Origin of the sequence: Actinomadura sp. 21ATH, assembly GCF_041951345.1 — a bacterium.
GTDB lineage: Bacteria > Actinomycetota > Actinomycetes > Streptosporangiales > Streptosporangiaceae > Spirillospora.
The window spans coordinates 1-56,868 of record NZ_JBGNUR010000001.1; the positions used below are offsets into that span (position 1 = coordinate 1).

A 56,868-nucleotide genomic window follows, 5' to 3' on the forward strand; every position below is an offset into this window, starting at 1 on the left:
ATCGCCCAGCGCATCCTCGCGCTCAACGCCGCCATCTGGCACAACTGGCTCATCGACGCACCCGTCAAACGCTCCCTCACCGCCTACGACCACTGACCAGCACACAATTTCCCATCAACGATCTAGGCCATGTCCTTGGGAAGGCGTTCGAGGAGGCCGCGGAGGTCGTCGGCGTGCTCCTCCTCCTGTTCGAGGATGCGCTCGAAGACGCGCTTGGTGGTGGGGTCGCCGTCGCCGAGCCACTGGACGATCTCGGTGTACGAGAGGATCGCGACCCGCTCCGCGACCAGGTCCTCCTTGATCATGGAGACGAGGTCGAGGCTGGCGCCGTACTCGGCGTGGGCGCGGGTGGTGAGGGTGTCCGGCGAGAAGTCGGGGTCGCCGCCGAGCTGGACGATCCGGGTCGCCAGCATGTCGGCGTGCTCCTGCTCCTCCTGGGCGTGCTCCAGGAACTCCGACGCCACCGACTCGGCGTGGATGCCGGTCGCGGTGAAGTAGTGCCGCTTGTAGCGCAGGGTGCACACGATCTCGGTCGCCAGCGCCTCGTTGCACACCTGGATGACGCGTTCGCGGTCGGCGCCGTACGCCTCGGTGATGGGTCCCTTGTCGATTTCCTGCCGGGCCCGCTCGCGCAGGGTCTTGATGTCGGTCAGGAACTCCGCCATTCGTCTGCCTCCTTCGTGACGCAGGAGGCACCTACCCGGACCACGCGATTCACACCTGCCGGCCCCTTCTCCATACGGCGGCGACCTGCGGGACGCCCGGCCGGTAGGCGAGGTGGATGTGGGACGGGGCGTCCAGGATCAGGACGTCCGCGCGGGCGCCCACGCCGAGGTGCCCCACGTCCGTACGGCGCAGGGCCCGCGCTCCGCCCGCCGTGGCGGCCCACACCGCCTCGGCGGGGGTCATGCGCATGTCCCGTACGGCCACGGCGACGCAGAACGCCATGCTGGAGCTGTAGCAGGAGCCGGGGTTGCAGTCCGTGGCCAGCGCGACCGTGGCGCCGGCGTCCAGGAGGCGGCGCGCGTCCGGATAGGGCTGGCGGGTGGAGAACTCGACGCCCGGCAGGAGGGTCGCGACCGTCTCGGAGTTCGCGAGCGCGTCGACGTCCTCGTCCGTGAGGAACGTGCAGTGGTCGGCGGAGGCGGCGCCGAGTTCGACCGCGAGGCGCACGCCCGGGCCGGGGCGGAGCTGGTTGGCGTGCAGGCGCGGTCGCAGGCCCGCCCGGACGCCCGCCTCCAGTACGGTCCGCGCCTGGTCCTCGTCGAAGGCGCCCTTCTCGCAGAAGACGTCCACCCAGCGCGCGTGGGGGGCGCAGGCGTCCATCATGGCGGTCGAGACGAGCCGCACGTAGCCGGCGGCGTCGTCCGCGTATTCGGACGGGACGACGTGCGCCCCCAGGAACGTCACCTCGTCCGCGACCTCCGCCGCGATCCGTACGGCGCGCTCCTCCTGCTCGACGGACAGGCCGTAGCCGGACTTGCACTCCACGGTCGTCGTGCCCTGCCGCGCCATCTCGGCGACGAGCCGCCGCAGGTTGGCGCGCAGCTCCTCGTCGGTGGCGGCGCGGGTGCGGGCCACGGTCGTCCTGATGCCGCCCGCCGCGTACGGGCGGCCGCTCATCCGCGCCGCGAACTCCTCGGCGCGCTCGCCCGCGAAGACGAGGTGCGCGTGCGAGTCGACGTAGCCGGGCAGGACCGCGCGCCCGGCCGCGTCGTACGCCTCGTCCGCCGCGGGGGCGCGGGAGGCCGGGCCGGTCCAGGCGATCCGGTCGCCGTCCAGGACGAGGGCGGCGTCCCGGATCACCCCGAGCGGCCCGTCCCCGCGCCCGGGCTCGTTGGTGACCAGCTCCCCGACGTTCGTGATGACCACGCTCATCGGGTCAGCATCGCACCCGGGCGCCGCGCGGTCGCGGCGCCCGGCCGCGGTCCCGTCTGAAATGCGAGACGTCCGGGCGGGACGTCACCAGCCCTGGGGCGGCGGGCCGCCGTGGCCGGGCGGCTGCGGCGGGTAGCCGGGGCCGGGCGGCGCGGGCGGCGGCTGGTACCCGCCCGGGCCGCCGGGCGCCGGCGGGTAGCCCGGGCCCGGGGGCTGGGCGGGCGGCTGGGGCGGCGGCCAGCCCTGCCCGCCCGGCTGCGGCTGCGGCGGGTACGGGGCGCCCGGCTGGGGCGCCGGCGGGTAGGGCGCGCCGGGCTGCGGGGCGCCGGGCTGCGGGGCGCCGGGCTGCGGCGGGTAGGGCGCGCCGGGCATCGGCGGCTGCGGGCCGCCCATCGGCGGCATCCCGGGCCCGGACGGCGGCTTGCCACTGCCCTTGGCGAGCTTGACCACGCCGCCGACCGCGAGGACGATCAGCGCGATCACGCCGAAGATGAGGATCTTGCCGATGCCGCCGCCGCGCCGCCGCCCGCCGGCGCTGACGTCGACGTCCACGTCGGTGTCCGGCGCGGTGTACGTGGTCGTCGGCGTGGGCGCCGCGGTGGTCGGCGAGGACGTCGGGCCCGCGGCGCCGCGCAGCGAGATCAGCAGCGCGTTCATGGCGCGCGTCAGGTCGTTCGTGCTGCGGCCCGTGGAGGTGAACCGGCTGGTCGCCGTCGACATGTCCAGCCGGGTGAGGCCGGACGCCGGGCCGGCGGTGTAGTAGAGGTAGTCGAGCGTCGGGTTGAACCCGATCACGAGCATGTCCGAGGACGTGCGCCGGCCGCTCACCCAGGTTCCGAACTCGGTACGGGTGGCCGGCTGCCGCGCCGTGTAGATCCGGACCGGCATGGGCAGCGCCTCGGCGTTGGCGCGGACCTCGGCGGTCCGCAGCACCCCGGCCGTGTCGATGACCAGGGCCGGACCGGCGGCCATGGCCGGCACCGGCCCGCTCAGGGCGAGGACCGCCCCGAGAACCCCCACAAACAGCAACAAACGCCGCAACATGTTCACATCCCCGCACAACCCGAAATTCCCAACGATGCAAGCAATCACATCCGGGGGTCCCCGCGCGGGAAAACGGAGATATCACTTGCCGGATTTTTCCCGGTAAGGTGCACGGCGTCCGGGGACGGAACGGCGCGTACAGGGCGATCTCCCCCATCCAGGCGGGGTTGACCCCGCCCGCGGGGAGGCGGTCAGGACTCCTCTCGCCCGCCCTCCTGCTCCTCTTCTTCGGCGGTCACCGCCGCGATGGCCTCGGCCAGGGCGGCCGGGACGTCCGGCACGAGCAGATGCCGGCCGTCCCGGACGATCTCGCGGCCGGAGACCACCACCGTGCGGACGTCCGCGGCCGTCGCGGCGAAGACGGCGGTCTCGGCGGCCAGATCCGGCCCCGCGCCCGCCGTGCGCACCGAGTCGAGCGCCACCGTCACCAGATCGGCGTACGCGCCGGGCTCCAGCCGCCCCGCCTCCGGCCAGCCGAGGCCGTAGTGGCCGTTGGACGTGGCGGCGGCCAGCAGCTCGCCGGCCGTCCAGTGGCCGCGCTCGCGGGTGCGCAGCCGCTCGTTCAGCTCGACCGCGCGGGCCTCCTCGAACAGGTCGATCACCGCGTGCTGGTCCGACCCCAGGCAGATCGGCGCGCCGGCGCGGGACAGGTCGCGGGCCGGCCCGATGCCGTCGGCCAGGTCGCGCTCGGTGGTCGGGCACATGCACACGCCGGTCATGGTGGTGCCGAGCAGGCCGATGTCCTCCTCGGACAGGTGGGTGGCGTGGACGGCGACCGTCCGCGCGCCCAGCGCGCCGCACTCGGCCAGCAGGCGGGTCGGGCTCATCCCGTACGCCTCCTGGCACGCCGCGTTCTCGGCGGGCTGCTCGGAGAGGTGGACGTGCAGGGGCGCGCCGCGGTCCCTGGCCCAGCCCGCCACGGCGCTGATCTGCTCGCGCGGCACGGCGCGCACCGAGTGGATCGCGGCGCCGACCCGGGCGTGCAGGCGGCCCGCCTTGTCGGTCTGCTCGTACAGGCTGTCGACGCGGCGCGCCCAGTTGCCCGCGCTGCCGTCGTTGAAGCGGAGCTGGGGGCCTTCCAGCGGCCGCTCGATCCCGCCGGCGAGGTAGCAGGTGTCGAGGAGGGTGATCCTGATGCCCGCGTCGGCGGCCGCGGCGATCAGGGCCTCGCCCATCGCGTTGGGGTCACCGTACGGGACGCCGCCCGGCCGGTGGTGCAGGTAGTGGAACTCGCCCACGCAGCTGATGCCGGCCAGGGCCATCTCGGCGTAGACGGCCCGTGCCAGGGCGCGGTAGGTGTCGGGGTCGAGGCGGCCGGCGATCTCGTACATCCGGTCGCGCCACGTCCAGAAGGTTCCGGAGCCCGCCTGGGCGCGGGCGCGGAGGGCGCGGTGGAAGGCGTGGGAATGGGCGTCGGCGAGACCGGGAAGGGTGAGTCCGGTCAGGGGGAGCGCGCCCGGCGGGGCCGGGACGCCGCGGGTGACGGACGTGAAGCGCTCACCGTCGGCCTCGATCAGCACGTCGGCGGCCACTCCGTCACCGAGCCAGGCAAACTCGGCATGCCATTGCATATCGGACTCTTTACCCGCCTGCCAGCGCTTTGAGCACGGTGGTGAGGGCCTCCACGCCCGCCAGACAGTCCTCAAGGTCGGCGTGCTCTTCCGGGGCGTGCGAGATCCCGGTCGGGTTGCGGACGAAGAGCATGGCCGTGGGCAGCCGCGACGCCAGGATCCCCGCGTCGTGCCCCGCGCCCGTGGGCAGCACCGGCACGCCGCCGAGCACCGCCGCCAGCCGGTCGCGCAGCGGCACGTCGAAGTCCACGACCTCGGTGTACGACTCCTCCGCCACCTCGACCGCCACGCCGTGCGCGCGCGCCGCCCGCCGCGCCGCCTCGCGGACCTCCGCCACCGTGCGGCGCACGGCCTCGTCGGCGGGGCCGCGGCCGTCCAGCCAGGCCGTCACCGCCGACGGGACCGCGTTCACGCCGTTCGGCGCCACCTCCACTCTGCCGACCGTGGCGAGCGTCCCGTTGCGCTCGGCGGCCTCGCGCGCCGCCAGGACCAGCTCCGCGAACGGCAGCATGGGGTCGCGGCGGTCCTTCAGGTGCGTGGTGCCCGCGTGGTTGCCCTCCCCCGCCAGGTCGAACCGCCAGCGGCCGTGCGGGACGATCGCGCTCGCCACCCCCACCGGGACGTCCAGCGCCCGCCCCTGCTCCACGTGCAGCTCGACGTAGCAGCCGATCCGGGACAGCAGGTCCTCGTCCGGACCGATCCGCTCCGGGTCCAGGCCGTGCCCGGTGAGCACGTCGGCGAGCGTGCGGCCGTCGCGGTCCCGCAGGGCGCGGGCGCGGTACGGGGCGATCGCGCCGGTGAGGAGGCGCGACCCCAGGCAGGCCACCCCGAAGCGCGCGCCCTCCTCCTCCGCGAACGCCGCGACGCCGATGGGGCGGGACGGCCGGACACCGCGCTCGCGAAGCAGGTCGATCGCGGCGAACGCGGACACGATCCCCAGCGGCCCGTCGAACGCGCCGCCGCCCGGCACCGAGTCGAGATGGCTGCCCGTCACGACCGCGTCGCCGCGCCCGTTCCCCGGCGGGAACCACCAGGCGAACAGGTTGCCGTTCCGGTCCGTCTCGATCTCCAGGTCGCGGCGGCGCGCCTCGTCGGCGAACCACGACCGGCACTCCACCTCCGCCGGCGTCCACGCGAAGCGGTGGTAGCCGCCCGTCTCCGCGTCGCGCCCCACCGGGCGGAGCGCCGCCCACATCTCCTCGAAGCCCATGCCCCTACTCCGCCGTCTCCGCGGACTCCGCCATGGGGATCCGCACGCCCCGTTCCGCCGCGACCTCCGCGGCGCGCTCGTACCCCGCGTCCGCGTGCCGCATCACGCCGGTCCCCGGGTCGTTGGTCAGGACGCGCTCCAGCTTGCGCCCGGCCAGCTCCGTCCCGTCGGCGACGCAGACCTGCCCCGCGTGGATGGACCGGCCGATGCCGACCCCGCCGCCGTGGTGGATCGACACCCACGACGCGCCCGAGGCGGTGTTGAGCATCGCGTTCAGCAGCGGCCAGTCCGCGATCGCGTCCGAGCCGTCCGCCATGCCCTCGGTCTCGCGGTACGGGGAGGCGACCGAGCCGGTGTCGAGGTGGTCGCGGCCCAGCGCCAGCGGCGCGCTGATCTCGCCGCGCGCCACCAGGTCGTTGAACACCGCCCCGGCCTTGTCGCGCTCGCCGTACCCGAGCCAGCAGATCCGGGACGGCAGCCCCTGGAAGTGGACCCGCTCCCCCGCCATCCGGATCCAGCGGGCCAGCGGCTCGTTGTCCGGGAACAGCTCCAGGATCGCCCGGTCCGTCCGCGCGATGTCCTTCGGGTCGCCCGACAGCGCCGCCCACCGGAACGGGCCCTTGCCCTCGCAGAACAGCGGCCGGATGTACGCCGGCACGAACCCCGGGAACGCGAACGCCCGGTCGTACCCCGCGAGCCGCGCCTCCCCCCGGATCGAGTTGCCGTAGTCGAACACCTCCGCGCCCGCGTCCTGGAAGCCCACCATCGCCTCCACGTGCGCGGCCATCGACTCCCGCGCCTTCGCGATGAAGCCGTCGCGGTCCTTGTCCCGCTCGGCGGCCCAGTCCTCGAACGCGACGCCGCGCGGCAGGTACATCAGCGGGTCGTGCGCGCTGGTCTGGTCGGTGACGACGTCGATCGGCGCGCCCCGCCGCAGCAGCTCCGGGACGATCTCCGCCGCGTTCCCCCGGACGGCGATGGACAGCGGCTCCCGGCGGTCCCTGGCCTCCTCCGCCAGCCGCAGCGCCTCGTCCAGCGAGTCCGCCTTCCGGTCGCAGTAGCGGTGCTCGACCCGGCGCTCGATCCGGGACGGGTCCACCTCGACGCAGATCGCGACGCCGCCGTTCATCGTCACGGCCAGCGGCTGCGCGCCGCCCATCCCGCCGAGCCCGGCCGTCAGCGTGATCGTCCCGGCCAGCGAGCCGCCGAACCGCTTCGCGGCGACCGCGGCGAACGTCTCGTACGTCCCCTGGAGGATGCCCTGCGTGCCGATGTAGATCCACGAGCCGGCCGTCATCTGCCCGAACATCGTCAGGCCCAGCGACTCCAGCCGCCGGAACTCCTCCCACGTCGCCCACTGCGGGACGACGTTGGAGTTGGCGATGAGCACGCGCGGCGCCCACTCGTGCGTGCGGAAGATCCCGACGGGCTTGCCGGACTGGACGAGCAGCGTCTCGTCCCCCTCCAGGCCGTTCAGGGAGCGGACGATGCCGTCGAAGGCGTCCCAGCTGCGCGCGGCGCGGCCGGAACCGCCGTACACGACCAGCTCGTCGGGGTGCTCGGCGACCTCCGGGTCGAGGTTGTTCATCAGCATCCGCAGCGCGGCCTCCTGCGGCCACCCCTTGGCCGAGGTCAGGGACGTGCCGCGCGGCGCGCGTACGGGACGGGGTCCGGACATGAGAGCTCCTCGAAGACTGGGAGAGAAGGCTGGGACGTTGGCTAGGAGAGGGGACCGGTGACGGACTCGGCGGCCGCGACGAGCGTCCCGTCGCGGACGAGGCCGGTGGCCAGCGCGATCTCGGGCGACAGGTGGCGGTCGGGGCCCGGCCCGGGGACGTGCTCGCGCAGCGCCGCGACGACGGCCGCGGTGGCCGGGCCGGGACGCAGCGGGCGGCGCAGGTCGAGGGCGCGGGCGGCGGTGAGGATCTCGATCGCGATCACCTGCGCCAGCCCGTCCACCGAGCGGCGCAGCTGGCGGGCGGCGTTCCAGCCCATCGAGACGTGGTCCTCCTGCATCGCCGACGACGGGATCGAGTCGGCGCTGGCCGGCGCGGCCAGCCGCTTCAGCTCCGACACGATCGACGCCTGGGTGTACTGGGCGATCATGTGGCCGGAGTCGACGCCGGGGTCGTCGGCCAGGAACGCGGGCAGTCCCGCCGAGCGGCCGCGGTCCAGCATCCGGTCGGTGCGGCGCTCGGACATCGACGCCAGGTCGGCGGCCGGGATCGCGAGGAAGTCCAGCACGTACGCGACGGGCGCTCCGTGGAAGTTGCCGTTGGACTCCACCCGGCCGTCCGGCAGCACCACCGGGTTGTCGACGGCCGAGGCCAGCTCCCGGGACGCGACCAGCTCGGCGTGCGCGAGCGTGTCGCGGGCGGCGCCGTTCACCTGCGGGGAGCAGCGCAGCGAGTAGGCGTCCTGGACGCGGGTGCAGTCGGGCCCCCGGTGCGACTCCATGATCTCCGAGGCGGCCAGCAGCTTGCGCAGGTTGGCCGCCGACGCGGCCTGGCCGGGATGCGGCCGCAGATCCTGCAGGTCGGCGGCGAACACGCGGTCGGTGCCCAGCAGCGCCTCGACGGTCATCGCCGCGGCGACGTCGGCGGCGGTGAGCAGCCGGCGCAGGTCGCCGATGGCCAGGACGAGCATGCCGAGCATCCCGTCCGTGCCGTTCAGCAGCGCGAGCCCCTCCTTGGCGCCGAGCGTCACCGGCTCGATCCCGGCGGCCGCGAGGGCCTGCGCGGCGGGCATCAGCGTGCCGGACGCGTCCCGGACGGGCCCTTCCCCGATCAGCGCCATCGCCACGTGGGCCAGCGGCGCGAGGTCGCCGGAGCAGCCGAGGCTGCCGTACTCGTGCACCACCGGCGTGATCCCCGCGTTCAGCAGCGCGGCGAGGGTCCGTGCCGTCACCGGCTGGACGCCGGTGCGCCCGGTGGCGAGGGTGCGCAGCCGCAGCAGCATCAGCGCGCGGACGACCTCCCGCTCCACCTCGGGCCCCGACCCGGCCGCGTGCGACCGGACGATGTTCAGCTGCAGCTGGGCGCGCAGGTCCGGCGCGATGTGCCGCGTCGCGAGCGCCCCGAACCCGGTCGACACCCCGTACACCGGCGTCGGCCGCGACGACAGCTCCTCGATGTGCGCCCGAGCCGCCGCCATCACCTTGACCGCCTCGCCGGACAGCGAGATCGGCGCACCGTCCCGGGCCACCGCCGTGACCTGGCCGAACGTCAGCGGCTCCGGCCCGACCTCGACCCCGTTCTCCCCCATGCGCGATTTCATACCCCTCATTGGAGCCGTAAGCGCCGGGCATGAGGAGGGCCGCCGCGGGCGTTCTGTCTCAGATACGAGACACTGGGCGGATGGCGACCAATGGGCAGGTACCGGCGGCGAAGCGGGCCCTGGCGGTGCTGCGGCTGCTCGCGGGCTCGGCGGGGCCGCTGCCCGCCTCCGCCATCGCGCGGGAGCTGGAGCTGCCGCGGTCGAGCACGTACCACCTGCTGACCGCGATGGCCGAGGACGGGTTCGTGGCGTACGTGCCGGAGGAGCGGCGCTGGGGGCTGGGCGTGGCGGCGTTCGAGATCGGCTCGGCGTACCTGCGGCACGGGCCGCTGGAACGGCTGGCGCGGCCGCTGCTGCGGCGGCTCGTCGACCGGGCCGGCGAGATCGCGCAGCTCGGCGTCCTGCACGGCGCCGAGACGCTCTACCTGCTGAAGGAGCAGCCGCCGCGGCACGCGACGCTGGTGACCGACGTCGGGGTGCGGATGCCCGCGCAGCTCACGGCGAGCGGGCGGTCGATGCTGGCGCACCTGCCGGCGGCGCAGGTGCGGGCGCTGTTCCCGGGGCCCGCCGCGTTCGTGGACCGGACCGGGCGCGGCCCGGCGTCGCCGCGCGAGCTGCGGCGGGTGCTGGCGGAGGACGCCCGGCGCGGCTGGTCCGCCGAGGACGGCCAGGTCACCGAGGGTTTCGCGAGCATCGCGGCGTGCTCGTTCGACCACACCGGCCACCCGGCGGCGGCGATCACGGTGACGTTCCACCGCGACCGCCGCCCCGAGGACACCTGGCCGGAGCTCGCCGCCGCCGTGCGGGCGGCCGCCGCCGGCCTCACCGCCCGCCTGGGCGGCCGGCCGCCGGCAGAGCGTTGAGCCGCGAGTCGACCGTCAGGACAGGCCGTTCTGGCCGAGCCAGTTCTTCGCGATGGTCTCCGGGTCGGTCTTCTTCTCGGAGATCTCGGTGTTCATGTCCTGGAGGTGCGCGGTGGTGAGCTTGGCCGAGACCGCGTTCAGGGTGTTGCGGACGGTGTCGTTCACCTTGGCCTTGAAGACCAGCGGGACGACGTTCTGCGCGCCGAAGACGTTCTTCGGGTCGGCGAGCGCCACGAAGTCGTTCTTCTTGATCGCGGCGTCGGTGGTGAACAGGTCCGCGGCCTGGATCTGGCCCTTCTGCAGGTTGGACACGGTGATCGGGCCGGCGGTGTCCAGGGACTTGAACTCCTTGAACTTCAGCCCGTACACCTTCTCCAGGCCGACCAGGCCCTGCTGCCGGGTCTTGAACTCCGGCGGCCCGCCGACGACCATCTTGCCCGCCACCGGCTTGACGTCCTCGATCGACTTCAGGTTGTTCTGCTGCGCGAAGTCGGCCGTGACGACCAGGGAGTCCTTGTTCTCGGCCTGCGAGGGGGTCAGGATCTCCAGCTCCGGCGGCAGCTTCTGCTTCAGCGCCGCGTCCACCTCCTGGGTGGTGCTGGCCTTGTTCTCCTTGTCGACGTGCGCCAGCAGCGCCCCGTTGTACTCGGGGAACACCTGGATCGCGCCGCTCTTGACCTGCTCGTAGTAGACCTCGCGGGAGCCGATGCTGAACTTCCGCTCGACCTTGACGCCCTTGGCCTCGAGCGCCTGCGCGTAGATCTCGCCGATCAGGCCGCTCTCGGGGAAGTCGGCGCCGCCGATCGTGATGCTGCCGCCCTTGCCGCCCCCGCCGCTCAGGGGGTCACCGTCGCCTCCGCCGCCGCAGGCGGTCAGCGCCAGCACGGCCGTGACCAGCGCGGCGGCGCCGCGAATCATCCGGGACATGTGTGGTGTTCCTTCCTCCGGGACCGGACGCGCCTGCGCGCCCGGGTCGTGCTGTGCCGGGCCGGGGTCCGGCTCAGGACGCCGCCGCCCGCTGCCGTACCCCGGCGGACACGGCGTACCGGTAGAGGCCGGCGAAGGCGACCTGGGTCAGGACGGCCAGCAGGATCACCAGGATCGCGCCGCCCGCCATGCTGTCGTAGTCCTGCCGGGAGTAGCCGTCGACGATGTAGCGGCCGAGGCCGCCGAGCCCCACGTACGCCGCGATCGTGGCGGTGGAGATGATCTGGATCAGCGCGGTGCGCAGGCCGAGCAGGATCAGCGGCAGCGCCACCGGCAGCTCGACCCGCAGCAGCACCTGCCGGCCGGTCATGCCCATCCCCTCGGCCGCGTCCCGCAGCCCCGCCTCGACCTGCTGGACCCCGGCGTAGGTGTTGACCAGCACCGGCGGGATCGCCAGCGCGACCAGCGGGATCAGGATCGGGACCAGGTCGCCGGCGGTCGTCAGGATCACCGCCAGGATGAGCAGGCCCAGCGTGGGCAGCGCGCGCGCCGCGTTCGCCGAGGACAGCACCAGGAACCCCGCGGCGGCGGCGGGCCGGCCGCGCCGCAGGTGGCCCAGGACGAGCCCGAGCGGCAGCGCGATCAGCACCGTGAGCGCGAACGCGAGCAGCGAGTACCACAGGTGCTCGACCAGCCGGTTGGGGATGCCGTCGGCGCCCGTCCACTGCGCCGACCGGCCGAACCAGCCGAACGCCTCCCAGATCGCGTTCACCGTGCCTCCTCGGGCTCGGCCGGTACGGGACCGCTTCCCTCGCCGCCATCGGCGGTGCCCTTGCGGACCGGTCCCGCCCCGGACCCGGACGCGGCCTTGGCGCGGCGGCCGCGGCCGGCGCGCTCCCAGGGCGTGAGCAGCCGCTGCACGACCAGCAGGACCAGGTCGGCGACCAGCGCCAGCAGGATGATCAGCACGATCGCGACGATGATCGGGGTGGTGAACCCGCCGCCGGGCCACTTCATGCCCTTGACCATCAGCTGCCCGAGCCCGCCGATGCCGATGAGCGCGCCCACGCTGACCAGGCTGATGTTGGCGACCGTGGCCACCCGCAGCCCGGCCATGACCACCGGCACCGCGATCGGCAGCTCGACCCGGACCAGCCGGCGCAGCGGGCCGAAGCCCATCGCGACCGCCGACTGCCGCACATGGTCGGGCACGGACCGCAGCCCGTCCACCACGCTGGGCACCAGCACCGACAGCGTGTAGAGCGCCAGCGGGACGATCACCGTGGTGTACGTCAGCCCGCTGAACGCGACGAAGATCACGAAAAGCCCGATCGCCGGGACCGCGTACAGGACGCTGGTGGCCGCCAGCACCGGCGGGTAGAGCCGGGTCCAGCGCGCGCAGGCCAGCCCGACCGGCAGCGCGATCAGCAGCCCGAGCAGCACGGGCGTGAACGACAGCACCAGGTGCTCGGTCAGCGACTCGGCGATGTCGCCGCTGAGGTTGCGGCCGATCCAGTCCCACCGGATCAGCGGCTCGCCCTCGGGCGCCGCCAGTACCGGGGTCACCGGTCCGCCACCGCCGCGGACGCGCCCGACTCCGGCTCGCCAGGGGGCTTCGCCACGGACGCGGCATCCTCGGCCGCCTCCTCGGCGTCGAGTTCCTGGAAGAAGCGGAGCCGGCGGATGCCGCGGTCGCCGCCCAGGAAGTCGCGGACGAAGTCGTTCGCGGGCTCGGCCAGCAGCTCCTCGGGCGTGGAGTACTGCGCGAGCGTGCCGCCGACCTGGAACACCGCGATGCGGTGGCCCAGCTTCACGGCCTCGTCGATGTCGTGGGTGACGAACACGATGGTCTTCTCGACCTCGTCCTGGAGCCGCAGGAACTCCTCCTGGAGGTCGCCGCGCACGATCGGGTCGACGGCGCTGAACGGCTCGTCCATCAGCATGATCGGCGGGTCGGCGGCCAGCGCGCGGGCGACGCCGACGCGCTGCTGCTGCCCGCCCGACAGCTGCGCCGGGTACCGCTTGGCGAGCTTGGGGTCGAGGCCGACGCGCTCCATCAGCTCGTGCGAGCGGGCGCGGGCCTTCTTCTTGTCCCAGCCGAGCAGGTACGGCACCGTGGCGATGTTGTCGACGATCGTGCGGTGCGGGAACAGCCCGGCCTGCTGGATCACGTACCCGATGCCGCGGCGCAGCGCGGGCGGGTCGATGTCGCGCACGTTCTTCCCGTCGACGGTCACGGTGCCCTCGGTGGCCTCGACCATCCGGTTGATCATGCGCAGGGTGGTGGTCTTGCCGCAGCCGGACGGGCCCACCAGCACGGTGATCCGGCCGGCCGGGATCTCCAGGTCGAGATCGTCGACGGCCACGGTGCCGTCCGGGTAGCGCTTGGTCACGCCCGCAAAGGTGATCAAACGATTCACGTCCTCGGTGGGCGTCGGTGCAACGCCTTCTTCCGCTCGCTGACAGGGTGATGATCGGATTCGGCTCGGATCCAGGTTAGTCCGTGGTCACCTCCGGCCCAACGCACCGGTGGGCCGGCGCGGCCACGGGGCGCTTCCGTAGTTTAACGATCGGAATAGACTAGAAAGTAGCGTGAGCCCGTGGAGAACAGTCGAATCGTTATCGACGGGACGAACCTCACCTGTTCCGCGGTGGCGCGCGCCGCCCGCGCGGACGTGACGATCGTCATGGCCGCCGAGGGCGCCGAGCGGGCCCGCGCGGCCTGGAAGACGGCCCGCGCCCTGGCCGCCGAGCAGCCGGTGTACGGGCGCACCACCGGCGTCGGCGCCAACCGCGAGGTGGGCGTGGAATGGGAGGACGCCGACGCGCACGGCCTGCGGCTGCTCCGCAGCCACGCCGCCGGCGCCGGCCCGCTGGTGGCGCCCGAGATCGTCCGCGCGATGCTGACGGTACGGCTGAACCAGCTCGCCGCCGGCGGCTCCGGCGTCGACCCCGGCGCGCTCGACGCGCTGGCCGACGTGCTCAACCTGGGGCTGCTGCCGCCGGTGCCGATATACGGCGCGATCGGCACCGGCGACCTGACCGCGCTCGCCTCGACCGCGCTGTGCCTGCTCGGCGAGCGCGCCTGGCTGCCCGCCGCGGACGGCACCCGGCCCCGCGGCCCCGGCTTCACCCTCCGCTCGGCCGACGCGCTGGCCTTCATCAGCTCGAACGCCGCCACCCTCGGCGAGTCCGCGCTCGCGGTGTCGGACCTGCGCACGCTGCTGGCCGCGTCGACCGTCGTCGCGGCCCTCTCCCACTTCGCCGTACGGGGGTCGGACGAGCCGTACGCGGAGGCCGTCCACGAGGCGTGCCCGCACCCGGGCCAGCAGGAGGCGGCCGCCGCGATGCGGACGCTGCTGGCCTACGAGCGGCCCGCGCCGGCGCGGATCCAGGACCCGTACGGCTACCGGGCGTTCCCGCAGGTCCACGGCCCGGCGCTGGAGGCGGCCGGGTACGCGGAGGCGGTCGTCACCCGGGAGATCAACGCGGCCGCCGAGAACCCGCTGATCGACGTGCCGGGCCGCGCGGCCTGGCACAACGGCAACTTCCACACCGCGTACGCGGGCCTGGCGCTGGACGCGGCGCGGGCCGCGCTCTTCCAGACGATGGCGCTGTCGGCCGCGCGGCTCGGGACGCTGTCGGAGCCGTCGTTCACCGGGCTCTACCCGTTCCAGGGCGCCACCGAGGCCAGCTCCGGGATCATGATCCTGGAGTACGTGGCGCACTCGGCGCTCGCGGACGTCCGCCGGCTGGCGACCCCGGCGGCCCTCGGGAGCGCGGTGCTGTCGCGCGGCGTCGAGGAGCACGCGGGCTTCTCCACCCAGTCGGCCCGCGCCACCACCGAGACGCTCGGCGCGTACCGCATCGCGCTGGGCTGCGAGCTGGTCGCGGCGGTCCGCGCGCTGCGCATGCAGGGGCGCGCGCCGTCGGCCGGGCCGCTGCGCGCGGCGTACGACATCGCGGCCGGGTCGCTCGACCCGCGCGTCGACGACCGGCCGCTGGACACCGACATCGCGATCGCGGCGGACCACCTGCCCGCCCTGGCCGGACTGCTGTAGTAGGGCCATCGGTCGGCGCTCAGCGGCGGGCCGTGGACTCGCGGACGCGCAGGGACGGCTCGCGGACGACCCGGCGCTTGCGGGGCTTGCCGTCGATGACGTCCACCACCAGGCGGACGGCGGAGTGGACGATGCCGTCGATGTCCCAGTCGACGGTGGTCAGGGGCGGGGTGAGCAGGGCCGACATCGGGTGGGCGTCGTAGCCGCACACGGCGACGTCGCCGGGGACGTCCAGGCCGAGGACGCGGGTGGCGGCGTAGACGCCGTACGCGATGGAGTCGGAGAAGCAGAAGACGGCGGTGGGGCGGCCGGGGCCGCGCAGCAGCCCGGTGGCGACCTCGGTGGTCTCGGCCAGCGACTGCGGGGCGACGACGACCTCGGCCTCCAGCCGCAGCCGCTCGGCCTCGGCGTTGACGTGCACGTCGGCGGGGCGGTCGGGGGTGCTGGCCAGCGTCGGGGTGAGCACGGCGATCCGCCGGTGGCCGAGGTCGCGCAGGTGCTCCAGGGCGAGGGTGACGCCGCGGCGGTTGTCGAAGACGACCTCGCCCTGCGACCGGCCGCCGCGCAGGGCGTCGCCGATCGAGACGACCGGGACGGTCTCCGGCAGCTCGGCCCACAGCGGCGCGGACGGGTCGAGCGGCTGGACGATCAGGCCGTCGACGCGCTGGTCGCGCAGCTGGCGGGCCAGGGCCAGCTCGCGGGCCGGGTCGTTGAACGCGTCGACGATCAGCGCGTAGCGGTCGCGGGCCAGCAGGGAGCGGCTGATGCCGACGGCGAGGGACTGCTGCCAGTAGTCCTCCAGCGAGCCGCACAGCAGCCCGACCATGCCGGTGCGGCCGCTGGCCAGCGCGCGGGCGATCGGGTGGGCCTCGTAGCCGAGCTCCTGGGCGGCGGCGCGGACGCGCTCCTGCGTCTCCTCGGACGTCTGGATGCCGCGCAGCGCGTACGACACGGCCGCAGGCGACAGCCCCGTCGCCTGCGCCACCTCCCGGATGGTCGCGCGCTTGCGCCTTTCTGGCACTCTGCAAACCCTAGACGGTCCGGCCGACAGAACTCGCGCACCTCTTGACGGCGGCGCCACTGAACCGCTTCACTGAAGCGGTTCAGTAGGAGGGGGGGCGATGGCCGGGATCGACGTTCACCAGCATGTTTGGAGCGTGCCGTTCATCGAGGCGCTCCGTGCCCGGCGCACGCCCCCGCTCCTGGACGGCTGGACGCTCCGCCTGGACGGCGAGCCGCCGTTCGAGGTCGACCCGGCGGACCACGACGTGGAGCGCAGGGCGGAGACGGCCCGGCGGGACGGGCTCGACCGCGCGCTCGTCTCGCTGTCCGCGCCGCTCGGCATCGAATCGCTTCCGGCGGGCGAGGCGCGGCCGCTTCTGGACGCCTACCACGCGGGCGCGGCGGAACTCCCGGAACCGTTCGGCGCGTGGGCGTCCGCCTCCGTGCGGGACGTGGACGCCGCGGCGACCGCGCGCGTCCTCGACGCGGGCTTCGCGGGCCTCCAGCTCCCGGCGACGGCGCTGGCCGGCCCCGGCGGGTACGAGCGGTGCGCCCCGCTCCTCGACCTGCTGGAGGAGCGCGGCCTCCCCCTGTTCGTCCACCCGGGCCCGGCGGCCGGGGCCGGGCCGGGCTGGTGGGCGGCGCTCGTGCCGTACGTGCAGCAGATGCACGCCGCGTGGTTCGCGTTCCGCGCGTTCGGCCGGCCGCGCCATCCCCGGCTGCGGGTCTGCTTCGCGATGCTCGCCGGGCTGGCCCCGCTGCACGGGGAGCGGCTCGCCGCGCGCGGCGGCGGCCGCGGCGAGGTCGACCCGGACGTGTTCGTCGAGACCTCGTCCTACGGGCCGCGCGCCGCCGACGCCGCCGTCCGGGCCCTCGGGGTCGACGCGGTCGTGCACGGCACGGACCGCCCCTACGCCGCCCCCCGCGACCTCGCCCTGGGCGAGGCCGCCGGGCACGCGTTCCGCGTGTCCAATCCGAACCGGCTGTTGCTAGGAAAGGAGCGCATGGATGTCGGCTGAAGCGATGCCGGCCGAAATCGTCCCGGTGACGGACGTCCCGCCGGACCGCCCGGAGGGCCTGCTCGCGGACCTGCCCGCACGCGCGCTCGGCAAGCACGAGCTGCGCGCGCTGGCCGACGCGCTGGCGGAACGGCCCGAGCTGTGGCGGCGGCACGTGCGCTTCTCCGGCGAGCGGCGCCACTACGCGTCCCTCTACCGCGACGAGTACGTGGACGTGTGGCTGCTGTGCTGGACGCCCGAGAACGACACCGGCTGGCACGACCACGACGTCTCCTCCGGCGCGGTACGGGTCGTCGGCGGCGCCCTGGAGGAGTGCAACCCGCGCATCGGCGGCGCCCACGTACGGACGGTGGTCCCGGCGGGCACGTCCTTCTGCTTCGGGCCCGACCACATCCACCGGCTGGTGGGGGCCGCGCCCGCGAGCGTGTCCATCCACGCCTACTCGCCGCCGCTGTGGCGGCTGGGCCAGTACTCGATCGCCGAGGACGGCCTGATGCGCCGCACGTCGGTCAGCTACGCCGACGAGCTGCGCCCCCTGGACTGATCCGGCCGGCGGGCCTGGGGAGAGCGGGTCGCCCGGTCCCCGCTCTGACCGGACGCCCGCCCTCTACTGATGTCAGCGCCGGGGCGCCCGGAAACGTCACACCCCCGGGCGCGCGAACCGGTCGCGCAGCTCCGTGAAGGCCGCGGCGGGGTCGGGGCCGTAGAGGTCCCACGGCGACGCGGTCGCGCGGTCGCCGATGAGCTCGAACTCCTCCCGGGCCGCCGGCGCGTCCCCCGCGAGCGCGAAGGCGAACGCGAACGCGTTGTGCACCTCCGGCCAGCCCACCCGGGGGCGGTACGCGGGGTGGCGGATCGAGTGGTCGGCCGCCGCGCGCAGGTCGTCGCGCACCTCGTCCCGCGCGATGTAGTCCTCCGCCCGCCCCTTGGGGAGGGAGCGCCACATCTCGATGTGCGCGTCGGCGACGAGCCGCCCCAGGGGGCTTCCCGCCGGGGAGTTCGCCACGGCGCCCCGCGCGAACGCGAACATCTCGTCGTGGCCGCCGTACCAGCGCTCGCAACGGTAGGTGAACATCTCCATGTGCGCGCGCAGGTGCCCCGGATGCAGTTCCAGGACGCGCTCGAACCGCCGCCGCGCCTCCTCCGGCCGCACCCGGCCGCCCAGCGCGCACGCCAGCAGGTACGTCCAGGCGCCCGTCTCGCCCGGGTCGCGGGCGGCCACCTCGCCCAGGCACGCCTCGGCGAGTTCGAGGCGCTCGCTGAAGCCGGGGAAGCGCCCGTCCCCGGCGTCCTGCCCGGCGTACGGGGCGTTCCGCGCCTCCCAGGCCCAGGCGGCGGCGTGCGCGCCGCGGACCAGCAGCGGCAGCGTCGAGCGGGGCTCGCCCCTGATCCAGGCGCCGATCCAGTCCTGGAGGCCGGGGACGCCCGCGCAGACGGAGAGGTAGAACGCCCGGTCGTCCGGGTCGGTCACGGTGGCCAGGAACTCGCTCGCCCACGGCCAGTCCTCGTGCAGCAGCGCCGCGCGCAGGTCGGCCGCGGCCGGGTCGTACCCGCAGGGGTCGATCACCGGCGGCGCGCCGTCCCGCGGCCGCCGCTCCGCCCGGCGCCTGCCGAAGAGCCCCATGCCGCGCCCCCTCCTCCCGCGCGGCGTCCACCACCACGGGTATGGGCCGACAAAATAGGCCATCACGGGATGTAGAGCACACCACCACCCCGTGTCGCCCGTTCACCCGCAGCGCGCGGGCAGGAGTCACATCCGGATCAGGGCCGGGGTCAGCGCCGGATCGACACGGGATCAGTTCCGGACGAGTTCGCGCGGCGGCGTCTCGGGCCGCGGCTCGGGAACGGGCGGCGGCGCGTCCTGCGCCCGGACCGGCAGCAGCGACGCCTTCAGGCGCGCGCGCATCCACGCCTGGCCCGGCCGCTCGACCAGGCGGTACACCGCGTACGCCAGCAGCAGCGACGCCGCGGTGGCCAGGGCGAGGGCGGTCCACTTGTCGAGGGCGGGATAGGCGTGCTCCAGCAGCGGCAGCGCGATCTGCGAGTGCGTGAGGTAGAGCGGGTACGTCAGCGCGCCGAGCACGGTCAGGCCGCGCCAGTTCAGCCGCCGCAGCCGGCCGGTGGCGACCAGCGCCATCACGGCGAAGATCCCGGTGACGGCGGCCGCCACGACCGTCTCGTCCGAGCCCTCGAACACGTGGCCCGTCCGCCAGACGCTCCAGTGGACCGCCAGCAGCCACGACACCGCCACGTACCCCCACAGCAGCAGCGTCGGGCCGAAGCGGTAGATCATGAACAGCGCCATGCCCCCGATGAAGTACGGGCTCCACGTCGGCATCAGCATGACCTGCAGCAGCTTGTGGTCGGCCTCGTCGGCGAAGATCCCGGCGAGCGTCCAGCCGGCCATGAAGACCAGGCAGCTCCGGTAGCCGATGCCGCGGGCGGCCAGCACGGCGATCAGCACGTAGAAGTGCATCTCGACCCAGAGCGTCCAGAAGACCGCGTCGATGCTCTTCAGGCCGAGCCCGGCCTGCAGCATGGTGAGGTTGGGGACGACCAGCCCCGGCACGCCGTTGCCCAGCCGGAAGCCGGCCCAGATGGCCAGGCCGAGCAGGACCGCCGCCCAGTACGCCGGCAGCAGCCGGGTCAGCCGCGAGACGCCGAACTCGCCCGGCGACCGGCCCCAGGCGCTCATCAGGATGACGAAGCCGCTGATGAGGAAGAACAGGTCGACGCCCAGGTAGCCGTACCTGGTGACCTCGCCGAGCGCCCCGAACAGCTCCCGGGACGGCTCGGGCCAGGGCCCCTCGCCGTCGAAGCCGGTGAAGTGGAACAGCACCACCGCCAGGGCCGCGACGAAGCGCAGCAGGTCGAGTTCGCGGAGGCGGCGGTCGTGTGGGGTCACCCGCGAGACCATGGCGGCGGCGGATGGCCCGTTCGGGTCGGCGGTGTGAGCCCGCGGTGAACGCCGGATGTAGGAGTCGGGACATGCGCCTGCACATGCGGATGTAACAGGACGGCACAGGAGTTCGCGGACGGTACGCGGACGCCCACGAGTTCTCCTAAGATCGGCGGGACACTCCTCACGAAACCGGGTGGACCCCCCATGACTTCTCGCCGCGCGCGCCGCGGCGCGGCGATCCTCGCGCTGTGCCTGGCCTCCGTAACGGCGACCGGCTGCGGCGCGCTCTCCGGCGACGCCCCGGGACCGCGGTCGAGCCCCGCCGCGGCCGCGACGAAGCCGGTGACGGCCGCGGCCCCCGTGGTGATGTTCCTGGGCGACAGCTACACGGTCGGCGAGGCGGGCACGCTGGAGGAGCACACCTACGCGTCGGCGGCGGCGCGGCTGCTCGGCTGGCAGGTGATCGTGGCGGGCCGCAGCGGCACCGGGTTCGCGACCGGGGGCCGCGCGGGCCAGGCGTTCGGGCTGCTGTTCGAGAGCCAGCTCGGCTGGCGCCCGGCCCCCGACCTGCTGATCGTGTCGGGCGGCCACAACGACTGGGACAAGCCGCCGCAGCAGGTGGCGGCCGCCGCGCGGGACGTGCTCGACCGCGCCCGCAAGCGGTGGCCGGGGACCCGGATGGCGTTCGTCGGCCCGATCTGGGGCAACGAGTCGCCGCCGCCGGAGGCGCTCGCCGTGCGCGACGCCCTCCAGGGGGTGGCCAAGGGGATGAGCGTCCCGTTCATCGACCCGATCGCCGAACGCTGGATCACCGGCCACCGCCTCCAGGGCACGGGCAACGCGCCGCGCTTCATCAAGCGGGACGGCGTCCACCCGACCCTGGAGGGGCACCGCTTCATCGCGACCCGGCTCGTAAAGGACCTGAAGCGGCACGGCCTGGATCACCCCACGGCCGGCTAGGCCGCTCCCGGGCGCGCGAGGCTCAGCGAGAAGTCCCCGGCGGCGTCCGTCCAGAACTCCGCCAGGGCGAGCCCGGCGGCCTCCAGCTCGGACGCCAGGCGCTCGCGGCGGAACTTGGCGGAGATCTCGGTGCGCATCTCCTCCCCGGCGGCGAACGCCACCTCCAGGTCGAGGCCGCCGACGCGGACGGTCTGGGACCGCGTGGAGCGCAGCCGCATCTCGATCCACTCCTCCGAGGCGTTCCAGACGGCCGTGTGCTCGTACGCCCCGGGCGCGAAGTCGGCGTCCAGCTCGCGGTTGATGACGCGCAGGACGTTGCGGTTGAACTCGGCGGTGACGCCGGCCGCGTCGTCGTAGGCGGCGACCAGCCGCCGCTCGTCCTTCACCAGGTCGGCGCCCAGCAGCAGCGCGTCGTCCGGGCCCATCGCGGCGCGCAGGCCGGACAGGAAGCCGATCCGCCCGGCGGGCGCCATGTTGCCGATCGTCCCGCCGAGGAACGCGACCAGCCGCCGCTCGCCGCCGGGCAGCAGGTGCAGGTGCTGCTCGTAGTCGGCGACGACGGGATGGACGTCCAGCGCGGGATGCTCGGCGGCGATCCGCGCGGCGGCCCCTTCCAGGAAGTCGCCGCTGACGTCCACCGGGACGTACGCGCGGAGCGTGCCGCGCAGCGCGTCCAGGAGCAGCCGGGTCTTCTCGCCCGACCCGGCGCCCAGTTCCAGCAGCGTGCGGGCGCCGGTCGCGGCGGCGATCTCGGGCGCGCGGGCGGCCAGGATCTCCCGCTCGCGGCGGGTCGGGTAGTACTCCTCCAGCCTGGTGATCTCCTCGAACAGCTCGCTGCCGCGCTCGTCGTAGAACCATTTCGGCGGCAGCGTCTTCGGATCGTTCTCCAGGCCCTCCCGGACGTCCCGGCGCAGCGTCTTGGCCAGGTCGTCGGCGGTGAGGAAGCGGTCCATGCGGTCTTCCCTTCAGAGCGGGCGGGGTCTTCAGAGCGGGGTGACGCGGACGCCGGACGCCAGGTCGGCGGTCACCAGGGAGCGGTCGGGAACGGGCGTCCAGGCGGGGTCGTCGTCGAGCGGCTCGGACGAGATCCACAGCTCCCCCGGCCGCGGGCTGTCCTTGATCGGGGCGCCGGTGGCGTGGTCGACCCGCCACGACCGCTGCCGCTTTTCCCGGACGAACAGCGAGTCGCCCCAGGTGGTGGCGGCGAGGGCGGTGCCGTCCGCGGCGAGCAGGTTGTAGCGGCCGGGCGCCAGCGCCGTCACCTCGCGGACGGTCTCGGCCAGCCCCTCGCCGAGCGTGCGGCCGTCGTTCCACAGCCGCGCGGCCAGCGCGAACAGCAGCGCCGAGTCGACGGGCGCCCGCGCGTCGGCGAGCCCGGCGGCGTCGCCGGCCAGCTCGCGCAGCTTGCCCTCGATCCCGGCGAATCCCTCGATCTTCCCGTTGTGGCTGAAGAACCGGCCGGGCCGCGGATCGGTGGCGGCGCCCTCGCCGGCGCGGAACGGCTGCGCGCACGACTCGTCCACCGGGAAGCCGACCGTCGCGGACCGGATCGCCGCGACCGCGCAGGTCGTCTCCACCACCCCGGCGATCTCCCGGAACGACGGGTCCGCCCAGATCGGCCCGGCCCGCCGGAACCGGACGGGCCGGCCCTCCCCGTGGTACCAGCCCGCGCCGAACCCGTCGGCGTTCAGCAGGTTGCCCTGGGTCATGCGCGGCGCGTACGACTGGTGCTCCAGCGAGTACTCGCCCTCGTACATGAGGGAGCGCAGCGTCCGCGCCGGGCCCAGGTAGCCCAGGTGGCGGCACATCAGGCGGCCCCTTCCGCGGAGCGGGCGCAGCGGAAGCCGGTGAAGATCTGCCGCCTGATCGGGTAGTCCCAGTTGCGGAACGTCCCCCTGACCGCGAGCGGATGCGTCGCCCAGGAGCCGCCCCGCAGGACCTTGTGGTCGGGGCCGAAGAAGACCTCCGAGTACTCCTTGTAGGGGAACGAGCGGAAGCCCGGATAGCCGTGGAAGTCCGACGACGTCCACTCCCACACGTCGCCGAGCATGCGGCACACCCCGTAGGCGGAGGCGCCCGCCGCGAACGATCCGGCCGCGGCGGGCCGGTGCAGGACCTGCCCCAGGTTGGCGCGGCCGGGCTCGTAGGCGTCGCCCCAGGGGAAGCGGCGCGAGCGGCCCGCCACCGGGTCCCAGCGCGCGGCCTTCTCCCATTCCGCCTCGGTGGGCAGGCGCTTGCCGGCCCAGCGCGCGTAGGCGTCCGCCTCGTACCAGCAGACGTGCTGGACCGGCTCCGCCGCCGGAACGGGCTCGACGCGGCCGAACCGGCGCCGCAGCCACGCCCCGCCCCCGTCGCGGGACCAGAACGCGGGAGCGCGCTTGCCGCTCGCGTTCCGCCACTCCCAGCCCTTCGGGTGCCAGCAGGAGGGGTCGTCGTAGCCGCCGGCCTCCATGAACGCGATGTACGCGGCGTTCGTGACCGGTTCGGCGTCGATGTAGTAGGCGGGCAGGTCCACGAGGTGATGGGGGCGCTCGTTGTCGTACGCCCACGGGTCGTCCGAGGTGCCCATCTCGAACGGCCCCGCCGGGATCGGCACCTCGCCCGCCGCCGCGGCCGCCACCGGTCCGTCCGGCGGTGCGGCGGGCGGGTCGAGGAGGGCGGGGGCGCCCGTGCGGAGCTGGTGGGTGGCCAGCATGGTCTCGTCGTGCATGTGCTCGTGCTGGACGACCATGCCGTACACGAAGCCGCCGGACGTGAGCGGGTTCGCGGGGTCGAACCGGACCGAGTCCAGGGCGTCCAGCACCTTGGAGCGGACGGTGGCGATGTAGGCGCGGGCCTCCCCGGGCGCCAGCAGGGGCAGGGTGGGGCGTTCGGACCGGGGATGCTCGAACGCGTCGTACAGGTCGTCGATCTCGGGCCGCATCGGCTCGATCCCGGCGGCGGCCCGCAGCAGCCACAGCTCCTCGTAGTTGCCGACGTGGGCGAGGTCCCACACCAGCGGGGACATGAGCGGGGAGACCTGCGCGGTCAGCTCCGCCTCGTCCAGCGCGCCGGTGGTCAGGCCGAGGCTGCGGTCCCGTACCGCGGCCAGCTCGCCGGCGATCAGTTCCTTCAGCGCGCTCTCGTCGAGAGGACCGGGGGCCGTCATGCGAGTGTCTCCGTCTCTTCGGGGAGCTTTCCGGGGGATGGCGCCGCCCAGGGCGGCGCGGTCGGGACGCCGCCGGCGGTGGCGTCGTCCGCGGGGCAGCGGCCGCGCTCCACGTACCGGCGGTGGTACTCGTCCACCAGCGGGACGAGGGGGCCGCCGCCGAGCCGGGGCAGCGCCTCCAGCGCGGCGGTGAAGCAGGCGCGGGCGGCGGCGGCGAGCGGCGGGTCGGTGAGGGCGTCGCGGGCGGCCTCCGCCCAGCGGGCCGCCACCGGCTCGGCCGCGGCCTCGGCGGCCGCGGCGGCGCGCGGGTCGTCCAGCAGGGCGGTGGCGACGGCGACCGGGACGGGCCAGTACGGCTCCGGCAGCGCGTCGATCATCCGCAGTTCCAGCCAGCCGCGGGGGCGGACCGGCGGGAACAGCGTGGACAGGTGGTAGCCGAGGTCGGCCGGGCCGGGCTCGCCCTTGCGCAGCCACTCGCGGAAGGTCATCCCGGGGTCGGACACCCAGCCGTCCCCGGTGCGCATGAGCATGACGCGCGCGTCCAGGGCGTACCGGGTCCACTCCTCGGCCGGGTCGGCCCCGCCGGCCGCCGCGGTGTGGACGGGCAGCGTCCGGCACGGGTCGAGCGCGGTCCAGACGCCCTGGCGGGACGACCGGAGCCCGGTGCGGCGGCCGGCCCGCAGCGGCGAGTTGGCGAAGGCCGCGACCAGCACCGGCCCGAGCGCGTGCGCCAGCCGCCAGCGGCGGGCCGCGTCGGCGGGGTCCGCGCCGATGTCGAGGCACACCTGGACGGACGCGGTGGAGCACATCATCGCCGCGCCCGCGTCGGCGAAGCCGCCGGCGTCGAAGTAGCCGCGCATGCACGCGTACCGGGGGTGGTCGGCCTGGAAGAACGGCGGCCGGACCGGGTCGACGCCGTGCCCGGCGAGGACGAGCCCGCCGCGGGCGAGCGCCCGTCCGGCGTGCGCGACGTCGGCGGCCAGCGCGCGGTGCAGCGCGGCGACGCCGGGGTAGGGCAGGGAGCTGAGTTCGAGCTGGCCGCCCGGCTCGTAGGTGATCGCGGAGCCGTACGGCGGGGGGCCGGCCGCCTCCAGGAGGGCGCGCGGCCGGGCGGTGGGGACGCGGGCGGCCGGGTCGGCGGCGTCCAGGACGAGCCACTCGGTCTCCGCGCCGACCTTGCCGGGCGGGCCGTTCTTGAAGCAGACGCCGCGAATGTGCTGGTAGACGCCGTCGATGGTCAGCCGGGTCATGCGCCCTCCTGTGGGAAACCGACAGGGCACGGACCCTTCCCTGGTGAACCGCATCACCATTCAGCGCTTTGCCGGGGAATTTCTTAAATCTCCGTGAACGCTGCGTTCGACGGCGAAACAGCTACTATCCGTGACAACCGACACGGTCGGACGACCCGGACTTCTCAGACGTGCGGCCGGTGCACTAGAGTCCCGTTTCCCACTGATTTGTCCGAGCCGCGGGCGGGGTCACGACCGGGAGTACGACGGAGGTCACATGCGCGGGGACCTGGGCGCCCTCTACGACGCGCACGCCGTCCGGGTGCACGCGCACTGCTGGTCGCTGACCGGCGGCGCGGGCGCGGCGGCCGCGGTCCGCGACACCTTCGTGGCGGCGGTCCAGCACCCGCCGCGCGGTGACACCGTGCTGTGGCTGTACGCCCTGTCACGGTCGGCGTGCGCCTCGCTCGGCGCGTTCGGCGGAACCCGGCCGGACCTCGGCGACCCCGGCGACCCGCTGCTGCGCGCCGCCGCCGGGCTGCGCCCCGACCAGCGCGAGGCGCTGCTGCTCCAGGCGGGCGAGTGGCTGGAGGCCCCCGACATCGCGCGGGTGCTCGGCATCGCGCCCGACACCGCGCGGGCGCTGCTGGCCACGGCGCGCACCCGGCTGGAGAACGCCGTCCTGGACCTGCTGATGCGCGGCGCCGCCGACCCGGCCCGGCACGCCGAGGTCGTCGCCGCGTTCGAGAAGGGGAGGCTGCCGCGGCTGCTGGCCGCGCGCGTCCCCGACCGGCCGCCCGCGTGGCTGCGCGACCAGGTGCTCGCGGCCTGCGAGGGCGAGGCCGGCCGGCCGCTGACCGGCGTGGTGTCGCCGAGCCCGCTGGTGGTGATCGGCTCCGAGGTGGCCGACTCCCCGGGACGCGACCGCGCCCGGCGGCGCAAGGCGTTCAAGGGCGTCGGCGCGGTGGCCGGGATGGCCGCCTCCGTCGCCGCCGCGGTCGGCATGCTGGTGAGCTGGCCGACCGGGAAGGGCGGCGGCGTCAACGCCGTGGTCCCGTCCGCAGGCAACAGCCAGGCCGGCGGCCCCTCGGCGGGAGAGAACGCCCCGACCGGCTCCGCCACCCGTTCCGGCGGCCCCGCCGCCGACCGTGGCGCGGGCGCGCCCGCGCCGAGCGCCGCCACCGAGGAGCGGCAGCCCGCCACGACCGTGCCGCCCGGCACAGGGAACGGCGCGGCGCCCGGCGGGAACGCGCCGGCCCCCGAGACGTCCGCGCCGGAGAAGTCCCCCGAGACCACGGCACCGCCGGCCGGCACGACGCCGCCGGCCCCCTCCGCGCCGGAGCCCACCGACCCGGGCGAGCCGGCTCCACCGACCGATCCGGCCGACCCCTCCGGGCCGCCCGCCACCGGGCAGCCCACCGACCCGTCGCAGCCGCCCGCGGACCCGCCCGGCGAGACGCCGGAGCCGGGGCCGAGCCCGACGTCCAACCCGGCGCCCAGCCCCACCACGGGCGGCTGAGCGGGCGGGCCCCGGGTCTACGTCTACTCGGCGAACGCGGCGCGGGCGCCCTCGATCCGCCCCATGACCAGCAGCGGGTGGAAGTAGCTGATCGGTACCCGCTGGTCGGCCGTCACGCACACGATCCGGTAGCCGTTGCGGCCGTCCTCGTCGGGCGTCCGGAAGTCCTCGGGGGCGAACGCGCCGCGGCGCTCCATCTCCCGGAACCAGCGGCCGAGCGCGTAGACGTCGCCGAACGACTCGTGCCCCGTCCCCCGCCTGCCGAGGGTGTAGGCCACCTCGAACGTGCAGCCGTCCGGCGGATACGTCGTCAAATGATCCCCTCGCCTCGGCAGACCCCGCAGGTCTGCCCCCGGTGCGTCCCGGACCCGTCGCAACCTGGGCAGGTACGCGTGGGCGGCTTGCTGTGCTTGCCCATCCCCGGCCTTCCTCACGGCCTTCCGTCCCGCTCGGCGGCAGTCTACGCCGGGACGCGCGGTCCGGGTGGGGCGAACGGTCCGGGTGGGGGCGCGGTCAGCGCGGGGCGCGCGGCAGGCCCAGCCCGATCATCGCGATCAGCTCGCGCTGGATCTCGTTGACGCCGCCGCCGAACGTCAGCACCAGGGCGCCCTTGGCCCGCGCGTCGACCTCCGCGATCAGCTCCGCCGTCGCCGGGTCGCCCGGGTCGCCGTACCGGGACAGCACGTCGCCGATGATCCGGCTCACCTCCTGCGTGCGCTCGGAGCCGTAGACCTTGGTGGCCGAGGCGTCCGGGGCGCCCAGCCAGCCGAGGTCCTGGTTGGCGGCGACCTGCCAGTTGAGCAGCTCGTTCAGGCGCAGGTAGGAGTAGACCCGGGCCACCTCGCGGCGCACCGCGGGGTCGTCCAGCAGCGGCGCCCCGTCCGCGCCCGCGGTGGTACGGGCCCAGCGCTCGAACCGGACGTACTTGGACGCGATGTTGCCCGCCGGCCCCAGCGTGACGCGCTCGTGGTTGAGCTGGCTGGTGATGAGGTCCCAGCCCTTGTTCAGCTCGCCGATCAGCATGTCGGCGGGCACCCGCACGTCCTGGAAGTACGTGGCGTTGGTGTGGTGCCGGCCGTCCATCGTGATGATCGGCGTCCACGAGAACCCGGGGTCCTTGCAGTCGGCGATGAGCATCGAGATGCCCTTGTGCTTCCTGGCGTCCGGGTCGGTTCGGCACGCCATCCACACGTAGTCGGCGGTGTGCGCGCCGGACGTGAAGATCTTCTGGCCGTTGATCACGTAGTGGTCGCCGTCGCGGACCGCGGTGGTGCGCAGCGCGGCCAGGTCGGTGCCGGCGCCGGGCTCGCTGTAGCCGACCGCGAAGTGGCACTCGCCGGCCAGGATCCGCGGGATGAAGAACTCGCGCTGCGCGTCCGTGCCGTACTCCAGGATCGTCGGCGCCACCGAGTTCAGCGTGATGATCGGGTACGTCACCTCGGCGCGGGCGATCTCGTTGGCGAACAGCTGCTGCTCCACCGGGCCGAAGCCGCGGCCGCCGTACTCCTTGGGCAGCCCGACGCCCAGCATCCCGTCGCGGCCCAGCTTGCGGCAGTGCTCCTGGTACGCGTCGCCGAACGGGTCGGCGGTGATCGCCGCGCGCGTCGCGGCGTCCATGCAGTTCTCGAAGTACTCGCGCAGCTCGGCGCGCAGCCTCTTCTGCTCGTCGGTCAGGTCGATGAACAACTCACGCCTCCTGTGCGATGACGCCGCCGAGAGCGTCGAGCTGGTCCGCGGCCCCGCCGAGCAGGTGGCCGATCTGCTTGCCCCACCCGAAGTAGCGGTGGAGCGGGTAGGTGACGTCCAGCCCGATCCCGCCGTGCAGGTGCTGGCAGGTGTAGAGGGCCTCCACGACCGGGCCGCACGCGCTGTACGCGGCCACCGCGAGGTCGCCGTCGGCGTCGTCCCGGCCCTCGGCGATCCGCCAGGCCGCCGCCCACACGGCCACGTCCAGCGTCCGCTTGGCGATGTAGACGTCGCCGACCTGCATGGTGACGGCCTGGAACTGGGCGAGCGCGCGGCCGAACTGCTCGCGCGTCTTGACGTACTCGGTGGTGAGGTTCAGCGCGCCCTCGATCACGCCGGACGAGAGCGCGACCGCGCCCGCGACGGCGGCGCGGCGGAAGGTCGTCCAGGCGGCGCCGTCCGCGGTGCCGCCGAGGAGGGCGTCCGCGCCGACCCGCGCCCCGGCCAGCTCGATCCGGGACAGCGGCTCGGTGGTCGCGGAGTGCTGCGGCGCGATCCTCACGGCGGCCGGCTCGACGAGGAAGATCCCGATGTCGCCTTCGGGGCCGCCGACGCGGGCGGGGACGAGGATGCGGGACGCCTCCGCCGCGTACGGGACGTGGGTCTTCACGCCGTCCAGCACGTACCCGCCGCCGTCGGGGCGGGCGGTGGCGGCGACCGTGCCGCTCGCGCCGACCTCGCGGTACGCGCCGGTGAGGACCGCCTCGCCGTCGTTCAGGGGGGCGAGCAGGGCCTGCTGCTCCGGGGTGCCGTGCGCGCCGATGGCGGCCGCGGCGAGCGCGAGCGAGGCGTACGCCGGGACGGGCGCGACATGGGCGCCGATCTCGCGGAGCAGGACGGTCAGCTCGATCGCGCCGAGGCCCGCGCCGCCGGCCGACTCCGGGAGGCAGGCGCCGAGCAGGCCGGCCTGGCCGAGGGCCTTCCAGACGGCGGTGTCGTAGGGCGCGCCGGTCCGCTCGAACGCTTCCAGCCGTTCGCGGGACGCCTCCCGGCCGAGCAGGCCGGCGGCGAGATCCCGCAGCTCCTGCCGGGTCTCGTCGAGGTTGAAGTCCACCAGTCCGCTCCTCCCAGACGCCAGGAGGCGCCCGGCCCCGCCGGAACCACCTCTCGGCGAGCAAACTAGAACAGATTCTAGTTCCTGTCCAGGGGGCCGCTGAGCATCGGGATCTGGCCTCGGCCGGGCTATCGGACGGCCGATCAGATAACACGTTCTCGCTCGCGCGGTAAGCTAGGGATGCCGACCCGGGCGCCGCGCGCCCCGCCACCGAAGGGACGACCAACCGTGACCGCAGAGCCTACGGCCACCGAGCGGGGCGTGCGATCGCGCAGCCAGCACCAGCGCCGGCGGCGGATCGTGCAGGCCGGCGCCGCACTGGCCTCGCGGGGCGGGGTCGAGGCGATGCAGATGCGCACCGTGGCCGAGCGGGCCGGCGTCGCGCTCGGCACCCTCTACCGCTACTTCCCGTCCAAGATGGACCTCGTCGTCGCCGTGGTGAGCGAGGAGCTCAACCTGCTGGAGGCCAGCATAGAGCGCCGGCCGCCGCGGGCGGAGGACCCGGCCCGGCGGGCGATCGACGTGCTGATGCGCGCCTGCCGCGGGCTGATGCGCGAGCCCGAGCTGGCCGAGGCGCTGATCCGCTCGCTGCTGCTGTCGGACGCCAAGACCGACTTCCACGACTTCGGCCGGCGGATGGGCGCGATGCTGCTGCGCGCCGCCGCCGGCGGCCCCGACACCGGCGACATCCCCGAGGACGACCCGCGCCGGGTCGTCGTCCGGGCGCTGACCGGCGTCTGGACGATGGAGATGATCGAGCTGCTGCGCGGCACCACCACCGCCGACGAGATCCAGGGCCGGCTGGAGACGATCGCCGCCCGCCTCCTCACCGACTTCTGAGCCGGGAGCCCGGTGGCCGGGAGCCGGCGGGACGGCGCCGCCCGGCGCGTTTCGGCGGCGCCCCATCCTGGACATAACGCCGTCGGGGCCGCGCGCGGGTACCGCCCCACTAGCCTGGGGGGCCACTGAGTGTCCGTACGGAGAAGGTGTGCAGTGAGCGAGCAGGAACCGCTTATCAGCGACGGTGTCGTCATCGAGTTCGTCGACGGCAAGGACGTGCCCGTGAGCCACAAGGACTTCGGCGAGCGCGCCGTGGTCATGCGTGACTCCAACAACCCCCAGGGGCCGATCCTCTACTTCACCGAAGCCGAGTGGGACGCCTTCGTCGCCGGGGTCAAGGACGGCGAGTTCGACGACCTTCTCGAAGAGGAGCCCGTCACCGAGTCGTGAACCCGCCCGGGGAGGGGGCGCGCTCTCCCTCCCCGCGGCCGCCGGCCAGCGCGTTCCACCGGTCGGTGAGCAGCCGCGTCCCGCCGTCCGACAGGTCGCCGAGCAGGCGCAGCCGCGACAGCCCGCCGTCCGGGTGGACGTCCAGCCGCACGTGCGTGACCTCTCGGGCGGCCGGGAGCCGGAACCGGTGCCGCCCGTCGGGCTGCACCCGCGTCCGCCCCAGCAGCTCGTGCCAGGCGCCCGGATCGCCGGGGTCGCCGGTACGGGCGTCGATCCCCGCGAGCGCCACCGCGGCCGGCGCGTTGAACTTCAGGTGCGTCGTGTCGAACTCCGCCAGCCGGATCACGCCGGGCGCCGCCAGCCGGACGATCGCCCAGTCGTGGCCGGGCCCCCGGCGGCGGGCGGTCTCCCACCCCTCGGACTGGTTCCGCGCCGTTCCGGGGAACAGCATGTGGTCCGGCGCCGAGTAGAACATGTCCGAGCACTCGACCACGCGGGCCCCGTTCTCCAGCGCCGCCAGGTCGACGGTCAGCCCGTCCAGCAGGCGCGGGTCCGGGACGGGCTCGCCGTGCACCCGCAGCCGCGCCACTCCCCCGTCCGGGTGGATGTTGAGGCGCACGTGCGTGAAGCGGCGCGCGGCGTCCACCGGGAAGGCGTGCACCGCGTCCCCCTTGAGCAGGCTCAGCGGGACGACCTCGGTCCAGTCCGCGGCCGCCAGCTCGGCGGGCGACGGGTGGCGGCCGTCCGCGCCGTACGCCTCGACGGAGGCGTACGGCGGGAAGTTGCCGGTGAACCAGGCGGTGTCGAGCACGATCCCGCGGATCACGCCCGGCAGCCCGAGCCGGACGATCGCCCAGTCGTGGCCGAGCTCGCCGGACGCGTCCGGGCGGCGCCGCGCTGTCTCCCAGCCGTCGTACTCCTGCCCCTTCGCCCCGAACGTCCCGGGGCTGAACGCCGGCGGCCACGGGTTGACGAGGTTCTCCTTGGCCGCGAACGACTCGTCGCTGGCGGCGATCACGGACCCGCCGAGGGTCCGCAGCACCAGGTCGGGGTGGGACGCGAAGGGCGGGGCAGGCGGTTCGGGCCGTTCGGGTGATTCGGTCATGCGGGCTCCCGCCGGGGACGGACGAGCAGCTCGCCGCGCGGGACGCCCTCTCCGTCGCCGCCCCCGTCTCCGTGGACGGTCCGGCCGCGCAGCCAGACCGTCCGGACGGCGCCGGTGAGCGCGCGGCCCGCGTACGGGGTGACCGGATGGCGGTGCCGCAGCCCGGCCGGGTCGACCACGAACGACGCGTCCGGGTCGAAGGCCACCAGGTCGGCGTCGGCGCCCACGGCGATGCGGCCCTTGCGCCCGTCCAGCCCGGCGAGCGCGGCGGGCCCGGCGGCCGTCCAGCGCGCGACGTCGGCCAGGCCGTGGCCGCGCTCGCGCGCGGCCGTCCAGACGGCCGGCAGCCCGAGCTGGAGCGAGGAGACCCCGCCCCACGCGGTCGCGAAGTCGCCGCGCTTCAGCTCGGGGACGCACGGCGAGTGGTCGGTGACGACGCACGAGATCACGCCGTTCGCCAGCGCGCGCCACAGCTCCTCGCGGTTGGCTGCGCCGCGGATGGGCGGGCAGCACTTGAACGCGGTCGCCTCCGGCCCCGGCACGTCCTCCGCCGCCAGCGTCAGGTAGTGCGGGCAGGTCTCGGCGCTGACCGGCAGCCCGCGCGCCCGCGCGTCCGCCAGCGGCCCGGCGCAGGCGGCGGCCGACAGGTGCAGCACGTGCGCCCGCACCCCCGTCTCCGCCACCAGGGCGATCACCCGCTCCACCGCGCGCCGCTCGGCCTCCGGCGGCCGGGACGCCAGGAACGCCGGGTAGCCGCCGTCGCCGGGCTCCGCCAGCGCCGCCGGGTCCTCCGCGTGCACGATCAGCAGCCCGCCGAACGCGGCGATCTCCGCGGCCGCCGCCTTCATCGCCTCGTACGGCAGCGGCGGGAACTCCGGCACCCCGGAGTCGGCGGTGAAGCACTTGAACCCGAAGACGCCCGCCTCGTGCAGGGGGCGCAGCGACGGCAGGTTGCCGGGGACCGCGCCGCCCCAGAACCCCACGTCCACGTGGACGGCCCCCCGCGCCGCCGCCCGCTTCGCGCCGAGCGCGGCGGCGGTGGTGGTGGGCGGCAGCGAGTTGAGCGGCATGTCGACCAGCGTCGTCACGCCGCCGGCCGCGGCGGCCCGGGTGGCGCTGGCGAACCCCTCCCACTCGGTACGGCCCGGCTCGTTGATGTGGACGTGCGTGTCGACCAGCCCGGGGAGCAGCGCGGTCGCGCCCAGGTCGACGTCGGCTCGGGTGCCGTGCCCGGTGATCGCGGCGATCCGGCCGTCCCGCACGGTCACCGCCGCCGGGCGCTCCCCGTCCGGCAGGACGACCCGCGACGACCGGATGACGAGGTCACCGTCCATCACGCGTCACCGTCCATCTGCCCCATGTCAGCCCTCCAGGCCCGCGATGTGCTCGGGCCGTACCGGGACCCGGGTCAGCGGCCGGCCGGTCGCGTCCCGGATCGCCGCGACGATCGCGGGCGTGGACGAGAGCGTGGGCGGCTCGCCGGCGCCGCGCAGGCCGTACGGCGCGTTCGGGTCCGGGTACTCCAGGATGTCCAGCCGCATCGGCGGCATGTCGAGGACGGTCGGGATCAGGTAGTCGGTGAACGACGGGTTGCGGATCCTGCCGCCCGCCACCTGGATCTCCTCCATCAGCGCCAGCCCGAGGCCCTGCGCCGTGCCGCCGTGGATCTGCCCTTCGAGCGCCTGCCGGTTGAGGATCCGGCCGACGTCCTGGACGGCGGCCAGCTCGACCACCTTGACCAGCCCCAGCTCGGTGTCCACGTCCACCACGGCGCGGTGCACGCACAGCGCCAGCTGGGTGTGGCTGGCGCCCTGCCCGGTGACGGGGTCGAGCGCGGTCGTGGGGCGGTGGTGGTACTCGCGGGTCTCCTCGATCGCGTCCGTCCCGAGCACGTCCTCGACGGCCGCGAGCACCCCGGCCGCACGGGAGACGATCTTGCCGCCGCGGGCCGCCAGCTCGGCGGGGTCGCGGCCGAGCCGTTTCCCGGCCAGGGCCAGCAGCCGGTCCCGGACGGCCTCGCAGGCCGCCTTCACCGCGCCGCCCGTCATGTACGACTGGCGCGAGGCGGAGCTGGACCCCGCGTCGCCGACCCGGTTGTCGGCCGGCTGCACGGTGACCTTCTCGACGCCCAGCTCGGTACGGGCGATCTGCGCCTGGATCGTCACCAGGCCCTGGCCGACCTCGGCGGCGGCGGTGTGCACCAGCACGGCCGGCTCGCCGCCGATCACCTCCAGCCGGACGCGGGCGGTGGACAGGTCGTCGAAGCCCTCGGAGAAGCAGATGTTCTTGATCCCGATGCCGTAGCCGACGCCGCGCACGACGCCCTCGCCGCGGGTCGCCTGCGACACCCCGCCGGGCAGCTCGCGCAGGTCGTCCCCGGCGCGGGCGGCGGGCATCGGCATCGCCGCCACCCGGTCGAGCAGCTCCGCCATCGGCGCCGGGGAGTCGATGACCTGGCCGGTCGCCATCCTCGACCCCTGGCTCACGGCGTTGCGGCGGCGCACCTCCAGCGGCCCGATCCCGCAGGCCGCGGCGACCCTGTCCATCATCGACTCGTACGCGAAGCACGCCTGCACGGCGCCGAAGCCCCGCATCGCGCCGCACGGCGGGTTGTTGGTGTAGACGCCGTACGCGTCGATCCTGATGTCGGGGATCTCGTACGGCCCGACGCCGAGCGAGGCCGCGTTGCCGACGACGGCGCCGGTGGACGAGGTGTACGCGCCGCCGTCCAGGACGATCTCGACGTCGGCGTAGAGCAGCCGGCCGTCGCCGGTGGCGCCGTACTCGTACCGCATCCACGCCGGATGCCGGTGCACGTGCCCGAAGAACGACTCGTACCGGTTGTACGACATCTTCACCGGCCTGCCGGTCCGCATCGCGAGCATGGCCGCGTGGATCTGCATCGACAGGTCCTCGCGGCCGCCGAACGCGCCGCCGACCCCGGCGAGCGTCATCCGGATCCGCTCCTCGGGCAGGCCGAGGCAGGGCGCGATCTGCCGGATGTCGTTGTGCAGCCACTGGGTGGAGACGTACAGGTCGACGCCCCCGTCCTCGGCGGGCACGGCCAGCCCGGACTCGGGGCCGAGGAACGCCTGGTCCTGGATGCCGACCTCGTACTCGCCGGTGACCACCACGGGCGCCGTCCCCTTCGCCCGCTCGACGTCGCCGGCCCGGACCGGCTGGTGGCGGGTGATGCCGCCGCGCGGCTGCACCTTGAGCCGCTCGGGGTCGGCGGCCACGGCCCGCGCGTCGGTGATCGGCTCCAGCACCTCCCAGTCGACCGCGATCCGCTCCAGCGCGCGGCGGGCCGTCTCGGGATGGTCGGCGGCGACGAGCGCGACGGGCTCGCCCTCGTACCTGACCTCGCCGATCGCCAGGACGGGCTGGTCCGGCCGGTCGGAGGTGTGGTCGAGGCCGTACATCTTGCGGCCCGGCACGTCCTCGTGGGTGAGGACGGCGTGGACGCCCGGCGCGGCCAGCGCGGGAGCGGTGTCCAGGGACCGGATCCGGGCGCGGGGGTGCGGGCTGCGCAGCGTCGCGCCCCACAGCATCCCGTCCAGCCACATGTCGGACGCGTACGCGAACTCGCCCGCGACCTTCAGCGTGCCGTCCGGCCGGCGCGGGCTCTCGCCGATCCCGCCGGCCGGGCGGGTGCGCTCGTCCAGCCTCTTCACGCGCCCTCCCCGGCCAGGCGCATCAGCCTGCGGTGCGCGGCGGCGCCGCGCCGCCCGGCCTCGTCCTGCGGCACGGACACCAGCGTGCCGCCCTCGACGAGGGTCCGGCCGCCGGCGATCAGGCGTTCCAGCGGCGGGGTCGCGCCGAACGCGAACGCCACCACCGGGTCGTCGACGGCCGCGTGGAAGCCGTCCACCCGCCACAGCGCGAGGTCGGCGAGCTTGCCGGGCTCCAGCGTGCCGATCTCGTCCTCCCGGCCCAGGCAGCGGGCGCCGCCGAGGGTCGCGATCTCCAGGGCCCGGCGGGCGGTCAGCGCGCGCGGGCCGTACCGGGCCCGCTGCATGTAGACCGCCTGCCGGATCTCGCCGGCGAGCGGCACCAGCTCGGCGGACGCGGAGCCGTCCACGCCGAGCCCGACCGGCGCGCCCGCCTCCAGCAGGTGGGAGACGCGGGCGATGCCGGAGCCGAGGCGCGCGTTGGAGCTGGGGCAGTGCGCCGTCCCGGTACGGGTCTCGGCGAGCCGCTTCACGTCGGTGTCGTGCAGGTGGACGCAGTGCGCGAGCCAGACGTCGGCGCCGAGCCAGCCGAGCGAGTCCATGTACTCGACCGGCGTCTTGCCGAAGTGCTCGCGGGTGTAGTCCTCCTCGTCGAGCGTCTCGGCGAGGTGGGTGTGCAGCCGCACGCCCTTCGCGCGCGCCAGCTCCGCCGACGCGACCAGCAGCTCCTGGGTGACCGAGAACGGCGAGCACGGCGCCACCGCGACGCGCAGCATCGAGCCGAACGACGGATCGTGGTACCGGTCGATCGCCGCCTCGGTCTCGGCCAGGATCGTGTCCAGGTCCTCCACCGCCTCGTCCGGCGGCAGCCCGCCCCGCGACTCGCCGAGGTCCATCGACCCCCGGCACGGGTGGAACCGGACGCCGACCTCGGCCGCCGCCTCGATCTCCGCCGCGAACAGGTCGCCGCGCCCCCGCGGGAACAGGTAGTGGTGGTCGGTGGACGTCGTGCAGCCCGACAGCGCCAGCCACGCCAGCCCCGCCGTCGCCGCGCCGCGCACCACCTCGGCGTCCATCTTCGCCCAGGGCCTGTAGAGCGCGGACAGCCACTCGAACAGCGTCCCGTCGGTGACCATGCCCTGGCTGGCCCACTGGTAGAGGTGGTGGTGGGTGTTGACCAGGCCCGGCGTGAGCAGGCAGCCGGTGCCGTCGATCCGTTCGCCGGCCTCGGCCGCCGGGGCCGGGGCGGGTCCCGGGCCGACCGCGGTGATCCGGTCGCCGTCGACGACCACGTGGCCGGACGGGTGCTCCGCGCCCGAGACCGTGACGACATGGGCGTTCTCGATGACGATCGTCACGGCGCCGCCTCCTCGCGCTTGCGGGCGGCGGCGAGCCGCACCGCGTCCAGGATCTTCTCGTAGCCGGTGCAGCGGCACAGGTTGCCCGCCAGCGCCTCCCTGATCTCGGCGTCGGACGGGTCGGGCACCCGGCCGACCAGGTCGTGCGCCTGGACGACCAGCCCCGGCGTGCAGAACCCGCACTGGACGGCGCCCGCCTCCACGAACGCCTCCTGCACCGGATCGAGCCCGCCCGGCCCCGCCAGGCCCTCGACCGTGCGGACCTCGCGGCCCGCCGCCTGCCCGGCCGCGACCAGGCACGCGCACACCGGGACGCCGTCCAGGTAGACGGTGCAGGACCCGCACTCGCCCTGCTCGCAGGCGTTCTTGGAGCCCGGCAGGCCCATCCGCTCGCGCAGCACGTACAGCAGGCTCTCGCCCTCCCACACGCCGTCCACGGTCTGCTCGGCGCCGTTCACGACGAAGGTCACCCGCATCAGGACGCCTCCCTCCGGCCGGTCGTTCCGATGTGGTCGTTCCATGCCCAGGCCAGGGCGCGGCGCGCCAGCACGGCCAGCGCGTGGCCGCGGTAGCCGGCCGTTCCCCGGACGTCGTCGATCGGCGCGGCCGCTCCGGCGACCAGCTCGCCGAAGCGGCGGGCGACCCGCGGGGACAGCGGGGAGCGGCCCTCCCAGTCCAGCTCCGCGTTCAGGAACCGCTCGGCGTCGGCCGCGCGGCGCGGCGTCGGCGCCGCCGAGCCCAGCCCGGTCCCGGCCCGCCGCTCCGCCGGGTGCAGCGCGATCGCGAACGAGCAGACCGCGATCACCATCGCGTTCCGGGTGCCGATCTTGGCGAAGTACTGCGGGCCGGTCGCGGGGATCGTCCAGAACGCCCGGATCAGCTCGTCCGGCTCCAGCGCGTTCCGCTTCACGCCCGTGTAGAACGCGGCGGCCGGGATCATCCGGACGCCGCGCGCCGCCGACTCCACCTCGATCACCGTGTCGCCCGCCAGCAGCGGCGGGTGCGCGTCGCCCGCGGGCGAGGCCGCGCCGAGGTTGCCGCCGACCGTGCCGCGGTTGCGGATCTGCGGCGAGCCGACCGTCCGGGACGCCTGCGCCAGGCCGGGCAGCCGGTCGCCCAGCTCCTCGATCAGCCGGGTGTAGGTGACGCCCGCGCCGACCCGCAGCCGCCCGTCGGCCATGTCCCACCCGGCCAGCTCCCGGACCGGGTTCAGGTCCAGCAGCGCGGCCGGCCGGCGGGCATCGAAGTTGATCTCCACCATGACGTCCGTGCCGCCCTGCACGGGCAGCGCGCCCGGATGCTCCGCGCGGGCCGCCAGCGCGTCCTCCCAGGTCGCGGGACGCAGGAATTCCATGCCTGCCACGTTCTCCGGATCCCCCTAGGTCCAGGCGGCCGGGTCGTCGGCCGCGCCGGCGGCGCGCACGCCGCCCTCGATGAGCCCGTACGGCCGGTCGGCCGCGAAATAGACCTCGTTCTCGTTGTCCATCCCGAACGGCTCCAGATCGACCAGGAAATGGTGCTTGTTGGGCATCGACAGCCGCACCTCGCAGATCTCCCCGTTCCCTTCGAGGACCCTCCGGCCCATCTCGTAAAGGGTCTGCTGGAGGGAAAGGCTGTGCGTTCCCGCGAACGCCTCCAGCAGGCATCGCCGCGCCTCCCGGAAGGACCCGGCGAAGTCCGCGTCCGCCGCCCGGTGCCGCCAGTTCGCGGTCACCGCCGTCGCGAGGACGCGGTCGCCGGTCGGCCGGAGGGTCGTGTACTCGTCCCGGGCGAAACCGTGGAACTCGCTGCCGGTGGTCTTCAGCACCACCAGGTCCGCCAGCCCCGACACGACCGACTCCCGCCCGCCCGTGCCGTCGCTGTGGACCCGCGCCGTACGGACCTCGGAACCGGACCGGACGAACGAGTGGCCGCCCGCGATCCGCTCCCAGCCGTACTCCTCGACCACCACGGCCGCGTGCGTGATGGCCGGCCCCGCGTCCACGAACCGGCGGGCCAGCAGCAGCGCGAACTCCTCGATCTCCCCGATCCCGTACTTCTTCGCGAACGCGAACACCGTGTTCTTCTGCGAGTCCGTCGGCAGCACCGCCGAATTGTCACCGGAGCGGTGCACGGCCTCCATGTCGCCGGAGAGCGCGACGCTGACGTTCAGGTCCCGCAGATGGTGCGTGTCCCCGTCCCTGGTGACCCGCACGACCCGCGTCTCCGCCTTCCCGTAGCGGTTCGGGCCCAGCACGACGTCCACCCGGCCTCATCCCCTCTCCCGCAGCCTGGCCAGCCGCAGCCGCACGATCTTCCCCAGCTCTTCCCGGACGATCGCCCGTTCCTCCTCCGGGGCGTTCCCGAGCCGCTCCTCCAGCGCCGCGAGCATCTCCGCCGCGCCCAGCCCGGTCGCGCAGATCAGGAAGACGTGGCCGAAGCGCTCCTCGTACCGGCGGTTGCCCTCCGCGAACGCGGCCCGCGCGCCCTCGTCCACGCCGGACTGCTCGCTGCGGGACCATGCCGCCTCCCGGCCCGTTCCCCCGGCGCGCTCGCCGATGCGCGGATGGGCCGCCAGCGCCTCCTCCACGTCGGCCCACTCCAGCGCGTCCAGCTCGGCCTTCGCGGCCGCCCACAGCTCCTCGAAGCCCCCGTACGGCCGGCCGGCCGCGACGGCCGCCGCCCACCGCCGCGACGCGCAGCAGCTCAGCAGCTCGGACTCGTCCGGCGTCACGTTCCCCACCTCCGCTTCTTGCAGTACACACACCGGCCCGGCGGCCGGTCGAGGGACAGGACGTCCGAACTACATGCCCGCCCGGCGGATACTTTTCGTACCTTGCTCCAAGGAGACCCGCCGATGAAGCTGCGTTCCCTGCTGGCGATGCCCGAGCTGCGGCTGCGCGCCGTCACGGGCGAGGAGGGCCTGGACCGCGAGATCCGCTGGGTCGTCACCACCGACCTCATCGACCCCGGCCGCTACCTGAGCGGGCGGGAGCTGGTGCTGACCGGGCTGGTCTGGTGGACCGGCCCGGCGGACTCCGAGACGTTCGTCCGGGCGCTGGCCGAGGCGGGCGTCTCCGGCCTGGCCGCCTGGGACGTGGCGCGCGGCACCATCCCCGCCGACCTCGTCGCGGCCTGCGAGCGGCACCGGCTGCCGCTGTTCCAGGTGCCCGAGGACGTGGCGTTCGCGACGATCACCGAGCAGGTGGTGCGGCGGCTGTCGGTCGCCCGCGCCGCCGACCTGCGCGCCGTCCTCGACCGGCACCGCCGGTTGGTCGAGGGCCTCGGCCTGGACCCCGTCCTGGAACTGGTCGGCCGCGACCTCGGGCTGCGCTGCTGGGTGCTGACCCCCGCCGGCCGCCTGGTCGCCGGCCCCGGCCCGGCCGCCGGACCCGGGCCGGACGCGGCGGCGCTGGCCCGGGCGTACCTCGGCGCGCCCCGGCTGCCCTGCGTGCACGAGGGGTTCTCGATCCTGCCCGTCGCGGCCGAGACCACCTCCCGGGCCGCCGACTGGTTCATCGCGTGCGAGAGCGACATGACCGAATGGCCCGCCGAGCGCCGCGCCCTCACCGACGAGCTCGCCGCCATCGTCGCCCTGGAGCGCGCCCGCCTCGACGACCGGCTCAGCGCCGGCGGCCGCCTCGCCCAGGAGCTGATCCGGCTCGTCGCCGCCGAGGGCACCGAGATCGCCTCCCATCTCACGCTCGCGGGGGCCGACCCCGGCGCCGCGTACTGCGCCGTCGCCGCCACCGCCGGCGGCGGCCTGCGTCCCGGCGAGCTGCGCACCGTACTGGCCGAGATCCTGCCCGGCCGGCCGCTGATCGGCGTCCTGGGCGAGGAGGCGATCGCCCTCGTCCCCGCCGCCGAGGACCCGGCCCCCGCCCTGCGCCGCGCCCTCGCGGACCTCGCCCCGGCGCTGGACTCCCTCGCCGCGGGCGTCAGCGGGCTGGTGGCCCCCGGCGAGCTGCGCGGCGCCGTCGAGGAGGCCCGCTACGCCCGCCGGCTGGCCGCCACCCGCAACGAACCCGTCTGCGCCGTCGGCCACGACGAGCTGGCGACGCACATGCTGCTGCTGGCGGGCGTCCCGGACGACGTGCGGCACATGTTCAAGGAACGCCTGCTGGACCCGCTGCGCACGTACGACGAGCTGCACCGGGCCGACCTGGTCCGCACGCTGGAGACGTTCCTCCAGCACTCCGGCTCCTGGACGCGCTGCGCGCGGCACCTCCACCTGCACGTCAACTCCGTCCGCTACCGCATCCAGCGGATCGAGGAGCTGACCGGCCGCGACCTGTCCCGCCTGGAGGACCGCGTCGACTTCTTCCTGGCCCTCCGCCTCGGCTGATCCGGATTGCGGTGATCTGGGCGGGTACGGGAGGAAGATGGCAAGGAGACACGAGGACGAGACGGACGATCTGCTCACGGAACCGCAGGGCGTCAACGCCGGCGGCCCGATCGACGCGCCGCTCAGCGAGGCGGCGAAGGTCATCGCCCCGGACCCGGTGGAGGGGCCGCCCGACACGCCGTTCAGGCCGGGCTCGCACGACGACGAGATGGCCGGCCTCCCCGAGCAGAAGCCCGGCTACCCCGGCCAGCAGCGCTCCATCGACACCAGCTGACCGGCCGCCCAGAACGCCGACTCGTGGCGTGTCGCCCGCCGGCGGGCGGGCGGAGCGGGAGACACGCCACGAGTCAACGCGGCGGCTCGGGGTTCAGGGCGCGGAGGGCGGCGGCCAGGAGGTCGTCGCGGGCGCCGTCCGGGAGCGCTCCGCCGTTGGCGGCCATGACGGCCTTCGTGCCCTCCTTGGCGACCGCGAGGGCCGCCAGGGCGCGCACCCTCCCGCCTGGGCCGGCGAGGGCGGCGGCGATCCGGCCGTCGCGCTCGCGCAGTTCCGCGCGCCCGGCCAGGACGGCCTGGACCGACGGGTCGTCGCCGAAGATCGCCAGCAGCCCGCCCGCGCCCGCCACCATGTCGATCAGCGCGGCGAGCACCGCCTCCGGATCCGCGTCCCCGGCCAGGGCGGCGATGCCGGCGTGCGCCCGGAGCGCGTCGTCGAGGAGCGCGTCGAGGATCTTCTCCTTGGACGCGAAGTGGTAGTAGAGGGCGGCCTTGCTGCTCCCCAGCCGCTTCGCGATGTCGGCGATCGACGTCCCGGCGTACCCCTGGGTCCGGAACAGCTCCCCGGCGATGTCGAGGATGCGGGCACGGGTCCTGTCGGCGCTCATGGCGGCGACTCTACTTGACGAACGGTCGGTAAGCGACGCAGACTGGCCTCACTTACCGACCGTTCAGTAGGGAGCCCTCATGGCACCGTCCGAAGCCGTACTGATCACCGGCTGCTCGACCGGCATCGGCCGGGCCACCGCGCTGGCCCTGGCCCGCGCGGGCGTCCCGACCTGGGCCACCGCCCGCCGGATCGGGACGCTCGCCGGCCTCGCGGACGCGGGCTGCCGCACGCTGGAGCTCGACGTGACCGACGAGGCGTCCCGCGAGCGGGCCGTCAAGGCGGTCGAGGAGGAGCACGGCGCCGTCGGGGCGCTGGTCAACAACGCCGGCTACGCGCTGGGCGGCGCCGTCGAGGAACTGCCGCTGGACGAGCTGCGCCGCCAGTTCGAGACCAACGTGTTCGGCCTCGTCCGGATGTGCCAGCTCGTGCTCCCCAGGATGCGCGCCCAGCACCACGGAACGATCGTCAACCTCGGCTCCGGCGCCGGCCTCGTCGCGCCGCCCGCCTCGGGCGCGTACGCGATGACGAAGTTCGCCCTGGAGGCCCTCTCCGACGCCCTCCGCCTGGAGGTATCACCGTTCGGCGTCCGCGTGGTCCTGCTGGAACCGGGCGCCGTCCGGACGGAGTTCATGAACACCGGGCGGGACTCGCTGCGGCCCACCGGCGGCCCGTACGACGCGTTCCTCCGCAACGTCGGCGCGATGGCCGAGCGCGCCACCGGCGAGAACGCCCGCGGCGCCCTCCGGCCCGAGGACGTCGCGCGCACGATCGTCAAGGCGATCGCCGCCCGCCGCCCGCGGACCCGCTACCGGCTGGGCCGCGAGGCCAAGGTCACGCCCACCGTCCGCCGCCTCGTCCCCGACCGCGCCTGGGACCGCGTCCTGCTCCGCGTCACCCCGTTCGAGGAGCGGGCCGGGCGGGCGAAGGCGTCCTGATCCGGCCAGTTCCGCCCCGCCGGGACCGCCCGGCCCCCTGATCGGCTACGGATCCTTGTGGGATTCGCGATCACGAGCATCGGGGGGACGGCATGCGGCACGTGCGGGGCATGACGCTGGCGCTGGCCGGCGCCGCCGCCACGGTGGCGGCCGGCGTCGCCACCAACCAGGTGCTCGACGGCGGAAGGCTGACGTGGAACTGGGCGTACCTGGCGTTCGGGTTCGCCCTGCTGGTCGCGCTGATCACGTCGTACGCGGCCGCGCAGCAGTCCGGGAACGGCCCGGCGCGGGTGCGGCGGCGGGCGTACCTCCGGCAACTGCGGGCCTCGGTCGCCCACATGGAGACGGTCGGGATCCGGACGCAGGGCGAGTACGCGCTGAAGATGCGCCAGGTGTACGTGGACGTCGCGCTCCGCCCCAGGGCCGCCCACGAGACCGCCACCGACCCGGGCATGGGCCGTTCCGCGCCGGAACCGGCCCCCGAACGGCGCCCGCTGATGTCGTTCCTCGACGACGGCCGCGTCTACGCGGTCCTCGGCAGCCCCGGGTCGGGGAAGACCACGCTGGCCCGGCACACCGCGCTCAGCCTGTGCGGCCGGTTCCGGCGCCGGCGGCGGCTGCCCGTCCTGCTGTACCTGCGCGACCACGCGTCCGGCATCCTGGACGAGGAGGCCGCGAAGGACCTGGCGGACGTCGCCGCCGGCGCCGGCTGGCTGCACGGGAAGGTCCCCGCCTCCTGGCTCCGGGCGCGGCTCGACCGCGGCCGGTGCGTCGTGCTCATGGACGGCCTGGACGAGGTCGCCGACGAGGGCGACCGCAAGCGGGTGGTGGCGTGGGTCCGGCGGCAGACCGAGCGCTACCCGTCCAACACGTACGTGGTGACGTCCCGCCCGCACGGCTACCTGACCAACCCGATCCCCAGCACGGACGTGCTCCAGGTGCAGCGCTTCACCGGCGCGCAGATCTCGCTGTTCCTGCACCACTGGTACTACGCCGTCGAGTGCCGCGCCCAGGACCGTACCGGCGGGCAGGTCCGGGAGGCCGCCGACGGCAAGGCGGGCGACCTGGTCCGGCGGCTGCGGGAGAAGCCCGCCCTGTACGAGCTCGCCGCCAACCCGCTCCTGCTCACCATGATCGCCAACGTGCACCGGTACCGGGGCGCGCTGCCCGGCAGCCGCGCCGACCTGTACGGCGAGATGTGCGACGCGCTCCTGCACCGCCGCCAGGAGGACCGGAACCTCACCGACGCCACCGGCCTGCGCGGCCCGCAGAAGGAACGCGTGATGCGGCACCTGGCGCTGCACATGATGCGCGAGCGCCTCCGCGACATCCCGATCGCCGACGCGCGGCGCGCCGTCCGCCGCCCGCTCCGCCAGGTCGCCCGCACGCCCGGCCTCACCCCCGACCTGTTCCTGGAGGAGATCCGCAAGAGCGGCCTGCTGGTCGAACGCGAGCAGGGCGTCTACGGCTTCGCCCACCTCACGCTCCAGGAGTACCTGGCCGCCGTGCAGATCAGGCAGCAGCCGGCCGCCCACGCGAGCCTGCTGACGGACTCCGTCGGCGACCCGTGGTGGCGCGAGACCATCCTGCTGTGGGCGGCCGACACGGACGCCACCCCCGTCATCGAAGCCTGCCTGGAGGCGGGCACGGTGGGCGCGCTCACGCTCGCCTTCGACTGCGCCGAGGAGGCCCTGGAGGTCGGCCCCGGCGCGCTGGAACGCCTCAACCACCGCCTCGTCCCGCCCGAAGACGCCGGCCGGGACGCCGCACTCGCCCGGGCGCGCAAGCGGCTCATCGCCGCGGTGAGGGCCAGCCGCAACCTCCGCGGGCTGCTCTGGCTGGACGACACCACGGCCGTATGCGCCGAACCGGTCTCCTTCGCCCTCTACGACTCGTTCGCCGGGCAGGAGCGGGACCGCGGGCTGCGCATCCCGGACCTGGATCTCCGCCACGGGGACCGGGACCACCGGGTGGCCACCGGCGTCCAGGCGGCCGACATCGTCCGCTTCATCACCTGGCTCAACGGCCTCTTCGACGACGGCACCGCCTACCGGCTGCCCACACCGGGCGAGGCCGCCCAGGCCCTGGAGAAGCTGCCCCATCTCTCCGGTTACACCGTGTGGACGGACGAGGACGGCGAGCCTCGGCTCCATCGGCCGGACGGGGCATCCTGGCCGTACCGCCCCACCGACGAGCAGCTCTCCGACTTCTGCGAGGCGACCCACGAGAACACCGCCGCGCTGATCAACCTGGTCGAGGACTGCTCGCGCGACGGGGTCGTCGGCCTCCACGACTTCCTGGCGTACCTGCACCTGTACACCGTCGCTCCGCCGCACGACCCGGCGTTCGCCCTGCTCGCGGCGATCGACCTCGCCCGGGTCTTCAAGTACTGCGCCGACGTCGCGCACGATGGCGCATCCAGGGAGCGGCTGGAGGCGATCGGCGCGCTCTTCGACACCACCGGCCACCTCGCCGTCATCGTGCGGCAGGACCATCCAGGCCCGTTCACCACGCACCTGGACGACATCCATGACGCGACCCGCCGATGGCGTGGGCGCGAGGGTCTTCGCCCCTTGCTGGACGACGCTCGCCACGCCGCCCGCGACGTGGCGCTCGACATCGCCGACGGCTACACGGCCGGCCACACGGGCAATCTCAGCGAGACCATCGTCATGGACCTGAACCAGGCCCGCGCCCGGGTTCTGGACCTGGTCACCGAACCGGATCGGGCCCGCTTCCACCGCAAGGCCCTCGTTCCCGCGCAGGCCCTCGTCGCCGAGGCGATCCCCAGGCTCCCCAGGAGGGTCTTCCTGCATCGTTCCCCAGCGGAGCGCATGCAGAGGTTCCGGGACATCACCGCGCCGGCGCACATCGGCTTCCTCTGCGCCGTCGACCTCGCCGGCGGCTTCGAGAGAACGTACGGCGCCGACTCCATGAGGATCCTGCCGGCCATGGCCCTGGCCACCGCGGCGTCGATCCACTCCTGGTCGGCGACCGCGGTCGGCCGGGTGGCGCTGCGCAAGCCGTTCAACCGCTTCGCCGCCGATCTCGTGGCCGAGTACGGGGATGAGATCGCCGCGCCGGTCGACGAGCCGGTGCGCGCGTTGGAGCGGGCGCTCGCCGCCCTGCGCCTCGTCCGCCATGGCGATACGGATCCGACGCTGCCGCGGACCTTGATCAAGCATGCGCAGGACCTGGTGGAGCCGATCTTCGAGCGGACCGCCGAGGAGAGCCCGAGGGTCCTGTACGCGGCCGCCTTCGCGCTCCTCGCCGCCATCGCCCAACTCCGGGACGCCGGGCAGCGGAAGCTCGCGAGCGACCTGGCGCGCGTCATGGCCTCCCTGGTCTCGCTGGCCGAGGCCGCGTCCGTCCCCGCGCGGAATCAGGTGCTGCTGCTCGTCCGGATCTGACACGGCGCGCGTCACGGTGCGTGACTTTGTATTTTCCTTAGTGAACGGGGCGTCCAATTAGTGGATCGATCCCATAGAACTCACCCTGTGATCCGGCGCACCATCACTCGGCGACGTCGCCCCCGGCCGGGACCCGGCGGGCGGCGCGCCCGTGAAGAGAGGTTGCCCATGAGACCAGGCAAGAGACGCGGGCCGATCCTCGCGGCGCTGGTGAGCGCGCTCCTGGTGGCGGTGTCGCTGAACGCGCCCGCCGCGCACTCCGCTCCCCCGCCGCCGCAGAACGACGCCTTCTACAAGCCCCCGTCCCCCCTCCCGGCAGGCCGGCCGGGAGACGTCATCCGCCACCGGCCCGTCACCGCGCAGCTCGCTCCCGGCATCGCGATGAACGCGCACGCGTGGCGCGTCATGTACCTGTCGACCGACGCCAAGGGGCAGCGCAACGCTGTCACGGGCACCGTGCTCGTGCCGAAGAAGGCGTACACCGGGCCCGGCCGGCGGCCCGTGGTCGGGTACGCGATCGGCACGCACGGGCTGGGCGACCAGTGCGCGCCGTCCTACGGGCTGACGATCGGGCTCGACTACGAGGGGCTGTTCATCAACAGCCACCTGGAGAAGGGCTGGGCCGTGGTCGTGACCGACTACGAGAAGCTCGGCACGCCCGGGGTCCACACGTACATGGTGGGGCGCTCGCAGGGGCACGCCGTCCTGGACGCCCTGCGCGCGGCCACCCGGCTGCCCGAGGCCGGGCTGCCGGCGGGCTCGCCCATGGGGGTGACGGGGTACTCGCAGGGCGGCGCGTCCAGCGCGTGGGCCGCGCAGCTCAAGGAGAGCTACGCGCCCGAGCTGTCCGTGAAGGGCGCGGTGGCGGGCGGGGTCCCGGCCGACCTGACCGAGGTGGCCGAGCAGCTGGACGGGAGCCTGTTCTTCATCCTGCTGGGGGCCGCGGCCGTGGGCCTGGACTCGGCGTACCCGGAGCTGCCGTTCGACGAGCACCTGAACGCGGAGGGCAGGGCCCTGCTGCAGGACGCGAGCGACGACTGCATCGGTGAGGCGTTCGCGACCGGCAAGGGCATCTTCAAGAAGATGTCGGACTTCCTCGACGTCGACCTGATGAACACCCCGGCCTGGCAGGAGAAGCTGCGCGCCAACCGGCTCGGCGGCGGCGCCGCCCCGGCGGTGCCGGTCTTCCAGTTCCACGGCGTGAGCGACGAGATGGTGGCCGCGCCGCAGGCCAGGACGCTGCGCAGGGAGTGGTGCGCGGCGGGCGCGAACGTGAACTGGCGGGAGTACCCGACGCCGGAGCACGCGCTGACGATGGTCGCGGCGGCCGGCGACGGGCAGAACTGGCTCGCCGACCGGTTCGCCGGCAAGCCCGCGGCGGGCAACTGCTGAACCCTTCGCCGTCACCGGCCCGCTCGTGCGAGCGGGCCGGTGACGGCGCTGGTTTCAGGAGGCCGCCGCCCGGGTCGCAGGCGCGGTCAGGGGAGGATGGCGTCGATGTAGCCGCCGTCGACGCGGACCGCGCCGCCCGTCGTGGCGGAGCCGAGGTCGGAACCGAGGTAGACGACCATGTTGGCGATCTCGTCCGGCTCGATCAGGCGGCGCAGCAGGGACTGCGGGCGGTGCTCTGCCATGAAGCGGCGCTGGGCGTCGTCCCAGGGCAGGTCGCCGCCCACCAGCTCGGCGACGAAGTCCTCGACGCCCTCGGTGTGGGTGGGGCCCGCCATGACGGTGTTCACGGTGACGCCGGTGCCGGCGGCGGCCTTGGCGTAGCCGCGGGAGACGGCCAGGAGGGCCGTCTTGGACATGCCGTAGTGGACCATCTCCTCCGGCGTCACCACGGCCGAGTCGCTGGCGATGAACTGGACGCGGCCCCAGCCGCGTTCCATCATCCCGGGCATGTACAGCCTGGTCAGCCGCACGCCGGAGAGCACGTTGACCTCGAAGTAGCGGCGCCACTCGTCGTCGTCGATCTCCAGTACGGGCCGCGGCCCGAAGATCCCCAGGTTGTTGACCAGGATGTCGACGGCGGGGACGCGTTCGGCGAGGGCGTCCGCGCCCGCCGCGGTGCCCAGGTCGGCGGCGACGCCGGCCAGGTCGGCGCCGGGGATCTCGGCGCGCAGCTCCTCGACGGTGCTCCGGACGCCCGCCTCCGAACGGCCGTTGACGACGGTACGGGCGCCGGCCCGCGCCAGCCCGGCGGCGATGGCACGGCCGATGCCCTTGGTGGACCCGCTGACCAGGGCGGTACGGCCGGTGAGTTCGATCTTCATGCGGCGATCCTGCCCGCACCGGACCCGTTCTACCAGTGGTCACCAGCGCGCGGCGCCGGTGAAGTCGGTCTCCTCCGGCTTGTACCCGAGCGTCCGGCAGGCGGCGGTGATGTCGAGGGTGCGCTCCACCGCCAGGTGGCCGATGGCGTACCGGGTCAGCCGGGGCGGCTCCGGGCGGCGGGCCAGCAGGAACGCGCCTTCCACGGCGGCGGCGAGGGGCCGCGCGGGCAGGGCCGGCAGGTAGACCGGCCGGGCCCGGACGCCGCGCTCGGCGAGGATGGCGCGGAGCGCCGCGTCGAGCGTGACGGGCTCGGCGTCGGTGACGTTGTAGACGCCGGTGCCGACCGGGCCGCAGGCGGCGAGCAGGCACGCCTGGGCGAGGTTGCCGACGGAGGTGAGGCTGACGCGCTGCCGCCCGTTCCCCACGGCGGGCAGGACCGGCCCGCGCACGGACGACAGCACGCGCGGCAGCAGCGTGGTGTCGCCGGGGCCGTAGACGGCGTGCGGCCGCAGCACGATCGCCTCGCGCCGGTTCGGGCCGCGCCACGAGGAGCGGCCGTGGCCGCGCATGACCGCGAGCACGGCCCGTTCGGCGGCGGCCTTGGAGGCCCCGTAGGCGTTCAGGTGGCGGGGCGCGGGGCCGTCCTCCTCCGTGGCCATGACCGTCGGGCGGTACGGGTCGTACACGCTGGCGGTGCTCACGTGGACGAAGCGGGCCCGCGGGAAGGTGTCCAGGACGTTCCTGGTGCCGGTCAGGTTGGCGGCGAAGAGGGCGGCGGCCGGGCCCCAGTCGGTGACGCTGCCCGCGCAGTGGACGACGGCACCGGCTTCGGGCGCGTCCGGGAGCGGGCCGCGGGTGATGTCCCAGGAACGGTACGGGGCGCCGCCGACATGACCGGGTGGGACCGCGGCGCGCCGCCCGTACGCGAGGGTCTCGATCCCGTGGTCCCGCAGGGCGCGGCAGACCGCGCCCCCGACGAACCCCGACGCCCCCGTGACCGCGACCTTCACCGTGCCTCCCTGGCATGCTCCCGCAACCGGTCCCGGTCGAGCTTGCGGCCTCGGCCGGATCGGGGCAACTCGGGCAGGACGACGATGCGGTCCGGAAGCGCGTCGTGGTCGATGACGCCGGGCAGCCGGGCGCGCAGCCGGTCGGGGTCGGCGGTGCCGGTGATCGCGAGGACGACCTCCTCGTCCCCGGTCGCGGGGTCGGGCACGCCGACGATGGCGGCCTCGGCGACGCCGTCGAGGGCGGCGATGGCGGGCTCGTACAGGCCGGGGTAGAGGTTGAACTCGCCCCTGATCAGCATGTCCTTCTTGCGGCCGAGGAGGACGAGCCGGCCGGCGGCGTCGTGCCGGGCCAGGTCGCCGGTGGGCAGCTCGGCCAGGGGCGGGTCGCCGAGGTAGCCGCGGCAGAGGTTGGGGCCGGACAGCAGCAGCTCGCCGTCCGCGGCGATGGACGTCGCCACGAGGGGCGCGCCGAGGAAATCCCCTTCGCCGGAGTGGCCGAGCTTCTCCTGGGCGGACGCGATGGCGACGGGCAGGATCTCGGTCATGGCGTAGACGGACAGGACCTCGGCGGACGGGGCCGCGTCCAGGGCGCGGCGCAGGATCGCGGCCGGTGCGGGCGCCGCACCCAGCAGGACGTACCGGAGCCCTTCGGGCAGCCGCGGGCGCGCGTCCAGGACCTCGGCCAGGTGGACGGGCACGCAGAACGTGTGCGTCGCGCCCCGCTCCTCCAGCAGGCGCGCGAAGTCGCCCGGCGGGCAGGACAGCGGCGGCATCGACCAGCGCGCGCCCGAGATCAGCGTCGGCAGGCCCAGCATGAGCTGGTCGGTGTGGACGACGTCGCCCGGCCCCAGCGGGAGGCGTTCGCGGAACAGGTCCAGCGCCGCCGACAGGGACCCCTGCGTGTGGACGACGGCCCGCGGTTTCTCGGTGGTCCCGGACGTGAAGATGACGGCGGCGGGCGCGCCCGCGTCCCCGTCGCCGGGCGGCTCGGGCGCCGCGCCGCGGGCGAGCCGCGCGAACGGCAGGGCTCCGCGCGGCACGCCCGGCAGCCACCGGCCGACATGGACGTGGTGCGGGATGCCCAGGGCGGCGAGGTCGGGCAGCAGCAGCCCGCGGCGGCGCGCGTACGCGCGTACGGGGCCCAGGCGGCTGCCCGCGTACAGCAGCGACTCGGCCGCCGACCAGCGCGGGCGCGCCAGGCGGAGCCGCGCCGCGAACATCTCCGGCCCCGCCCCGGGGTCGGCGAAGACGACCACTCCCCCGGCCGCGACCACGCCCAGCGCGAGGACGAGCGACTCGGGCGAGGGCCGTACCGAGAACAGCACCCCGTCGCCGGGCTCCATCCCGGCGGTGACCAGCCCGTGCCGGACGGCGAGCACCTGGCGGCGCAGCTCGCCGTACGTGAGTTCGCGCCCGTCCCCCGCGACGAGCGCGACGGCCCCGGGGGTCTCGGCGGCCTGGTCCAGCAGCCGCCGGACGAGCGTCATACCGCCCTCACCGCCAGCCGGGCGTACGTCGGGATCAGGACGCGGCGCGCCGCCCGCCGCCGGGTGATCTTCAGGGGGGCGGCGGCGAGGACGGTGCGGGCGACCGCGCGGGTCTCGGCCATCGCCAGCGGGTAGCCGATGCAGAAGTGCGGGCCCGCGCCGAACCACAGCCGCCGCAGCTCCGGCGGCTGCGGCCGGTCCGGGTCGAACGGCCCGTACGCGCGGCAGCAGTTGTGCGTCGCGATCAGGATCCGGTCGCCGGGCCGGACCGCGACGTCCCCGACGGAGGCGGCGGCGTGCACGCCGCGCAGCATGACCGGCGTCGGCGTCGTCACCCGCATGGCCTCGTCGATCGCGAGCCCGACGTCGGCGGCGCGGGCGCCCGGGTCCAGCCGCCCGGCGTCGTGCAGCAGCGCGACCAGGCGCGGGACGAGCGTCGCGACGGTCTCGGTGCCGGTGAGGAAGAACGCGCCGGCGGCGCCGCGCGCCTCGTCCTCCGACAGGCCGAGCCGCCGCATCCGGCCCATGACGGTGGCCTCGTCGCCGGCCGCGTACGCCTTGGCGGCGATGTCGCCCAGCGGGTCCAGGACGGCGCGCGCCCGCGCCACCTGGCCGGGCGAGAGCCGGCGCGTCCGCAGCGAGATCATCGAGACGACCCGCTCGCCCTGCTCGAACAGCCGGCGGCTCTCCTCCTCCGAACGCGTCTCCAACCCGATGACCTCGCTCATCACGGCGCCCGCCATGACGCGCATGGTGTCGACGAGATCGACGACGGCGCCCCTGGCGAGGCGGTCGGCGAGGCGTTCCAGCGGCTCGGCCAGGACGCGCGCGCACAGCGCCTCGGCGTACGAGGGGGTGAACAGGTCGGTGAGGCGGCGGCGGAGCGCGCGGTGCGCCTCGCCCTCCATGTTGAGCAGCACGGACGGGCCGAGCACCGGCGTCCACAGGTCGCCGGGCGAGCCGGGGCCGTCCTTGCGGAACGTGCCGCCGTCCATCAGGACCTCGCGGGCGAGCGCGGCGTCGTTCACGACCACCCCGACGCCCGGCACCCGCACGGCGGGGCCGCGCCGGGCGAGGCCGCGCAGCAGCGGGTACGCGAACGGGTGCGCGGCCAGGTAGAGCCGCCGTTCCCAGTCGATCATCGGACGTCTCCGATCCGGATGTCGACGACCTCGGGCTTGTAGCGGTGGTCGGCGTACCAGCCGAGGGTGCCGACGAGGCCGTACGCGCGCAGCCGCCGCACCGAGCCGTACACGGTCACGTCGCCGCGCAGCCCGTACGCGGTGGTGAGCCGGCGCACCGCGTTGACCAGGGCGCGGTCCTCGTGCACGTCCTCGATGCGGGTGCGCGGGAAGCCGCCCGCGCGCTCGTAGAGCCCGGCGGTGATCGCGACGTTGCAGCCGGGCATCATCACGTACGGGCCGAGGGCGAGCGGGTCCTGGTTGCCCGGCCTGAAGCGGCCGAACATGGCGGCGACGCCGATCACGGCGGGCAGCAGCCGCCGTTCCCAGAGCCTCAGGTCGAACTCGTCGGTCCGGGGCCGCAGCGGCCCGCTGACCATCTCCAGCCCGTCCGCGAAGGCGCGCTTCACCGCCGCGATCCAGTCCGGGGCGGGCAGGCAGTCGGCGTCGGTGCGGGCGACGTGCGTGGCCCCGGCGGAGATCGCGTGCCGGATCCCGGTGTCGGCGGCGGCGCCGGTGCCCTTCTCCGGCTCGGCGATGAGCCGCACCTCGGGCACGGGGTTCGCGGCGGCGAACTCCCGGACGACCTCGGCGGTACGGTCCGTGCTGCCGTTGTCGACCACGACCAGGGTGAAGCCGGTGTCGGTCTGCCCGGCGAGCCGGCGCAGCGTGGCGCCGATCGAGCGTTCCTCGTCGTACGCGGGGATCACGACCCAGAGGTTCCGCACGGTCATGGTCACAGCTCCGCGAACGTGACGCCGAGGCTGACGCCGCCGGCCAGCCCGACCAGCGCGATCCGGTCGCCGGGGCCGCAGCGGCCGGCCCGGATCGCGGTGTCGAGCTGGAGCGGCAGCGAGGCGGAGGCGACGTTGCCGTGCGCGGGCAGCGTCACCACGAGCCGGTCGGCGGGGAGGTCCAGGATCGAGCGGAGCACCTCCAGGTACGGCACCGTCACCTGGTGGACGCCGATGAAGGCGAAGTCGTCCCAGGTCAGGCCGGTCTTCTGCAGGGCGGTGTGGAAGATCTCGGGGCCGCGCCCGACGAACGCGTCCTTGAGCCGGCGGCCGTCCCCGCTGAAGTAGGAGTACTCGGGGTCGCGGGGGTGCCGCGAACCGCCGCCGGGCAGCGTGCCGACGTTCCAGGCGGTGGAGACGGCGGCGAAGTCGCGGTAGAAGATCCCGCCGTCCGGGGCGGCCTCGACCAGCATCGCGGCGCCCGCGTCGGACAGCGTGTAGCCGGCGAACGCGTCCACGAACTGCGCCCGGTCCTTCACCTTCCAGCGGATCGCGCGGGACGGGGACTCGCCGGTGCAGACCAGGACGCGCTCGTGCTGCCCGGTGCGGATCAGCGCGTCGGCCATCTGGAGCCCGTTGAGGAAGCTGTTGCAGGCGTTCTTGACGTCGAAGACGGGGCAGTCCGCGCCGAGCTCGGCGGCCACGATGTGCGCGGTGGCCGGTTCGATCATGTCCTGCGAGGCGGAGCCGAAGATCAGCAGATCGAGCCGGTCCGGGGCGGTGCCGTGCTCGTCCAGCAGCCGCCGGGCGGCCTCGACGGCCAGGTCGGACGCCTGCTGGTCGTCGCGCATGAGGTGGCGGGACGCGATCCCGGTCATCCGCTCGACGATCGTCGGATGCGGCCGGTAGCCGCCGCCGGACGCCGCCACGCGCGCCTCGACCTCGGCGCTGCTCATCGTGCGCGGCGGCAGATACGCCGCCACTCCCGCGATGCGCGCTCTCATGGTGGTCCGGACCCCCGTTCGCTAGATCCGAGATCGGCGGGTGCCGGCCCCGGTACCGAAACCTTCGCCGGGCCGCGTCCTCCCTCGCCAGGGGCACCCTACGGAACCCAAAGGGGGCGTTCTACCCCAGGTCCGAGTGAGTACCACCACGCCCCTGGATAAGTGATATGAACGGTCGGTTCACCACCCGCCGGGCGGCACACTGGCCGGGTGATCAGGACGAACATCCTCGGGGACCCCGCCGCGCGGCACGAGGCGCGGCTGCTCTGGAACGGCAACAAGGGCCTGTACGCCCTGCTGGAGGCGGCCCGGCACACCGGCCCCATCACCCGCGTCCCGCGGCTCGGCTGGGTGGTGACGGATCCGCTGCTGGCGCGGCGGGTGCTGAACGACCACGCGTCCTTCGGCATGACGGGCGAGGGCGGGGTCGGCCATATGTGGACCCAGCTGTTCGGCGCCGAGATGGGCGAGCTGTTCGGCGGCGCCCGGCACACCGAGGTGCGGACCAGGGCGCGCGACCTGTTCACCGAGGAGAGCGCGCGGGATCTGGTGGAGCGCTCGCAGGGCGCGCACCACGCGGCCATCGCGGCCCGGCTGGCGGGCGGCGGCACCGTGGACGTGGCGGACGCGACCCGCGTGCTGGCCGGGCGGCTGGTCGCGGACCTGCTGGGCCTGCCCGCCGATCGCGGCGACGGCGCGTACCGGCGGATCTTCGCGGCCGGGGAGCGGCTCGCCGCGCTGGCGATGGGCACCACCGCGTCCACCGAGCTGGCCCCGGGCGTCCTCGCCCGGGCCAGGACGATCGTGGACGAGATCACGGCCGGGGTGGCGGAGGCGTACCGGACGGCGGGGACGGACACGATCCTGGGCCGCTGCCGGGAGATGGGCTTCGGCGTGCCGCTGGCGCGCGGGCTGGCGACGCTGCTGGCCATCGCGGGGACCGAGACCGGGGCGTCCGGCACGTCCCGGACGGTCGTGCTCCTGCACGACACCGGCCAGCAGCGGACGCTCCTGGCCGAGCCGGCGCTGCTGGGCAACGCCGTGCGGGAGGGCCTGCGGGTGTCCGCACCGGCCCCGGTGATCGGCCGCCATGTCGCGCGGGACGCCGTGGTCGGCGGGCGGCGGCTGCGGGCGGGCGAGCGGGTCCTGCTGCTGACCTACCTGGCCACCAACGCCGCCGGGCCGTTCGACGTCCGGCGGGAGTACGTGCCGGAGTCGCGGCAGCTGTGGTTCGGCGGCGGGCGGCACCTGTGCCTGGGCGCGGCGGTGGCGCGGGTCCAGGTGGCCCGGATGCTGGGCGCGCTGCACGCGGAGGGGCGCCCGTACCGGGTGGTGTCGCGGCGCGCCGCGACGGGCGTTCTCGTCCCCGCCTACGCGAGCCTCCGCGTCAAGACCGCTACATGATCTGAGATCTATACCACTGACTAGACTTGAGTCTCATTTTCTCTTGTGCGGGCCGCGCGGCGCGTTTTACCTTGCGTTCATGACGAGCACCGCGCCGGAACACCCGCCCGTCCCCGCCGACTTCGACTTCAGCTCCCCCGATCTGATGGCCGAGCGGGTGCCGCTCGCCGAGTTCGCCGCGCTGCGCCGTACCGCGCGCCCCTGGTGGAACGCGCAGCCGCGCGGCGCCACCGGCTTCCAGGACGACGGCTTCTGGGTCGTCAGCAAGCACGCCCACGTCAAGGAGATCTCCCGGGACGGCGAGCTGTTCTCGGCCGCGGCGAACGGGTCGATCATCCGCTTCAACGACCGGTTCACCGAAGAGGAGCTGGCCGTCCAGCGGGAGACCCTGCTGGTGAACCTGGACGCGCCGCAGCACACCAAGCTGCGCCGGATCGTCTCCCGCGGCTTCACCCCGCGGGTGATCAACGGGCTGCACGACGCGCTGCGCGAGCGGGCCGGCCGGATCGTGGCCGAGGCGCGCCGGGCGGGCGGTGACGGCACGATCGACTTCGTCACGCAGGTCGCCGCCGAGCTGCCGCTCCAGGCGATCGCCGAGCTGATGGGCGTGCCGCAGGAGGACCGCGGCCGGCTGTTCGAGTGGTCCAACAAGATGCTCGGCTACGACGACCCGGAGTACGACGCCGACCCGAACGGCGCCGCCGCGGAGATCATCGGCTACTCGATGGGGCTGGCCGCCGAGCGCCGCGCCTGCCCCGCGCACGACATCGTCACCCGGCTGGTGACCGCGGACATGGACGGCCAGGGCCTGACCGAGGACGAGTTCGGCTACTTCATGATCATCCTCGCGGTGGCCGGGAACGAGACCACCCGCAACGCCCTCACCCACGGGATGATGGCGTTCTTCGACGACCCGGAGCAGTGGGAGCTGTACAAGGCCGAGCGGCCCGAGACCACCGCCGACGAGGTGGTGCGCTGGGCGACCCCGGTGACGGCGTTCCAGCGCACGGCCGTCCGCGACACCGAGCTGGGCGGCGCGGAGATCAGGGCCGGCGACCGGGTGGCGATGTACTACAGCTCCGCCAACTTCGACGAGGACGTCTTCGAGGCGCCGGAGCGGTTCGACATCACCCGCTCGCCGAACCCGCACCTGGGCTTCGGCGGCACCGGCGCGCACTACTGCATCGGCGCCAACCTCGCCCGGATGGAGATCGGCCTGATGTTCGACGCGATCGCCGAGCAGATGCCGGGCATCCGGCGGGCGGGCGCGGCGCGGCGGCTGCGCTCGTCCTGGATCAACGGCGTCAAGGAGCTGCCCGTCACCGTCGCCTGACCGGTGCGCCCGCCTGACCTGCGGCCGCGCCGGGCAGTGACCGGGGTCTCGTCCCGGTGCGTGGGACGGGGCCCCCGGGGGCGCCCTTTCCTCCGGAAAATAGAACGGGTTACATT

General features: G+C 74.6%; 50 protein-coding genes and 1 pseudogene. 15 read left to right on the forward strand and 36 right to left on the reverse strand.

Annotation, left to right across the window (positions count from 1 at the left end; all coding sequences use genetic code 11):
• Window positions 1-122 precede the first annotated feature (122 nt).
• The 7 genes from ACA361_RS00005 to hutH all read right to left on the reverse strand — a co-directional run bounded on the left by ACA361_RS00005 (window position 123) and on the right by hutH (window position 8,967).
• Window positions 123-665: a bacterioferritin gene (locus ACA361_RS00005; protein WP_375009622.1), complete on the reverse strand. Its 543-nt coding sequence runs from the start codon at window positions 663-665 to the stop codon at window positions 123-125.
• Window positions 666-714: 49 nt separating this feature from the next.
• Entirely contained in the window at window positions 715-1,878 is a 1,164-nt protein-coding gene (gene hutI, locus ACA361_RS00010; RefSeq protein WP_375009623.1) for an imidazolonepropionase, read from the reverse strand.
• Window positions 1,879-1,962: 84 nt separating this feature from the next.
• Complete coding sequence (locus tag ACA361_RS00015) at window positions 1,963-2,898, reverse strand: hypothetical protein (protein ID WP_375009625.1); 936 nt, start codon at window positions 2,896-2,898, stop codon at window positions 1,963-1,965.
• A 215-nt stretch (window positions 2,899-3,113) separates the two neighbouring features.
• Window positions 3,114-4,493, reverse strand: coding sequence for a formimidoylglutamate deiminase (locus tag ACA361_RS00020; protein WP_375009626.1), 1,380 nt, complete (start codon window positions 4,491-4,493; stop codon window positions 3,114-3,116).
• 10 nt (window positions 4,494-4,503) lie between these two features.
• A complete protein-coding gene (locus tag ACA361_RS00025) occupies window positions 4,504-5,703 on the reverse strand; it encodes an allantoate amidohydrolase (RefSeq protein WP_375009627.1) in 1,200 nt (399 codons plus the stop codon).
• Between the two features lie 4 nt (window positions 5,704-5,707).
• On the reverse strand, window positions 5,708-7,381 hold the full coding sequence (gene hutU / locus ACA361_RS00030; protein ID WP_375009628.1) for a urocanate hydratase: 1,674 nt from the start codon (window positions 7,379-7,381) through the stop codon (window positions 5,708-5,710).
• Window positions 7,382-7,422: 41 nt separating this feature from the next.
• Entirely contained in the window at window positions 7,423-8,967 is a 1,545-nt protein-coding gene (gene hutH / locus ACA361_RS00035) for a histidine ammonia-lyase (protein WP_375009629.1), read from the reverse strand.
• A gap of 92 nt (window positions 8,968-9,059) precedes the next feature.
• Between hutH and ACA361_RS00040 the strand changes: the two genes are divergently transcribed.
• Entirely contained in the window at window positions 9,060-9,842 is a 783-nt protein-coding gene (locus tag ACA361_RS00040) for an IclR family transcriptional regulator (RefSeq protein WP_375009630.1), read from the forward strand.
• A 15-nt stretch (window positions 9,843-9,857) separates the two neighbouring features.
• On the opposite strand, the gene ACA361_RS00045 is transcribed toward ACA361_RS00040, so the two are convergent.
• From ACA361_RS00045 to ACA361_RS00060, 4 genes and pseudogenes are all read right to left on the reverse strand, one after another.
• A complete protein-coding gene (locus ACA361_RS00045; RefSeq protein WP_375009631.1) occupies window positions 9,858-10,769 on the reverse strand; it encodes an ABC transporter substrate-binding protein in 912 nt (303 codons plus the stop codon).
• A gap of 73 nt (window positions 10,770-10,842) precedes the next feature.
• Window positions 10,843-11,541 (reverse strand): ABC transporter permease, encoded by a 699-nt coding sequence (locus ACA361_RS00050; RefSeq protein ID WP_375009632.1) that lies wholly within the window; start codon window positions 11,539-11,541, stop codon window positions 10,843-10,845.
• Window positions 11,538-12,335 (reverse strand): ABC transporter permease, encoded by a 798-nt coding sequence (locus ACA361_RS00055; protein WP_375009633.1) that lies wholly within the window; start codon window positions 12,333-12,335, stop codon window positions 11,538-11,540. Before ACA361_RS00055 ends, ACA361_RS00050 begins: the two co-directional genes overlap by 4 nt.
• A 32-nt stretch (window positions 12,336-12,367) precedes the next feature.
• A pseudogene (locus ACA361_RS00060) lies at window positions 12,368-13,180 on the reverse strand (ABC transporter ATP-binding protein); the annotation flags it as partial.
• A 189-nt stretch (window positions 13,181-13,369) separates the two neighbouring features.
• Here ACA361_RS00060 and ACA361_RS00065 point away from each other — a divergent pair.
• Complete coding sequence (locus ACA361_RS00065; protein WP_375009634.1) at window positions 13,370-14,830, forward strand: aromatic amino acid ammonia-lyase; 1,461 nt, start codon at window positions 13,370-13,372, stop codon at window positions 14,828-14,830.
• A gap of 19 nt (window positions 14,831-14,849) precedes the next feature.
• Here the strand turns inward: ACA361_RS00065 and ACA361_RS00070 are convergent, their stop codons facing one another.
• Window positions 14,850-15,815 carry a LacI family DNA-binding transcriptional regulator gene (locus tag ACA361_RS00070; protein WP_375009635.1) on the reverse strand — a complete coding sequence of 322 codons (966 nt, stop codon included), beginning with the start codon at window positions 15,813-15,815 and terminating at the stop codon, window positions 14,850-14,852.
• 136 nt (window positions 15,816-15,951) lie between these two features.
• Here ACA361_RS00070 and ACA361_RS00075 point away from each other — a divergent pair, with 136 nt between their 5' ends.
• Window positions 15,952-16,851 (forward strand): amidohydrolase family protein, encoded by a 900-nt coding sequence (locus ACA361_RS00075; RefSeq protein ID WP_375009636.1) that lies wholly within the window; start codon window positions 15,952-15,954, stop codon window positions 16,849-16,851.
• Window positions 16,841-17,395: a cysteine dioxygenase family protein gene (locus tag ACA361_RS00080; RefSeq protein ID WP_375009637.1), complete on the forward strand. Its 555-nt coding sequence runs from the start codon at window positions 16,841-16,843 to the stop codon at window positions 17,393-17,395. The genes ACA361_RS00075 and ACA361_RS00080 overlap by 11 nt, the downstream gene beginning before the upstream one ends.
• Before the next feature lie 96 nt (window positions 17,396-17,491).
• Here ACA361_RS00080 and ACA361_RS00085 read toward each other — a convergent pair whose 3' ends face one another.
• The gene (locus ACA361_RS00085) at window positions 17,492-18,475 is read right to left on the reverse strand and encodes a hypothetical protein (protein WP_375009638.1); all 984 of its coding nucleotides are present in this window, start codon (window positions 18,473-18,475) and stop codon (window positions 17,492-17,494) included.
• A gap of 171 nt (window positions 18,476-18,646) precedes the next feature.
• Entirely contained in the window at window positions 18,647-19,756 is a 1,110-nt protein-coding gene (locus ACA361_RS00090) for an acyltransferase family protein (RefSeq protein ID WP_375009639.1), read from the reverse strand.
• A gap of 201 nt (window positions 19,757-19,957) precedes the next feature.
• Between ACA361_RS00090 and ACA361_RS00095 the strand changes: the two genes are divergently transcribed.
• Complete coding sequence (locus ACA361_RS00095) at window positions 19,958-20,713, forward strand: SGNH/GDSL hydrolase family protein (RefSeq protein ID WP_375009640.1); 756 nt, start codon at window positions 19,958-19,960, stop codon at window positions 20,711-20,713.
• On the opposite strand, the gene egtD is transcribed toward ACA361_RS00095, so the two are convergent.
• The 4 genes from egtD to egtA are packed head-to-tail and all read right to left on the reverse strand — an operon-like array spanning window position 20,710 to window position 25,111.
• Window positions 20,710-21,666 carry an L-histidine N(alpha)-methyltransferase gene (egtD, locus tag ACA361_RS00100; protein ID WP_375009641.1) on the reverse strand — a complete coding sequence of 319 codons (957 nt, stop codon included), beginning with the start codon at window positions 21,664-21,666 and terminating at the stop codon, window positions 20,710-20,712. The two genes, ACA361_RS00095 and egtD, sit on opposite strands and share 4 nt — an antisense overlap.
• 30 nt (window positions 21,667-21,696) lie before the next feature.
• On the reverse strand, window positions 21,697-22,521 hold the full coding sequence (gene egtC, locus ACA361_RS00105; protein ID WP_375009642.1) for an ergothioneine biosynthesis protein EgtC: 825 nt from the start codon (window positions 22,519-22,521) through the stop codon (window positions 21,697-21,699).
• Window positions 22,521-23,861, reverse strand: a complete 1,341-nt coding sequence (gene egtB, locus ACA361_RS00110) for an ergothioneine biosynthesis protein EgtB (RefSeq protein WP_375009643.1) — start codon at window positions 23,859-23,861, stop codon at window positions 22,521-22,523. The genes egtC and egtB overlap by 1 nt, the downstream gene beginning before the upstream one ends.
• The gene (egtA, locus tag ACA361_RS00115) at window positions 23,858-25,111 is read right to left on the reverse strand and encodes an ergothioneine biosynthesis glutamate--cysteine ligase EgtA (RefSeq protein WP_375009644.1); all 1,254 of its coding nucleotides are present in this window, start codon (window positions 25,109-25,111) and stop codon (window positions 23,858-23,860) included. Before egtA ends, egtB begins: the two co-directional genes overlap by 4 nt.
• Before the next feature lie 256 nt (window positions 25,112-25,367).
• Between egtA and ACA361_RS00120 the strand changes: the two genes are divergently transcribed.
• Window positions 25,368-26,609, forward strand: coding sequence for an RNA polymerase sigma factor (locus tag ACA361_RS00120; protein ID WP_375009645.1), 1,242 nt, complete (start codon window positions 25,368-25,370; stop codon window positions 26,607-26,609).
• 23 nt (window positions 26,610-26,632) lie between these two features.
• On the opposite strand, the gene ACA361_RS00125 is transcribed toward ACA361_RS00120, so the two are convergent.
• The 3 genes from ACA361_RS00125 to ACA361_RS00135 all read right to left on the reverse strand — a co-directional run bounded on the left by ACA361_RS00125 (window position 26,633) and on the right by ACA361_RS00135 (window position 29,409).
• On the reverse strand, window positions 26,633-26,923 hold the full coding sequence (locus ACA361_RS00125) for a hypothetical protein (protein WP_375009646.1): 291 nt from the start codon (window positions 26,921-26,923) through the stop codon (window positions 26,633-26,635).
• A gap of 199 nt (window positions 26,924-27,122) precedes the next feature.
• Entirely contained in the window at window positions 27,123-28,295 is a 1,173-nt protein-coding gene (locus ACA361_RS00130) for an acyl-CoA dehydrogenase family protein (protein WP_375009647.1), read from the reverse strand.
• Window position 28,296: 1 nt separating this feature from the next.
• The gene (locus tag ACA361_RS00135; protein ID WP_375009648.1) at window positions 28,297-29,409 is read right to left on the reverse strand and encodes an acyl-CoA dehydrogenase family protein; all 1,113 of its coding nucleotides are present in this window, start codon (window positions 29,407-29,409) and stop codon (window positions 28,297-28,299) included.
• A 228-nt stretch (window positions 29,410-29,637) separates the two neighbouring features.
• Here ACA361_RS00135 and ACA361_RS00140 point away from each other — a divergent pair, with 228 nt between their 5' ends.
• The gene (locus ACA361_RS00140; RefSeq protein WP_375009649.1) at window positions 29,638-30,249 is read left to right on the forward strand and encodes a TetR family transcriptional regulator; all 612 of its coding nucleotides are present in this window, start codon (window positions 29,638-29,640) and stop codon (window positions 30,247-30,249) included.
• 153 nt (window positions 30,250-30,402) lie between these two features.
• Complete coding sequence (locus tag ACA361_RS00145; protein ID WP_375009650.1) at window positions 30,403-30,639, forward strand: DUF397 domain-containing protein; 237 nt, start codon at window positions 30,403-30,405, stop codon at window positions 30,637-30,639.
• Here ACA361_RS00145 and alc read toward each other — a convergent pair.
• The 8 genes from alc to uraD are packed head-to-tail and all read right to left on the reverse strand — an operon-like array spanning window position 30,626 to window position 39,495.
• Complete coding sequence (gene alc, locus ACA361_RS00150) at window positions 30,626-31,744, reverse strand: allantoicase (protein ID WP_375009651.1); 1,119 nt, start codon at window positions 31,742-31,744, stop codon at window positions 30,626-30,628. The genes ACA361_RS00145 and alc overlap by 14 nt on opposite strands.
• Complete coding sequence (allB, locus tag ACA361_RS00155; RefSeq protein WP_375009652.1) at window positions 31,741-33,078, reverse strand: allantoinase AllB; 1,338 nt, start codon at window positions 33,076-33,078, stop codon at window positions 31,741-31,743. The genes alc and allB overlap by 4 nt, the downstream gene beginning before the upstream one ends.
• 27 nt (window positions 33,079-33,105) lie before the next feature.
• Complete coding sequence (gene pucD / locus ACA361_RS00160) at window positions 33,106-35,418, reverse strand: xanthine dehydrogenase subunit D (protein ID WP_375009653.1); 2,313 nt, start codon at window positions 35,416-35,418, stop codon at window positions 33,106-33,108.
• Complete coding sequence (locus ACA361_RS00165; protein ID WP_375009654.1) at window positions 35,415-36,773, reverse strand: 8-oxoguanine deaminase; 1,359 nt, start codon at window positions 36,771-36,773, stop codon at window positions 35,415-35,417. Before ACA361_RS00165 ends, pucD begins: the two co-directional genes overlap by 4 nt.
• The gene (locus ACA361_RS00170) at window positions 36,770-37,249 is read right to left on the reverse strand and encodes a (2Fe-2S)-binding protein (RefSeq protein ID WP_375009655.1); all 480 of its coding nucleotides are present in this window, start codon (window positions 37,247-37,249) and stop codon (window positions 36,770-36,772) included. The genes ACA361_RS00165 and ACA361_RS00170 overlap by 4 nt, the downstream gene beginning before the upstream one ends.
• Window positions 37,249-38,127, reverse strand: coding sequence for an FAD binding domain-containing protein (locus tag ACA361_RS00175; RefSeq protein ID WP_375009656.1), 879 nt, complete (start codon window positions 38,125-38,127; stop codon window positions 37,249-37,251). The genes ACA361_RS00170 and ACA361_RS00175 overlap by 1 nt, the downstream gene beginning before the upstream one ends.
• 24 nt (window positions 38,128-38,151) lie before the next feature.
• Window positions 38,152-39,018, reverse strand: a complete 867-nt coding sequence (gene pucL, locus ACA361_RS00180; protein WP_375009657.1) for a factor-independent urate hydroxylase — start codon at window positions 39,016-39,018, stop codon at window positions 38,152-38,154.
• Window positions 39,019-39,024: 6 nt separating this feature from the next.
• Window positions 39,025-39,495, reverse strand: coding sequence for a 2-oxo-4-hydroxy-4-carboxy-5-ureidoimidazoline decarboxylase (gene uraD / locus ACA361_RS00185; RefSeq protein WP_375009658.1), 471 nt, complete (start codon window positions 39,493-39,495; stop codon window positions 39,025-39,027).
• Between the two features lie 114 nt (window positions 39,496-39,609).
• On the opposite strand from uraD, the gene ACA361_RS00190 reads away from it, so the two are divergent.
• Window positions 39,610-41,097 (forward strand): PucR family transcriptional regulator, encoded by a 1,488-nt coding sequence (locus tag ACA361_RS00190; RefSeq protein ID WP_375009659.1) that lies wholly within the window; start codon window positions 39,610-39,612, stop codon window positions 41,095-41,097.
• Between the two features lie 37 nt (window positions 41,098-41,134).
• A complete protein-coding gene (locus ACA361_RS00195) occupies window positions 41,135-41,371 on the forward strand; it encodes a hypothetical protein (RefSeq protein ID WP_375009660.1) in 237 nt (78 codons plus the stop codon).
• A 73-nt stretch (window positions 41,372-41,444) separates the two neighbouring features.
• Here ACA361_RS00195 and ACA361_RS00200 read toward each other — a convergent pair whose 3' ends face one another.
• Window positions 41,445-41,978 (reverse strand): TetR family transcriptional regulator, encoded by a 534-nt coding sequence (locus ACA361_RS00200; RefSeq protein ID WP_375009661.1) that lies wholly within the window; start codon window positions 41,976-41,978, stop codon window positions 41,445-41,447.
• Between the two features lie 79 nt (window positions 41,979-42,057).
• Here ACA361_RS00200 and ACA361_RS00205 point away from each other — a divergent pair, with 79 nt between their 5' ends.
• The 3 genes from ACA361_RS00205 to ACA361_RS00215 all read left to right on the forward strand — a co-directional run bounded on the left by ACA361_RS00205 (window position 42,058) and on the right by ACA361_RS00215 (window position 47,717).
• Window positions 42,058-42,915, forward strand: coding sequence for an SDR family NAD(P)-dependent oxidoreductase (locus ACA361_RS00205; protein ID WP_375009662.1), 858 nt, complete (start codon window positions 42,058-42,060; stop codon window positions 42,913-42,915).
• 92 nt (window positions 42,916-43,007) lie between these two features.
• Window positions 43,008-46,325, forward strand: coding sequence for an NACHT domain-containing protein (locus tag ACA361_RS00210; protein ID WP_375009663.1), 3,318 nt, complete (start codon window positions 43,008-43,010; stop codon window positions 46,323-46,325).
• Window positions 46,326-46,493: 168 nt separating this feature from the next.
• A complete protein-coding gene (locus tag ACA361_RS00215; RefSeq protein ID WP_375009664.1) occupies window positions 46,494-47,717 on the forward strand; it encodes a lipase family protein in 1,224 nt (407 codons plus the stop codon).
• 86 nt (window positions 47,718-47,803) lie between these two features.
• Here the strand turns inward: ACA361_RS00215 and ACA361_RS00220 are convergent, their stop codons facing one another.
• The 6 genes from ACA361_RS00220 to ACA361_RS00245 are packed head-to-tail and all read right to left on the reverse strand — an operon-like array spanning window position 47,804 to window position 54,015.
• On the reverse strand, window positions 47,804-48,598 hold the full coding sequence (locus ACA361_RS00220; RefSeq protein WP_375009665.1) for an SDR family NAD(P)-dependent oxidoreductase: 795 nt from the start codon (window positions 48,596-48,598) through the stop codon (window positions 47,804-47,806).
• 39 nt (window positions 48,599-48,637) lie between these two features.
• Entirely contained in the window at window positions 48,638-49,609 is a 972-nt protein-coding gene (locus tag ACA361_RS00225) for an NAD-dependent epimerase/dehydratase family protein (RefSeq protein ID WP_375009666.1), read from the reverse strand.
• Window positions 49,606-51,096 (reverse strand): class I adenylate-forming enzyme family protein, encoded by a 1,491-nt coding sequence (locus ACA361_RS00230; protein ID WP_375009667.1) that lies wholly within the window; start codon window positions 51,094-51,096, stop codon window positions 49,606-49,608. The genes ACA361_RS00225 and ACA361_RS00230 overlap by 4 nt, the downstream gene beginning before the upstream one ends.
• Window positions 51,093-52,238, reverse strand: coding sequence for a cytochrome P450 (locus ACA361_RS00235; protein ID WP_375009668.1), 1,146 nt, complete (start codon window positions 52,236-52,238; stop codon window positions 51,093-51,095). The genes ACA361_RS00230 and ACA361_RS00235 overlap by 4 nt, the downstream gene beginning before the upstream one ends.
• Window positions 52,235-53,011 carry a glycosyltransferase family 2 protein gene (locus ACA361_RS00240; protein ID WP_375009669.1) on the reverse strand — a complete coding sequence of 259 codons (777 nt, stop codon included), beginning with the start codon at window positions 53,009-53,011 and terminating at the stop codon, window positions 52,235-52,237. Before ACA361_RS00240 ends, ACA361_RS00235 begins: the two co-directional genes overlap by 4 nt.
• A 2-nt stretch (window positions 53,012-53,013) precedes the next feature.
• Entirely contained in the window at window positions 53,014-54,015 is a 1,002-nt protein-coding gene (locus ACA361_RS00245) for a 3-oxoacyl-ACP synthase III family protein (protein ID WP_375009670.1), read from the reverse strand.
• Window positions 54,016-54,225: 210 nt separating this feature from the next.
• On the opposite strand from ACA361_RS00245, the gene ACA361_RS00250 reads away from it, so the two are divergent.
• Together ACA361_RS00250 and ACA361_RS00255 are read left to right on the forward strand one after the other, a co-directional pair.
• Window positions 54,226-55,419: a cytochrome P450 gene (locus ACA361_RS00250; protein WP_375009671.1), complete on the forward strand. Its 1,194-nt coding sequence runs from the start codon at window positions 54,226-54,228 to the stop codon at window positions 55,417-55,419.
• Between the two features lie 79 nt (window positions 55,420-55,498).
• Window positions 55,499-56,752: a cytochrome P450 gene (locus ACA361_RS00255; RefSeq protein ID WP_375009672.1), complete on the forward strand. Its 1,254-nt coding sequence runs from the start codon at window positions 55,499-55,501 to the stop codon at window positions 56,750-56,752.
• The last annotated feature ends 116 nt before the right edge of the window (window positions 56,753-56,868 follow it).

Bases quoted from the DNA above. Each gene is read 5' to 3' on its own strand.
- ACA361_RS00005 (WP_375009622.1), bottom strand. From the start codon at position 665: ATGGCGGAGTTCCTGACCGACATCAAGACCCTGCGCGAGCGGGCCCGG.
- hutI (WP_375009623.1), bottom strand. From the start codon at position 1,878: ATGAGCGTGGTCATCACGAACGTCGGGGAGCTGGTCACCAACGAGCCC.
- ACA361_RS00020 (WP_375009626.1), bottom strand. From the start codon at position 4,493: ATGCAATGGCATGCCGAGTTTGCCTGGCTCGGTGACGGAGTGGCCGCC.
- ACA361_RS00025 (WP_375009627.1), bottom strand. From the start codon at position 5,703: ATGGGCTTCGAGGAGATGTGGGCGGCGCTCCGCCCGGTGGGGCGCGAC.
- hutU (WP_375009628.1), bottom strand. From the start codon at position 7,381: ATGTCCGGACCCCGTCCCGTACGCGCGCCGCGCGGCACGTCCCTGACC.
- hutH (WP_375009629.1), bottom strand. From the start codon at position 8,967: ATGGGGGAGAACGGGGTCGAGGTCGGGCCGGAGCCGCTGACGTTCGGC.
- ACA361_RS00040 (WP_375009630.1), top strand. From the start codon at position 9,060: ATGGCGACCAATGGGCAGGTACCGGCGGCGAAGCGGGCCCTGGCGGTG.
- ACA361_RS00045 (WP_375009631.1), bottom strand. From the start codon at position 10,769: ATGTCCCGGATGATTCGCGGCGCCGCCGCGCTGGTCACGGCCGTGCTG.
- ACA361_RS00075 (WP_375009636.1), top strand. From the start codon at position 15,952: ATGGCCGGGATCGACGTTCACCAGCATGTTTGGAGCGTGCCGTTCATC.
- ACA361_RS00080 (WP_375009637.1), top strand. From the start codon at position 16,841: ATGTCGGCTGAAGCGATGCCGGCCGAAATCGTCCCGGTGACGGACGTC.
- ACA361_RS00085 (WP_375009638.1), bottom strand. From the start codon at position 18,475: ATGGGGCTCTTCGGCAGGCGCCGGGCGGAGCGGCGGCCGCGGGACGGC.
- ACA361_RS00095 (WP_375009640.1), top strand. From the start codon at position 19,958: ATGACTTCTCGCCGCGCGCGCCGCGGCGCGGCGATCCTCGCGCTGTGC.
- egtD (WP_375009641.1), bottom strand. From the start codon at position 21,666: ATGGACCGCTTCCTCACCGCCGACGACCTGGCCAAGACGCTGCGCCGG.
- egtC (WP_375009642.1), bottom strand. From the start codon at position 22,521: ATGTGCCGCCACCTGGGCTACCTGGGCCCGGCGCGGACGCTGCGCTCC.
- egtB (WP_375009643.1), bottom strand. From the start codon at position 23,861: ATGACGGCCCCCGGTCCTCTCGACGAGAGCGCGCTGAAGGAACTGATC.
- egtA (WP_375009644.1), bottom strand. From the start codon at position 25,111: ATGACCCGGCTGACCATCGACGGCGTCTACCAGCACATTCGCGGCGTC.
- ACA361_RS00120 (WP_375009645.1), top strand. From the start codon at position 25,368: ATGCGCGGGGACCTGGGCGCCCTCTACGACGCGCACGCCGTCCGGGTG.
- alc (WP_375009651.1), bottom strand. From the start codon at position 31,744: ATGACCGAATCACCCGAACGGCCCGAACCGCCTGCCCCGCCCTTCGCG.
- allB (WP_375009652.1), bottom strand. From the start codon at position 33,078: ATGGACGGTGACCTCGTCATCCGGTCGTCGCGGGTCGTCCTGCCGGAC.
- ACA361_RS00170 (WP_375009655.1), bottom strand. From the start codon at position 37,249: ATGCGGGTGACCTTCGTCGTGAACGGCGCCGAGCAGACCGTGGACGGC.
- ACA361_RS00175 (WP_375009656.1), bottom strand. From the start codon at position 38,127: ATGGAATTCCTGCGTCCCGCGACCTGGGAGGACGCGCTGGCGGCCCGC.
- ACA361_RS00190 (WP_375009659.1), top strand. From the start codon at position 39,610: ATGAAGCTGCGTTCCCTGCTGGCGATGCCCGAGCTGCGGCTGCGCGCC.
- ACA361_RS00195 (WP_375009660.1), top strand. From the start codon at position 41,135: ATGGCAAGGAGACACGAGGACGAGACGGACGATCTGCTCACGGAACCG.
- ACA361_RS00200 (WP_375009661.1), bottom strand. From the start codon at position 41,978: ATGAGCGCCGACAGGACCCGTGCCCGCATCCTCGACATCGCCGGGGAG.
- ACA361_RS00205 (WP_375009662.1), top strand. From the start codon at position 42,058: ATGGCACCGTCCGAAGCCGTACTGATCACCGGCTGCTCGACCGGCATC.
- ACA361_RS00210 (WP_375009663.1), top strand. From the start codon at position 43,008: ATGCGGCACGTGCGGGGCATGACGCTGGCGCTGGCCGGCGCCGCCGCC.
- ACA361_RS00215 (WP_375009664.1), top strand. From the start codon at position 46,494: ATGAGACCAGGCAAGAGACGCGGGCCGATCCTCGCGGCGCTGGTGAGC.
- ACA361_RS00220 (WP_375009665.1), bottom strand. From the start codon at position 48,598: ATGAAGATCGAACTCACCGGCCGTACCGCCCTGGTCAGCGGGTCCACC.
- ACA361_RS00230 (WP_375009667.1), bottom strand. From the start codon at position 51,096: ATGACGCTCGTCCGGCGGCTGCTGGACCAGGCCGCCGAGACCCCCGGG.
- ACA361_RS00235 (WP_375009668.1), bottom strand. From the start codon at position 52,238: ATGATCGACTGGGAACGGCGGCTCTACCTGGCCGCGCACCCGTTCGCG.
- ACA361_RS00240 (WP_375009669.1), bottom strand. From the start codon at position 53,011: ATGACCGTGCGGAACCTCTGGGTCGTGATCCCCGCGTACGACGAGGAA.
- ACA361_RS00245 (WP_375009670.1), bottom strand. From the start codon at position 54,015: ATGAGAGCGCGCATCGCGGGAGTGGCGGCGTATCTGCCGCCGCGCACG.
- ACA361_RS00255 (WP_375009672.1), top strand. From the start codon at position 55,499: ATGACGAGCACCGCGCCGGAACACCCGCCCGTCCCCGCCGACTTCGAC.